This is a genomic window from Duganella vulcania (assembly GCF_009857655.1).
GTDB lineage: Bacteria > Pseudomonadota > Gammaproteobacteria > Burkholderiales > Burkholderiaceae_D > Rugamonas > Rugamonas vulcania.
Genome location: NZ_WWCX01000001.1, coordinates 498,961 through 552,799, shown reverse-complemented (window position 1 = coordinate 552,799; position 53,839 = coordinate 498,961). Strand labels below are relative to the sequence as shown.

The following is a 53,839-nucleotide window of genomic DNA, read 5'->3' as shown; positions in this document are numbered from 1 at the left end:
GCCGCGCGGCGCGGGCCCGGCGCAGTGCCCTTAGCACGCAGCCACCCGCGTGGCACGCGACGCCGCGCAGGTAGCGGCCACCGGCGCGCGATGGGCGCGGGCATAGGCGCAAAGCGAATCGTTTGGCGACGGGCGCACGGGGACGGTGGCGCAGCCGGTCAGGTCGGCGCTGGCTAACAATAAGACAATAACGAGGATAAAACGTGGCAATGACATGGACAACTCCGGAGGTAGGCAGCACGGGGCTGCAATACGTCGTATAGCAATAACCCCGATCCATGTTTCGTTTGATAAATTTCTCCTGGGTTTTCAAGGCTTTTTGCGAGTCGGAATACGCCGGCGAAACGCAGATGGGCTCTCCGGTCAGCCAAAGCGGGCGCGGGCGCGCATTGGACTCGGACGCAGTCCACTTCGAATAATTTCTCCCTTGCAAGACAAAAAGCCGGATATACTGTATGCATGTACAGGTGCGACCTGAAAAGTCGCTGTCTCAACTGTCTTGCGTCTAGCAACGGATGACAAGACCTGTTGTTCTGCCAACAGTAGCCTACTTGGACGTGCGTGGCTGGTAACGGCTGGGTGCGAAGCTTCAAGAATAAGGTACCGCAGTCGAAAGACTTAAATCGTATCGTGAGGTACGAGGATCTCTGCCAGCATTGGGTGGAGGGCTGGGCTTGGCTCGAATGGAAGATGGTTAACGTAAGTGAACCTTTGCAAGCGTCGTGAATAACAGTCCAGCCAAAAATGCTGACAGGCTGAGGGCAAAAGCGATGGGACCCGGTGCATCTCGTCTGTTGGGAGAGCACGCAGACAAAGGTGGTCCTCGGCGTAAAGAAGGAACCTGGCCATTCTGTTGAGACATCGGAACAGGGTAAGCCCGACCATCCGCCCGAAATGGCAGGCGAACCGTAAGGAACGCTGTTGGGTGAGCGGGTAAAGGAGGCTGGAAAAAGCAAACGCCGGGCTGTAATGGCTCGGATATGAGTGCAGGGTAAAACCAAAGTCATTCAACGCGAAAGCGGGCAGACTTCCAGCTGGTTTCTCGTCACGAGAGAGTAAGCATAATCTTTTTAGGCTGGAAGGCAAATGAACGGGCAGTCGCCGTGTGCACCAACCGACGTACAGACACCTTGGCACAGCATAGACTGGGCTGAGGCGCACTGTTACGTAAGAAGAATGCAAACGCGTATCGTGAAGGCCACTCAGGATCAACGCTGGAACAAGGTGAAAGCCTTGCAAAGGTTGTTGACCTGCTCGTTTTACGGCAAAGCATTAGCGGTAAGGCGAGTAACGGAAAACCAAGGCAAACGTACTCCGGGCGTGGACGGTAAAACATGGTCCACCCCGGCGGCCAAGAGCAACGCGGTATATGGGTTGAGGAGGCGGGGATACAAGCCGTTGCCGCTTAAACGCATATACATCCCGAAGAGTAACGGAAAAATGCGGCCTCTTAGCATCCCTACGATGCGAGACCGTGCCATGCAAGCACTTCATCTGTTGGCGTTGGACCCTGTGTCCGAAACGGTATCTGATGAACAATCGTATGGCTTCCGCAAGGCCCGCTCCACCCATGACGCCATCGCACAGTGCTATTTAAATGCTCGCTTCAATGGGAGCCAGAGCAGTGTGGGAGCACGTTGTTCGGCAGAGTGGATTTTAGAAGCAGACATACAAGGATGTTTCGACAATATCGATCACGACTGGCTGATTGCAAATGTCCCCATGGACAAACTCATGCTGAGGAAGTGGTTGAAAGCCGGTTACATGGAAGGAAGCGGATTATCACCGACGCTGAACGGGACACCGCAAGGTGGGATCATCAGCCCGGTGCTGGCGAACTTCGCGTTGAACGGATTGGAAGACAATCTCAAGGACATCTTTGGGAATAAAACTCAATACGCCAAAGCAAAAGTGAACTTGGTTCGCTACGCGGACGACTTTGTCATAACAGGGATAAGCAAGGAATTGTTGGAGCAAAAGATCAAACCGGCAGTAGAGAAATTTCTTGCTGAACGAGGACTGAAGCTCTCCCCTGAGAAGACGAAGATCACCCACATCACAGACGGGTATGACTTTCTAGGTCAAAACGTCAGACGCTACGATAGCAAGCTGTTGATCAAACCGTCGACGAAAAACGTCCGAGCTTTCTTACACAAAGTTCGGGACCTGATAAGACAACTGCGATCAGCACCACAGTCAAGAGTCATCGAGGCTATCAACCCCGTGATCACTGGCTGGGCAAGGTATCACCGCCATGTCGTCTCGCAGAAAACCTTTAGTTGTGTGGACAATGAAATCTGGTACAGCCTGTGGCAATGGGCAAGAAGGCGGCACCCAAAGAAGACTTCGAAGTGGATAGTTAGACGTTACTATCACCGTATCGGAGACCGAAACGGAGTGTTTGCAGTCAAGACCGACGAACGTAACGCGGAAGGAAAGCCGATATATCGGATGCTGAGATACGCGGCCAAAATTCCGATCGAGCGTCATCAGAAGATCAAGTCGGATGCGAATCCTTACGATCCGAAATGGGAAGAATACTTCGAACAACGCGCCACATGGCGCATGAGGCAATCAACCCATGGGCGTAAGAAATTGGCCAACCTCTGGATGTCACAACGAGGCCAATGCCTCGTGTGCGATCAACAACTAGAGATTGGCAATCTACATACGCACCACATCGTCGAACGATGTAAAGGCGGTAAAGAGATCGCATCTAACGAAGTTTTACTGCATGACACTTGCCACAAGCAGGTGCATAGCCAAGGAATTACATTAGTTAAGCCGGGTCCATGGTGACGTGGGCCTTTGTAGAAGCTTGAGCCGTATGCCGGGAAACTGGCACGTACGGTTCTTAGGGGGCGGGACTTCAGCAATGTAGTCTTGCTACCCGACTATGGACTGGAGAATTAAGGCATGTGGGCGAGGGTAGTTTTCGGTTTTGACCTTGACGGCCTCGTCGTGGTGAAGTGGCGCGAGGCTTTCATCTGGCAAAATGCGCTGGAGGGCGAGTTCAGCATCGGCCAGGAGTACGTGCAAGAACTCCACCGGCACACCTGCGTGGCAAGGCTTCGGGTCGACGGGCGCGACGTACTACCGCGCCTGGCCGACGCCGACGCGCGCTTTGCCCAAGGCCGCATCATGAACGTCTCGGGTATTTCGCAGCGCGAGCCGTGGAATTCTTGGTACGTCCAGTCCTGGCGCATGGAGTTCCTGTCGCTCGACGGGCGCCCGCCGGCCACGTCGGCTGAAAAGGAAAACATGTCCGGAGCCGGCGTGCCCGACGGTAATCCCCCCATATTTGATGCGCTCTGAAAGTAGAGGCTAAGCGGCGAGGGCCAATTTCTGTTTTGGCGTAATTCCGCCCAAGGCCATGTTCGGCCGGTCGTGATTGTAGGTCCATAACCAACGCGTGGCAAAGTCCTGGATTTCATCGAGCGTCTCGAACAGATGATGGGCGAGCCAGTCGTAGCGAACGGTCCGGTTGTAGCGCTCGACGTAGGCGTTCTGTTGCGGCTGTCCCGGCTGGATGAACGCGATGTCGATACCGCGCCGCGCTGCCCATGCCTTGGTTGTCTCGCTGATGTACTCGGGGCCATTGTCGCAGCGGATGACACAAGGTTTGCCGCGCCATTCAATGAGCTGGTCCAAGGACCTGACGATGCGCTCCGACGGTAGCGAAAAATCCACGTCGATGATCAAACCTTCGCGATTGTAGTCGTCGATGACATTGAACAGACGGATGCTTCTGCCATCGGCCAGCTGGTCGTGCATGAAATCCATCGACCAGGTCTGGTTGATCGCGGTGGGCACAGCCAGTGGCAAAGGCTTTTCCCGCACGATCCGCTGGCGCGGCTTGATGCGCAGGTTTAGTTCAAGTTCGCGATAGATCCTGTAGACCCGCTTGTGATTCCAAGGGAAGCCCTTCACGTTACGCAAGTACAGGAAGCACAGGCCGAAGCCCCAATTGCGCTGATTATTGGTTAAACGGACCAGCCAGTCCGCGATCGCTTCATTCTCCGCATTGAGCTTGGCCTGGTAGCGGAAGCAGGTCTGGCTGATGCCAAAAGCCAGGCAGGCATTTCTGATCGTCGTACGGCCGGCATCAACGTACCAGCGCGCCATCTCACGTCGGCGAGATGGCGCTACCACTTTTTTGCCAGAGCCTCAGCGACGATCTCGGCCTTGATTCGCTCGTCCGCGTACATCTTCTTGAGCCGACGGTTTTCCTCTTCCAGCTCCTTCATACGGGCCATCAGCGAGGCGTCCATGCCGCCAAACTTGGCACGCCATTTGTAGAACGTGGCCATGCTCAGGCCGTGCTCCCGGCAGAGCTGCGGAATCGGAGAGCCAGCTTCGGCCTGCTTCAGGATGGCGATGATCTGGCTGTCGGTAAAACGGGAGGTCTTCATGCTGCAGAACTTTCAAAAATCAAATTGAGAAAATTCTACTTTCAAACGCTATCATCTGGTGGGGGGATTACCCGACAACCTCGTCGCCCGTTGACGCGCCGGTCCAGCGTGTTGTGCGCAAGCACGGTCCTTCGGGTGTTGTTTCGCAAGAGAGCATGTGGGCTGGCAATGTTCGATTTGGTTGCCTAAAACATCACACACAGTTACACTCAGTAAAGATTTCCCCAAACCTAATGGATTGAGTTCTCCCGTGGATACACCGGCGAAAATGGATCTGCTTGCCAACGGTTCTCATGCCGTGGCCGCTGCGTTGACGTGCCCGGCGCCGTCGTTGCGCCGCGGTGTTGGCGCGCGCGACGCAACGTCGCCTCTGGTCGGTGCACGATGACGCGTCTTGTTCCTTTCGCCAAGGTCGTGCAGGAGGACTACGAGACCGCGCTCAGATCATTTCGTCTGGAATTTAGCCGTGCCGGAGCCTGGACCGGCATTGCGCTCGTGTTATTGGGAAGTGGCCTGGACCATGCCGCCTATCCCGAATGGGAAGTACCGTTCGCGGCAGCGCGTATCACCGTGTCGCTGTTTATCTTCGGCATCTTGCGCCTGATGCGCACCGCTGTCGGCCGGCAAAACATCCAGTGGCTCACGTTCAGCTGGCTGCTGCTGCCGCAGATTATGATCAGCTGGATGATCGGGCTGACGGAGGGAGCGAGCTCGATCTACTACAGCGGCTTGACGCTGGCCATCTATTCGTCGGGCATCGTGCTCGCTTTCGGTCTATGGCAGAACATCGTGTTTGGCGCCGTTAGCTACCTCATGTATTTTCTCGCCTGCGCGCGCCATCCGGAGAGCTTTGGCTTTCATGGACCGTTTGGCGTCAATTCGCTATTTATTGTCATGTCAGCCACGGTCAGCGCTGTCTTCACCGTCTACAACGAGCGGGCGCGCAAGGTCTTGTTCCAGCTAAAGGCCGAGGTGGCCAAGAAAAACGTCGAACTTGAGCTGACCAACAGCAACCTGGCCGAGATCAAGGGTCAGATGCTGCAACAGGAAAAAATGGCCGCGATCGGCACTTTGGCGTCCGGGCTGATGCATGAGGTCAATAATCCCGTGAACTTTTGCCTGATGGCGATTGAACTGGCAGCAGAACAGCCGGTCGCCAAGGCCGATCCGCTCATTTCCGAGTGCCTGGTCGATGCGAAAGGTGGCATGCAGCGCGTGCAGCACATCGTGTCCGACCTCAAGACTCTTGCCTACCGCAAGAACGGCACCGACTTGCTTAGCACCTATTTCCTTTTTGAGCGGGCACTGGGCTCGGCACTGCGTCTGGCGAACCATGAGTTGCGGCATGTCAAGGTCACACGGAATTTGCCGGCGGATACTCTCGTTCGCGGAGATGAGGCCGCCATCATTGGCGTGCTGATCAACCTTTTTAGCAATGCCGTAATGGCGATGCTCAAAGCTGGTAAGGAGCCGTGCGAGGTTGACATCACCGCGCAGTGGGTGATGGTTGACCACTCGCAGCGCCTGCGAGTTACGGTGCGCGACAACGGTCCTGGTATTGAGCCGGCGAACTTGCCGCGCGTGTTTGAGCCCTTCTTTACCACGCGCGACGTGGGACAAGGGTTGGGGCTCGGCTTGAGCATCAGCTACCGTGTGATCGAACGCCACGGTGGTGTTCTGACGGCCGAAAGCGCCGTGGGCGAGTGGACCAAGATGATATTTGACCTGCCAAGGGCAGAAGTGGAGAGACGTTAATGCAGAAATCAGAAATGGGGCCGGCGGTAGGGGGTGGCACGACCATCCTGTACGTGGACGATGAGGAAATGGCGCGCAAGTACTTCACGCGTGCCTTGTCGGACGATCATGCCGTCTTGACCGCGAACGGCGTCGACCAGGCGCTCGCCATTTTGGCCACTCCGGGGCACAGCATAGGCGTCCTCGTGACCGACTACAGGATGCCGGGCCAAAGTGGCGGAATCTTGCTGCGACACGTGACGGAACACTACCCACAGCTGGTGTGCATGTTGGTGACGGCCTATGCCGACAAGGAGGTGCTGCTCGACAGTATCAATGGCGCCGATGTATTCCGCGTGCTGGAAAAGCCGCTGGAGCTGACGCAGTTGCGCCATGCCCTGCGCCTCGCGGTCAATCGTGCGCTCGAGCGACAAACGCGCCTGGCGAACCTGGAGGCGATCGAAGAGGCCACCGCTTTCCTCGCGCAGGAATTGAATACGCCCCTCAATACCGTGCTCGAGATGGCGCGCAAGATCGAGCGCTACGCACAGCCCGGTGGCGAGATTGCGCCCGCCGCTACGCGCGCTCACGACAACGCCCGCTATTGCCTGCAGGTTTTGACCAGCTTCGTCAAAACCGTGCGCGTGGCGCATGGATCGATGGCGACGCGTGGCGTTCAAACGGTCCGTAGCGCCGTCCAGGTGGTCGACGCGCTGCTGGACACGTATCCACTCCAGTCGGCGCAGCGCAAGATGATGCGGGTCGAGCTGCGCGAAGACTTTCCGATCACGGCCTCCACCAATAGCGTGTCGCTGGTTCTGTCCTCGGTGCTGGGCAATGCGCTACGCGCGCTCGAAGGCCGCGCCGACGGCGAGATCCAGATTGCCATTCTGGTAGAAGGCGTGCCTCGTATCCTCATCCGCGACAACGGTACTGGCATTGCTCCCGAGATCATGGGCCAGTTGCTGGTCAACCCGGTGACCACCCATGCCGAGTCGGGAGCTACCGGCTGGGGGCTCATTTTCTGTCAACGGCTCATGCAATCGATCGGCGGCAACCTGCTGGTGGAGTCCGAGGCCGGGCTCTCAAGCACTGTGACGTTGATGTTCCCGGCGATCTCGTAACCTTTGTTGGTGCGCGACGAATAACGCCGTGTGGCCACGAGCCCCGCGGTCGCCCGGATGCCCGTCATGGCAACCGATACCGGCATGACCATGCCGTTTTGTGTGGGCGTAGCGCAAGTGGCCGGTATCTCGTCCGCGCGTCATCCAGGTGAATGTTGCCTGCTAAGGGACTATCTCAGAAATGAAGTCACGCAGATTGTACCTGACACGAGTCTGAGGAAATTCGTACCTTAAATTTGTTTCGAATTCATTTAAATTAAAGCTATCAGATAGTTCTGCGTATATGGCAAATTCGGAGTTGTCACGCGCAAGCGCGAACAATGGAAAATGCCTTGGATTTTCTCTCAAAAACCCAAATTCATAAAATAGCGCACGGAAATAATCGCAAAAAAATGAAAAGGTAGGCGAGTCGGTACGCGTGGATGATGCGACAAGTTCTCTCTTTGCTTTCTCTAATTTTCCTTTTAAATTTCGGTACTTTTTATCACTTCCAAGAACGAACGCTGAAATTGCAGCATCAGAGTGATCAATACGGCTTTTTACACTTTGGTAGGCTGCGTCCAGCAGGTCCCTTGTAAACTTAGTCATCTCAACAAGGCTTTCATCACACATCTTAACATTATGTGAATTACATTCAAAACGATCGATTGCGAGTTTCCGATTAAATTCACATAGACGAGGCGAGTTACCATCGTGCCTAAGATTCATAACGATGAACACATCCAGCGCGAGTCGTCGAAGATATTCGACTGTCACATCTATCCAACCATTTTTAATTAAATGTTGGCTTAAGGCTATCGGCCAGACACCAGAGCTGTTTAATCCCAAATCCTCACCCCAGCTAGAATTGAAGACATCAACAACCAATTTTGAACAGTATGTTTCGTTCCATTGGCTGCTATGCTTCTTCCTGGCAGCCATCGTTCTCCCATAACTAGCTTGCGATACTGCAGCGTATGCCCCTGCCTCAAGGTCGGCCATGTTGATAAAAGGATCAACTGAGCTAGGTCGATTATTGGCTACCCTTTCCATAATTTTACTATTCCTCAGAACCCTAAAATTAATACTATCTGCAACAAGTTTTTGTATTAAATCGGTCGTTGCTCCCTGTCCAGGAATAGCATGGAGTACCTTATACCGTCCGAGCATCAAACCTGCATGCGAATATTCGTGATCTTCCACGTCCGTAAGTGACACACTCATATCTAGCGACTTTTGTAGCTCCACATTCAAGTCACTGACTGTACCCGTTCCTTTAGTAAAAATTATGTCACCTAACATTCTTCGCCTCCAAATTTCGGGTTCATGCATGGGTTGAATCGAAAAACAATTTACCTTACTCTGGGAAGATTGGAACTCGATATCCATCCGCGCAGCCCGCTCGCAAATAGACAATCATGCCCTGTATCCAACAAAAACTATGCGGCCTGGCCATACGCTAGCTAACTCCAGCGTGGGCCAGAGCGCAGCGGGCTGGTGTGCCAGATGGCACGTTCGATGGCCAGGAGCTGATGGAACGGCGAAGTTCCCGATGCGATCAGAGTCAGGACGACGGAGGTAGATTAAGGCTCCGTCCGGCTCATGGGGGTTCCTGGCCTGTTGGATCGTTATAGGCTCTGGCGATCGCAATGCATCGATGAGCGTCAATCCGCGATATCTACCGTCTTCTTGCCACACATACTTGGGTACATGCGTTCGAACACGTAATTTTCCTGTGGATTCTCTACGGCAGTTAGCAGCGTGTCTCCCGTGGAATAAAACCGCTGGAAGCCGATGTAAGCACCGTAGGAGTTCTTGCCGTTGACCTCACCACACAGCACTGGCAGGTCGGTACCGCTCACGAACATGTTGCGATACTGAGCACTGCTCGGGTCCTTGAAGTTGCGGGTTAACGCCTGTTTTGCCTGTGCTACGAAATTGTTGTAGTTGCCCGCCGCCATTTCTTTACGCAGCTGTGTGAATTTTTCATGGTCGCTGATGAAGCTGGTCAGGCGTGCACCTGTCATGGCTTTGTCGCCTTTGCCGATAGATACAATCTTGCGGGTCTGGCGATCGACGCCGCAATAGGCTGGTGGCCTACCGTCAACCCCCGGCCATGTGACGACCATAGTCTGCTCGTTGCTTGCAGTTTCGTCGACCGTTGCCTCGGCGCGCCGTGTCGCAAGCTTCGTCATGAGCGACTCGCATACTCCGGCAGCGACGTCCAGGCTAAAGGGCGCTGGTGGTGCGGGAACGGTGGAGGTGGTTGTTTGCGCGGCCGCCGGCACCGCGGTCGGAGTAGCCTGGGCCTTGGCAGCCTTGATGCAATTAGCGCGCTTCGCGGCGTTCTTTAAGCCGTTGCAGGCCTCGATCAGAACGCTCGTTTGTGCGCTTGCTCCGAAGCTGGAGAGCATGAGAGCCATTGCGACGGCAATGCGACCAGTATGAGGCTGACGAGTGGGTCTTATCGCGGCTGTGGTCGTCGCGCAGGCTGTTTGGCGCATCGTTCTGCTCCCTCTGTTTTGGATGGATAATTGCCAATCCTACTATAATATCCTCTCGGAAAGACCACGTGTAGTTGGTTTGGTAAGTTTACGTTGAGGCAGGAAGACAGGGAGTACATGACCGCTGCGATTGCAATCGGCAATGGCTGTGCTATATTTCGCAGCGGTTGCCGAACACCTGCTAGTGCACGCCCGATGAGGGCTGGCGAATTCGGTCGCAATATCCTGTCCTATACTTCGTGATCACCTTTGGGACGCGGTTGGCAAGTGCACACCATCCCTCGCTGCGTCCCGCGACAAGGAATCGATCATGTACGAAGAAGATCAATCGGCTGTCCACGCTGGCAATTACTATCGTTGGGGCTCTCGACGCTTGCTTTCCAAGTTGACGGCGTTAGGACTTGAAGTTCCTTCCGCCGCGTTGGAAGTTGTCCCCCATAATCAATTTTTTGAAGTCCTGTCTGGATATACCAAGCTTGACCATGCGCTGATGGATTGGTTTGGAAAGCGTGATTACACACAGGCCCAAGCGTTGATCCATTACCGCCCGGCGCCCCAGGAATGGTTCCTGATACGAGAACTCATCGAGGATAATTGGCGCCGGAGCGTCGGTTGTGAAACACTCTTTGCATCGTTGAATGACGCCATAGCATGCGTTGTCGCTGATTGTGACTCCAACGTGCAGAGATTGGAATCTGTCCGAAAGGAGGGCGGATCTATCTGCGTCAAAATTAATGGCGTTGATACATGCAAAATTGAACGGGTACTGCCCCAGCCCTTCGATGTCAGTGTGCGCGACCGGGTTCGCTCAGCAATCAAAGGCGTACGGGAGCACGATACTCTCGGCTTATTGCGTCGCGCGCAGCGCTTACCTGGTTTTAGCAATCTCAATTTCTCGGCGCATTTCCGTGCAACTTCCCATCGTGAGGATTCTTGCTTGCTCTTTGGCTTTCCAACCAACTGGGCAGTGGCAATGCGCAGCGCTCTGAAACAGGTCGGAATACAGGTGAGGCAAAGTCAGGCACAAGAGCTTGTTGCCGTGTTTTTTGGTGCAAGCAACTGGCACCAACTTGTCAAACATCAGGATTGTATTAATGCAGGGAACCATCCGATTGCAGTCGATGTCGATGCCGACCACGGCAAACAGCAGCGTTTTTATTGGACAGCCGAAGAGGCGTTTTTTGCCGTTGGAGGTGTCCTGCATTCGTATCCCGAGCCGTTGGTGGTCACCGACTTTTCGCTAAATCTATTCAAAAGTCAAATTGCGGTGGCCGCTTGCTCTCGCCACGAATACGACGCTAAGGAGTTCTACGAAAAGGTCTTTTGTGCGTCTCGCGTAGCTTCCAGGCAGACCGACTATCATGCTGCCGCGGACCACTCTACTGACGGCCAGATAGAGGCGGCCCAGCGCATCGTTGAATCCCTGGTCCATAACGATAGTGCCCATTCTGTCTCCGCCCTGCTTTATGACGACGTCGGTCCAAAGGGGTTGTTGACCGGATTGCTTGCGCGGGAAGGTTTGCCCGCCAACAATTTGGTCTACATCGGTGAGCATGCTGTTGCCGTGTTCCTCGTTCCCGAACCGAATGGCAGTGCACTTCTCGCGTCGCAGGTTCGTATCTATCGCATCGAGGAACAAGGCCCCGTCAAGGTCGCCGAAGTCGCAATGTACAAAGCTGAGATCACTGTGAAACAGGATCCTGACGAACACCTCCTCATCATTAGCCCGGATTATGGCAACGGCAGCGCACCTGCAATTGAAATTCGGTTTAAGGACTTGGCTCAGGCTAGAGCACTATTTGCTTTGACCCACGCGAAAAATCGGTTCATGCACACGGTTCCGGAGGGTATGGCGATCGATCACGACGATGGTCATCACATTGTGGCCACGTCGTAACGTAAGTGTGCTCTGATGGTCGCGGAAGAACTTTTGAGCTTGACGGGCGTTTGCGAGAAACCGGTCACACGCGCGGGACAGTGTGTGCTGCCCAAGCGTACCGTCTGGCGATACCTGGAGCGCGGGCGATGGTGCCTTCGCCCGCTTGGTCCAGGATACATCTCAATTCGCTTGAATCAGGTTGTTGGCCCGCCGACGATACCACCTCTGCGCGCGCGTACTTTGGGCGGCAACATGGTGTCAGGTAGGACCGCGCACAGTGGCAGTGGGAACCGAAGGTGGTCAGATCCGTACCTGGGTTCCATGAGCGGCAACAGCTTTTGAAGCGCACGCAAGACCTCGCGGGATATGACTGGACTCTGATTTTCTGCCAGTAAGGCGAGTTCCCCCAGCGTTAGCGTCCAATTCCAGTACTTGTCAGGTAACACGTGGCGGAGCAAACCGGCCGAGGTATTGAATCGCAGCGTTTTCCATACGATGTGGGGTGCGTACACCTTAACTAGTTGCGCTTTGCCATTGTAGTATTCGATTGCCTCGAATAGGTCAGTTAGGTTGGCCTGTTCAGAAGAGGGTCAGCCGGGATAAGGCCAGTAATAGCACATAAGCGTAAAAGTTATAAGCAATCGACTTTTTATACGCTCCGTGGTAACTTCAGAAGCTCCGTTGGCCAAGTCGCATTACTACACGTCACTTGGCCCGTGGACGCAGCAAACTGCCGGCAGCATTTTCCTCAAACCGGCCAGCCTCCTCGATGTAACCCTGGACGGTGCCGTCGTGGCGCCAGCCACCTTGCCGCTAGATGTCGCGGAAGTTTGCCCCGGCTCGGTACGCGCTGGTGGCCATACCGCGCCGCAGGCTATGACTAGACAGCTGCGGCACATAGCCCAGCCCCGCGTCTCGCGCGCGACGCTCCAGGATTGCGTTGACGCTCGCCGAGTTGAGCGCATCGGAGCCCACCTCATCCCATCGTGTCACGGACCTGAATAGCGGCCCCGCCTCGATATTTGCAACATCAAGCCAAGTGCGCAGCGCCGTCGCGGGGCAGCAAAGGCCATCGCCGTAAGGTATCGCCTTGACGATTCCTTGGCCATCCTGATCCGTTTTAGAGCGTGCCAGCGTCGCGACCACACCCTCCGGCTCCCACGCCAGGTCGTCGACGTCCAATCCGACCAGCTCACTGCGCCGGAAGCCACCGAAGTAGCCGACCTGAAGCAGCGCGTTGTCACGCCTGGCGGCCAGCGTATCCAGTCCGGCCAAGTGGGCGACGATCACCGTCAGGTCCTCCACCGGCAACGCCTTGGCTTTCCTTCTCGGTGTGCCGTGTGTGCGCTCGATGCCCACCAGCGTCTTGCGCACGTTGGGCGTCGACGCCGGATCAGGGAATCCCTGGTGCAAGTGCCATTGAGACAGCGCGGTCAGGCGCAGCGCCAACGTGCGCGGATTGAGCGTCGGCGCGTAGGTCAGCAGGTAGCGGACGATGGCGTCCTGGTCGCACGGCAGCAAGCCGCCCCATGCCAGGAAATGCCGGATGGCGGAGCGGTAAGTGCGGCGCGTGTTGTCGGAGGTGGCGGCGGCGAGAAAAGCACGGTGCCGGGCCGACAGCTCGAGGTCGGTCACGGCGACGGTGGCCACGCGTTCGATCGGACCGACGACCGACGCCAGGGGTGTACTGGGAAATTCGCTGGGATCGGGCATGGCGCTGTCGCTCAATGTCGAGGTTTGTACCGGTGATATCGCAGGATACCATGGTGGTTGGCTGGTTCACATGCGATAAATATGGGTTATGAGAGGCCATAAAATGCTGGTGACAGCACATCAACAAAAGGATAATATATCGTTATATTACGTATCACGTATTACAGTACCTTATTTCATGAAAGGTCCCCCATGCCGCGCGCAGGTATCCTCTACTCCCAGGTGGCCAATGCAGCCGCCGCGCTGGCCGCCGCCGGCGCCAATCCCACCGTGGACAACGTGCGCGCCGCGCTGGGCGACACCGGTAGCAAGAGCACCATCGGCCCCATGCTGAAACAGTGGAAGGCCGAGCACCAGGGCGAGGCGGTCGCCGCTAGCACCGGCCTGCCGGCCGACCTGCTGCAGGCCGTCAAGGCGGTCCACCAGCGCATCGAGGCCGCCGCCCAGGCCCAGGTCGAGCAGCTGCGCGCCGAGCACGAACAAGCCCGCCAGGAGGCCACCCTACAGCTGGAGGCCGAGCGCGCCGCCGGCCGCCAGCTGCGCGCCGAACGCGAGGCGCTGACCACCGAGCTGGCCAGCGTGAAGGCGGCGCTGGCGCACGAGCGCGACGAGCGGCAACACGCCGCCGTGGCGATCGCCGCGCTGCAGGCCGAGCAAGCCGGGTTGACCAAACGCCTAGCCGACCGCGCGGGAGAGGTCGAGCAGCTGGCCGACCAGCTGGAGAAGGCGCGGGACCAGTTCGAAAATTATCGGGAGAAGGCGGCCGAGCTTCGGCAAGCCGACCGGCAAGCGGCGGACGCTCGCGCCACCGCCAAAGAGGGCGAACTGGCCGTCCTGCGCGGCCAGCTGCAGGAGCGGGCGGAGAGCCTCGCCGCGCTGAGGACCGACAAGCACCACCTGCAGGCGCGGCTCGACGATGCGATCGCCGCCGGCGCTGAGGCCCAGGCCGAGGCCGCGCGGACTCGCACGGAACGCGACCACGCGGCCGCCGCGCTAGCACGCGCCGAAAGCGCCCTGCGGGAGGCGGCAGAGCACGCGGAACTGGTAGGCCGGCAGCTAGGCGAGGTGAAGCAGGAGTTGGCCGAACGGCAGGGGGAACTGAAACGGGTGGAGCGCGATCTACACAAGATGCAGAATTTGGTCGACCAGCTCAACCAGGATGCCTTGAATGCGAAACAGGAGCGCCACCGGCTCGAGCAGATGCTTCGCGAGACCGGGACAGGGGATTGATAGCCAGGCGCCCTCTGAACTAGAGGGCCGTGGGCCCGGGACCTCGAAGTTCGTCAAAGTTGCCTCGATGGGCGGCCATGCGCCGGATGTCCGTCCGTTGAAATAACGGTGCCCGGTAGCGGCGCCAAGGTCGGTGTCGGATGGCCATCGCGATCATGGCGCGCGGTTTGCCCGGCTTCCTGCCCACCCGGGGCCCTCGGAACGAATATGCCGGAAAAATTGGAACTAAATTTGCGTCAATCCCATCTTGCAGCAATTGAAGAAAATTAGTTCAGAGAACTCCCGGTCGATACAGAGGCCGCCACCATGTGCGAAGCTGCGCCTCGAGTCGCGGCACGAGCAGCTGCGACTGCGGCGCCAGGCTTGCTGGCTGAAAAGCACCCTGAGCGCGCTGGGGCAGAACTCCGCCAGGCCGCGGGGCAACCGCGAGAGCGCAAAGTCGTCAGTCGTGACCACCGGCGCCGTTGCGCCCGGGGCCGTATATTGCGCGAAGTAGGTCTGGACTTGTCGGCAGGGCACGTTAATATGACGCCGTTATTCATCCTCCTATCCATTCCACGCAATGTCCTTTGAGCGACTTCCTTTGGAACTATTGTCCCGCTTCGCCGACGCGCTGCATACCGCACCGCCCGCGCAGCCCGGCCCATTTCCAGCATCGCTGTGGCAGCAAATTCACACTCGCCGCTGGGCGCATCGCAATGAAGTGGATGATCTCGCCTATGCGATGGATACACGTTGTGATGGCCTAGATCTTGTGGAGCTGGCCAAGCACGCGGGCTACCCAATGCGGGAGGTACGGGATCGGCCACGGTTCGCGAACGCCAACTGGAGCGCATCCAAATTGATGGCGGCCGTCGATGTCGGCGGATTGTTCATTTTGCTGGAGCAGCTGGGGTTTGCGATCGAGCCCGGGCCTATGGTGCAATCGTTGGCGCCGGCGATCGCGCCGTTGTCGATGATGACGTTGGCGGAAGCCGAGATCCATACCTACGATCGCATGCGCCGGCGGCAAAGATTGGTGCTGCGCGCCGATGCTAGCGGGGTATTGGACGAACGCGCCGATGCTAGCGAGGTATTGGACGGGCGCGTCGATCAGTGGCGCGGCCATGCGGGATACCGTTATGAACGCATGGTGATGGAGAATGGAGAGACATCGAGACTCACAATCACCGGACCATCCTACCGGGCGTCGCGCCGCATCGATACCACGTGCCCCCTATGCGGCCACCCGTACACACAGGGAGATCCCGAATCGGCGCTTGGGCACCGGAAGGCCCACGCGCGCGTGCAGCGTCTGCTGGCGCCACGGCCGAACAAGGCGATGCGCGAACGCTTGGCAAGCGGGGCAGGGGAGCGCGTCGATGCGGCCGCGCCGGCCTGGCTGCATCACGAGGTGTACGAAAGGGCGCGGCGGTTCAAGCACGACTTTGGCTACGATGCGATCCAGTGGCCGACGCCCGCGGCACGCGCGCACCGTGATCGGCGCTGGGTGGGGTTTGTGTTCGCGGCACCCGACGGCGCCATCGACGGTGCCTGCGCCTTCCTGCTCCGCGACGATGGCTGGGCGCTCCAGTGGGTATGGGTACGGCCAGACCGCCGCCGGTCCGGCCTGCTGGCTGCCCGCTGGTCCGGTTTCCTGGCGGAGTTCGGCGACTTTTGGATCGAGTGTCCGCTGTCGGCTGCGATGACGGCGTTTGTCGCGCGTCATGCGTCCACTGGCCAGCTGGCCCAGATCGCCGCGAGGTATCCGAATGGTGCTCCGATCAGGGAGGCGCTCCCGTGATCCGGCGATCCGCCATCCGTAGCACCCGGCGGCGAGGTATGGAAGCGTCACGTCGAAGCTTGGGCGGCCTCCTGAACGAGCTGCATCTGATCCGGAAGCTGACGCACATCCAGCCGGTACAGTCGCCAGGCCAACAGAGAGGAGGGGACTCATGGCGGTGAAGCGCAATGACAGCGCCGTGTGCTTCTGGCAGAACGGCCCGGGAGAGATCGTCTGCGCCCGGTTCGACGACCAGGTGCGCCAGTACTGGCGGAACGTCGCGCAGCCGGCGCTGGCCAGCGCAGACAGAGAGGTGGAAATGGCATTGGCGGCAACCGAGACCGATGTGTCGGCGGTCTTTGAGCACGCCGACAGGGTCGACCAGCACCAGGTGACGGCCTTGGGCCTGGGGATCGCCCTGCAGTCGCTTTGGGAGCGTCAGCTGCGTCGTTATCTTTGCGCCTATGTACAAGGCGACGCGGCCATGCGGAAAAAGGTTGAGATGGCGAAGTGGGACCAGCTCCTCCCGCTGTTCGAGCAGTTTCGAGGCGCCCCCCTTCGGGCATTCATCTGTTTCCCGGACCTTGACCTGTTGTCTTTAGTCGGGAACGTTTGTCGCCATGGCGATGGGAAGACCGCCGATCTCCTTTGGCGATCCCATCCAGAGCTATGGCCGTATAGCCAGGCCCATGACCACCCTGATGCGGCACCGCCGGTGGAGCATATGCACCTTAGTACCTCGCTGCTCTCCAGGCTCGCGGATTCGGTAACCAAGTTTTGGGAATTTGTCTCGTATCTGCACCTCGAGAACTTGCTGTCCAAGCATCCGTCGGTGGAACGCCGACTGCCAACTTTACGCGCGCTTCACGAAGTGGAAATTGCGCATTTCAATCGGACCTGCTCAGGCATCGCTCGCGCATAGGAACGAGCCGCCCCTGGCCATGCTCTATTTCTTCCAGCTTTCGACATTGCGCTGTGCTTCCGGCATGGCACGAAGACGGTCAGCTTCGTCCGCGGCCTTTGCCTTCCTGTATTGGACCGGAGCATCCGCGACCAAGCGCGTGATGAAATCGCCGGCCAAGGTTTTAGCCATTTTTTCAGCATTCACCTGCAGGATGACATCTGGGTTGTTACCTGACCAACTCGCCTTGAAAGCCAAACCAGCGGCTATGGCGTTGTTGACGCCCTCGGTTACGCCGTAATAGTTGGCATACCCATAGTTTTCTTCGGCATTCTTGAAGTGGATCCTACAGTACATGTGCGCCGGCACGATGCCGTTTTGGGGCTCCGGCATGCAAACGATATCGCTCACATCCTGGGCAAGGGCATTCGCCAATTGCACTTGCTTTGATATGGACTCGTTAGCGGTCATAAACGACTCGTCGTAACGCACCCCGCGCCACTTCGCAATCGCATATGCCCCTTTCCAGGTAACGGCGCCGGTCACTACCAGAAGTGCGCCCAATACGGCCGCCATTGTGCGGTTTGAAAACTCCATCGCGTCGTAACCCATGTCAGTTTGAATATCCAATACTATAACTCAAAGAGTTGCCACATGGATACAATTGCCGACTGTGGATCCTGAGTGAGTCCTCTAACCACCGGGGGTGCACATCTATCGGCACCGTGAGAGGCTCAGCATGGTGAGCCGCCGGCTGTCGAGCTCCAAACGTGTGGGCCGCCGAACGCCGTTGTCAAGGTGGCCGAATTTGCAATGATAGGTGCTGCGATTATCATGTCTCGCATTACATTTCTCAAAAGACTCATTGCCTATGTCTACCTTATCGAGCAACTCGGCGCCGCAAGCGGTTCCAGCTTCTGGGCACGGTCCCGTCCCATCAGCCGCAGAATTTAACGAAGCAATAAAATATGTGCTGGTCAACGACAAGGGTATGCCCCCACTTGTTGCTGACAGCGTGATGCAGATGGACAGCGGCTTTCTAGAGCGGTGCAGGAATGATGCGCGCAATAAGGCTGTTGATGTGGTCGCGATTGCCGACGAGCTTGTCATGCAGCCCAACGTGCGGGCGCGTTGGGTTGATCTCAATGAGGCGTCGCGCGAGGAAGGTGACGCCACCGGCATTGTCATTTCGGCGGGCACGGCTATCGATCACCACCTGAACTCACTTCTGGCAATGGGCTTGTATGGTCATGACCGTACGAGCGTCGCCAATGCGGTGTTCTTGCGCGGCCTCGAGGCTTTATTGCCTGTCGTAGCGATGGCCCGGCAGCCAGGGCTGGGTACCAAAAAGGCGAAGTAGGCCGAGCGCTTCGATCAGCCATTCGCGGCATGGCCTGTATAACCGACGCGAGGAGGACCGGGCGGGTTGAGTTCGGACCTGCACGCTCGGTCCGTATATGCACGCCAACTTTCCAAAAAAATGGCCGCTCGATGGAGCGGCCGTAAAAACCCTTGCATGAATCGATATTCGCGGGAGACAAGCCACTATAGCGTGTGCCATGCAGCCTGTGTTTTCCTAAGACATCCTGTTTAGGTGCTTCACAAAAAATTCAGAACTCTCTCCTGAACTATTATCAGGGCAGGGCTTCGTCGGCCGTCAGCACCTAACTTGGTCGATGCAGCCATCTGCTGTAGGTGGAGTTGCACCGACCACGAGCGATCGAAGGCCGTGAGGATTGTTGGTCATTCCAACTTCTGGATTTTTCCAGCCGTTCGTGTAGTTTAGTTCGGTGACGGGATCCGGGATTGCGCATATGGCTTCATTATGCGGTGTGCATAACCCCAAGCCAGCTGGCCATAGGTGCATCATCTTTTTTGAGAGATTTGCATGCGATATCTGAAGCGAATTTTTGCACTATTGGCGGTGAGTCCTGCCTTTTGCGGCCCGGCCCATGCCTATGAAAATAAGGACATCATCGTTGGGGAATGGAGTGGTGTGTCTGGCTATATGGTTACAGCCGGCAAGGCCGGTGCCTCTTTTCATGAGACCAACCTGGACATGACATTGGTCGTCGACGCGCGCCACCGCGTAATCGGCACCAGCTCGGCCAACGGGTGCTCCCTGGTCGGTGAATACCAGTCAACGAGCTCTGTGGTCGACTTCCCAATGAAGGTCAAGATCACGGGATGCAATTACCACGGTTTCAATTTGCGCTTTGTTGGCATGCTTCACTACGATCCGGCCAAACGCTTGCTGGGCTTCAAGCTCGACCGGGAGGATACGCTTTCCGCAGGCAAGGAGATTCACTATTACGTCTCCGCCAGGCTGCAACGCGCGTCGCCGCCAAGTTCGGCAGCGCGGTAGTGCAGTTGGCTGAGAGTTCGTCTGCAAATGAGTAAATCGGGTCGGTTTAATCGAGGGCTTTGATGGGACAAGTTCTGAATATGTCGTCTGCGTCGACGCCGTTGCACCTTGCGATGTCCAATGACTGCGACATGGCGCAATGGCGTTCGCCGGACCTCTTACGCAGGGTTGATTTGTTGGGCTTTGAAGTTGCGCCACGCGCCTGGCCCAACATGCCACTCTTAGGTGAGACGTGTGCCGCCGACTGGCCAGTGGCCAGGTTGCAGGATTGGATCAATCGCAGCCCTGATGTCATGGATACGGAGCTGCGGCCCTTGCGCGACGACTCCTTGCACTTTTGTTTGTGGCAAGGCCACGCACGACAATCCCAACCGCCCCTTGGCGTTTTCAGCTGCCGTATGAACGCCCGTGTCGGTAGCGCGCGTGTACTGGAGCACCTCACTTTCCACGCGGACAACGCATGGATTCACCCTGCGCATCGAGGGCAAGGGCTAAGCCACTATTTTGCCGCGTTGGTCCGCGCGTATATGTACTATCACGTGCTGCATCCGCTGGCGGAAACGTCGGCGATGAAGGTGCGCCCCTTTGGGTTTAAGCTGCGCCTCTCAGCTCAATCCGGACCTCCTGCGTGGGAGCGATTGTGTGGGAACCTGCAGAGTCTCTTTGAGGTCACACGCGGAACCTGGTGGTCTGAACAAGAGTGGGCGAGTACCTTCCTCGCTGATATTTCTGCACGGTGGGCCATCTGCGAGCTCGAGGTTGACCGTACGCAGCGATCCGGCGCCGTTGTGCAGCTGCGTGCTTAGACTTTCAGCGAGGTGTGTTCAATTCACCGCGACGGGGGTCACGGCCGCACCGGTCGACTTGTTAAAGGCGCTTTCTTTGGTCAGCTGATCAATGAACGTTGGGATGGTCACTTCATCGAGACGCCATCCCAAGCCATCGCGCATCATGACAAATTGGATTTCAGTGTTCGTCATTGGGTCTGTGGCGCGCACAACGAACCGGTTGATGCCGTCATAGCCCTTTTGGATGGTTGGCGCTCCGCTGCGCCCCGTCATGACTTCGCCGATCTGGGCCGTACGCCTGGTGCCCTCAGGCGGCGCCGCCCCAGTGAGCAGGTGCATCATGAAGTCCGCCGTTACGGACCGGTTTACCATCGGCGCGACAAATTCCCGCTCGACCAGATCCAGTACCTCCTGTTTGGCGTGTGCTTGGTTAAGTTGCGCCGCGACGCCTTTTCTAATTTCAGAGACCAAGGCCCCGCGCACAGCGTCGACGTCGACGAAGTCTTCGAAGCGCTCGCGGTTGGCTTCTTCGGCCGAGTGCTGGATTTGGGAGAAGCTGTAGTAGGGTGCATAGATGATTAAGCCCAGCATGACCAATGCCGACATGGTTATAGCGACGAGCATCGCCCATAGGCCTGTTCCTGTTACTGCCCGCCCTGGTGCCGTGGTGTCTTGTTCAATTTTCATTCGTTACTCCCGCCTGTTGTCTCGATTCAGCCAAATGGTCTAAGTGCAGTGCTTTCAGCCATCTGAATAGTTTACTTGTCCTTTGGTCCTCTGAAATTTATGTAAGTTGGCCTAATCGGCCGCCTTTCCACGCTTTTCGCGGCAGCAAGAATCGATATAGTGTCGCCATGCGGCGTGCGCGCATGCGCGTAAGACCTCGTTTCCACCCGAGAATCGAATTCATGGCGGCTAAAAAAATAACCAAATCCGAGCAGGAACTATTGAAGTTCCATAACTACTTGCGCCGTTTCACCACTTTCTGCGCCAAGCTGCCGTGGTGGTTCGGCATCTCCTGTGCGGCTGTGACGTATCTGTACTTTACTTTCTATTTCCCGCGAACCGCGTTGGCTGATGTCGATAGCCCGTTGCTGTTGCGAATCATGGATGACCTCCTGCACCGGCCGGCGATTATTCACCTGATCAATAGCTTCCTCATCGGCATTTTCCTGCTCATGACCGTGTTCTCGTCGATCAAGGAATTCAAGCGTCACGGTGGTCTTGGTGGTGACGACGGCACGGACGCGTTGTTCGTGATGCGTCCAAAGGTATTCGCCGCGGAAGTGGGTAAAGTCCTCGTGGAAGATGGCTTCACACTCGTCAAGCCTGGAAAAAGGCGTGGGGCGTGCGACATCATGGCCTGCAAAGATGATCAGCGTATTGGGGTACGCTTTTCCGACTTCAAGCAGCACACCATACATGAGCTACAGATCGATCAGTTGATGAAATCGGGGAAGGCCGAAAAGTGTACCGACCTCATGTTTATCGCAATAGGTGGTTACAGCAAGGCCGCCACCAAACTGGCCTCCAAGAGCGGGATCCAGCTGATCGGCCGCCAGAACATCATGTACTTCTTAAAGCGGGAGATCGCGCCGCTTCACACCCCTATTCCTCGCGTCCCGATGGACGATTTCTGCTCTGATAATGATGATGCTGCGCGAGAGCAGGGCGCCAGACCTTCGGGCCATGGCACGACTGTCGCTATACCGCGCCGCGTTACCTCCGCTGTCCTTGTTCCGCGCGATGGTGCGAGGCTCAATCCCAATTTTGTGATGCCCGCCGGTGCGTTGACGCCACCACCTGAACCGAAGGACTGACTGATGCGTTTGCGAAAATATCTGACTCTACTGAACCTGTGCTGGGCGCTGGAAGTCCTGCTCGCAGCATTCTTTGGTTCGCTGTCGTTGTATGGACTCATCGTCCGACACGATGCTTCGGCTGCCTTGCTGTTCCTGGGGCCGCCGATTCTGTTCGGCATGGTGTTGGTGCGCCGGCATGAATTGCGCCAGCAGCTGTGTGATGTTTCGACTGAGATCAGGTCGCTGCTGCGCGATCCGGAGCGTTGATATGGCTTCGGTGATCACCGCCGCCCGCAAGGCGTCAGGAAATCCATCGGGCATGGTCTCACTGTACGTCGGCCCCAGCATGTCCGAGGCCTACCACCAGCTGGACAACGCCGCCAGGGCCCGCGTTCGCGAGCGGGTAAAGCTGCTATTTCGCGAATCCATGTTGCACGAGAATCCAGCGCTTAGTGTCATCGGTTCTTCACCAGGGGACGGCACGAGATCTTCCGTGCGTGGTCTGCTGCGCGTGGTCATTGATGTCATGCGCAAAGGGGGGCGGTTGATGACGGTCGTAGAGATCACGACAGCGGTTCATGAGCGGCGGCCGGATGCATCTTCCTCGGTGGTTCGACGTCTTCTCAATAAGTGCGTTGACGTGCCGGCACCGATCATGATGCGACAGAAGATCAAGAACCCGAGCACCGTGTTACACGCGCGGCGCGACCAGGTTTTCGCCTTTGCCCTGCTGCCCGAGATCCAGCGTCAACGCCGCTCCGGCAGCGTGGTTCAGGATGGCCAGGTGTGTGAGTCGATCGTAGAAAGCATCGTTCATGTCGTCTTGCGTAGCGTCGAACCACCAACAGCGCGGGAAATTCACAGGCTGCTCAAGCGGCCGGAGGTCAGCTTGCAAAATCTGTACACCTATCTGAGCGACCTCAAACAGGGCCAGGTGCTATGCACCGGTGTGAAGAAGAAGGATGCAGGCCGGCTGGTCAATACTTACGTCCCAGGCCCTGTACTGCTGGGTAGGGACGATCCACTGGCTGCAGGCCAGGCTACCAGCCTGTCCACTTAGGAGGTTCGCGTGCTCGTCGACCCCTCACAATTTTTGCTGGCCAAAGCGCTCACAATGGCCGCCAACCCGATGTTAATCGTCGATAGGTCGTCTCGTACGGTGTGGGCCAATCATGCATATGAACGTTTGGTTGGTAGCGCACTGGACGAAATTCGGGGCGCTGTACCTGGCTTGCTTCATACTGATAGGCGCCGCAAGGAGCTCTTTCGCAACCTGTTTCAAACTGTGTTCGAAGGCGGAACTTGGGTCGGGGAACTGTTCGCTGCCGCCAAGGACAAAGCACCTCGACCGTTTGAATGTGTGGTCACGCCGTTGCAAGACGGGCTGGGGCGCTCGTCGCATTTTTTGGTGGCCATGCACGATGTCAGCGTGTTGCGCTCGGCAATCGAGCAAATGTCCTACAACGCCCATCACGATGCTTTGACCGGACTGGCAAATCGGCCGATGTTGCAAAGCGTCCTTGCGCACGCGATCTCCCACGCGCTGCGCAGCCGTACTTTGTGCGCCCTGCTGTTCATTGACTTGGATGGCTTTAAGGCGGTCAATGATGAGCATGGACACCATGTCGGCGACGGATTGTTGATTGAGGTCGCACAGCGACTCCAGCGCGCTGTGCGCGAAGCTGACACGGTATGTCGCCTTGCGGGTGACGAATTTGCGATTGTCCTCGACGAGATTGCGGCGCCCGCTGGCGCCGTTGTCATCGCCAACAAAATTCTTGAACTTTTGTCTCGTCCTATGACCATTGACGGTCGCAGCGTCACGGTCGGCGCCAGCATCGGGATCGCCATCATTCCTCATGCCGGTGACAGCGTGGCGGCAGCGCTACGCAACGCTGACGCGGCCATGTACAGCGCGAAGCGATCGGGTAAGAATCGCGCATGCTCGTTCAACGCCGTCTTGGGTAGTGTGTCCACGTGTGCTGATGAACCGCTGCGTGATGTCGCCGGCAAGTCTACCGCGCCATCGATTGGTCAGACTTGAGCGCGCGGCGGCGAGTCATCCGTGGTTGGCGTACGGTCAGTTCATTTGGCGGTAACGCATAGCGACCAGCGCCTGCAAATCGCGTTGAATCAAAGTGGAAGTCCTTGCCAACTCCACGGGTGTCTTACCCGATTCTCCAAGCAGAATGCTCGCACCACGTTGCATTAGTGCACGCGCGATGTGGTTGTGCCCCAGTTCCATTGCGTTAGACAGGGCGGTGGCGCCCGTTTCGCACTGGGTGTCGATGTCGATGAAGTCAAAGCGCAGCAGGATTTCAACGCAGCCAAGGCTGCCCTCGATAGCCGCCAGGATCAGCGGCGTCACGCCATTGTCGTCGGTGTGATTGACGTCGCAACCTAGCAGCGCGAAGTCCTGAGCTGCCTGCGGGGCGTCGTAGTGGATGGCGTAAAACAGCGCAGTCCAACCATCGAGCCCTTCAGCGATGGTGAGGCGGCGGTTTTGATCTATTTGTGATCGCGCCTTCGCGAGCGCACCTGCCTTCAGATGATCGAAGAACAGGTCGATGACGTTCGACGCCGCCTGGTTCGCGGTGGGCTTCTTGTTCGCGGCCGGCATCGCCCAGCCAGCGCGGTATGGTATGCGGGGGTGATGCATATAGTACCTTTCCAATTTGGTCTTCAGGCTGTCGTCTATTAAAGGGAGGGCGGGCCCTCTAAACTATGCGAGCGCGGCGCGATGGGCTAACAGGAGCATTCCCAGGCCTATCACGGTCAACGCAGTCGGCCCCAGATCGGCAGGCCTTTCAATCCGATGCAACGCCGCCTTGCCCAAGGATGCAATTGGCACAGAGAGCAGCACCAATGGGAGCAGGGAGTTGAGATCGCTCAGATCCGCAACTCGCGTATCAAATAGCGCGAGCCATGTAAGGAGACCAACGAAGCTCAACACCACGTGGCGATATCGTGTCTGCAGGGTCATGCCTTGTCCTTGATGTGCCGATGACGATTGGTTCATCCGGCACCTGCAATCTCAGCATAGCCTAGGTAGATAGCTGTTTGGTTGATCTCGTACAAAGTCTCTCCCGCATCAATTGTATTTGAGCGCACCAGCATATTACAGCTGGTCGCCGTTGATTGTTGGCCTTCGTCCTGGTTTTCGGCAGGTGCCGGCCTTCGTCTCACTGCCTTCTAACAGTAGCGCCACCTAGCGCCAGGCTAGGTCATCTCTTTTTGGGGTAAGTGTCCCTTGGAGGTGGTTTTACGCGGACAAGGGGTCGTTTGCACGTGCTTTAATGGGAAATCGTCAGCTTTCCCCTCCGGGTGTCCCATGTCGACCATTGGCTGCAGGGCAGACTCTCTCGCCGATATCTCTAACTCGTTATCAGATGCCGAAGTATACGGCATCGGCTCGATAATTCATCCACGCTTGGCAGGCCGTACTGACACGGAGTCGCCCCGGCCATCGGCGGCCGTGGGTTCACGGCGTGGCGCGCAGGAGGCTGCTCGAGTCCGCCGCGCGAATTTCGAGATGATCCTCACTGCCCTGGAGCGGTCCACTTTGGATACCGGCGAGGTTGCGCGTCTGCTTGGCGTGACCGCAGCAGCAGCGAGGAAGTACGTCTTCACGCTGCGCGAGGTGGGCGTCATCGAGCTTGCTGATAATACTGATAGCAGCGGTGCCAAGCAGAAGCACTGCTATCAGTTGGCGCTACCGATAGGCTTGGCGCGCGAGTCGCTGCTGCAGATCGGTACAGTGGCCGAACACCGGCGCCGGCGCGAAGGGCCATTGACATCGGATCAAAACGGTTTCGAGCGGGCTGCGGCCGGCCAGCGGCTGCACCTGGCCGGCTCGAGTGTCGCCAGACGTACGAGCCAGGGTAGGCGTGATGTCGGGCGTGATCCTCTTGTCGCAGCGTTATTTGGCCCTGGCGCGGCGCGCCCCGTGGCCGCTGCATAGACGACAAGCTTCACGCTACGCGTTCGATGCTGCTACTTCGCAAGCGAGCAGTTCATTAAAGTGGGCGCGTGCAAACTGGCGCAGTACGGGCAGGTTGGCTGCGCATTCATCGACGGTGGGGTAATCGTCGCCTTCGTTGGACAGTTGCCGGGTCAGCTGACTAAACTCCATCGAGGCATTCAATATCTTTCCCCATGGGAGGCCTTCGTCGGTTTCGACCTGTAGTCGAACTTCGTCAAAGCTGTCTTCGACTTTGCGCTTCCACAGTGCCATCGCCATCACGTGGCCAGACGCGAGAGCCGACTTTCCCGATGCCGTTGCGGCGATGAACTGTTCCGTAGCCTCACAGAGGGCAGTGATGTCCTTGGCAATGCTGGTGAAGGCGTATCCTTCGATCATGTCGTCTTCCTGTTGCTTTAACTGGGGCTGCTATTGCTGATCCAGCAGCGCTCGGCCTTCTGGGGTCTGCGCAAGGAGCGCACGTCCCTCTTCAGTGGACAATGGGCAAATGTCCGGGTCGAGCTTCTTACGCCGTTCATCGCCGAGTTTGGAGGAGGACTCCTTGCCTTCGATCTGCGTCGTCGCAGGCGTGGAGGAAAGTGGCTCGCCGCTAGCGCGACGCGAGCGGTCGATGCGCTCATCAATCATAGCGGTCAAGCGAATGGCGTTGTCCACGCGGTGAGCATAAGCTCTGCTGTCGTCATGGATCACATCGGTGACTTCAGGCTGAGCTTGCTGACTGCAGGCGCTAATTGCAGCCGAAATTAACAAGAGTGTGAGTAGTCTGGCCATAGCACGATTGTAGGCCGACTCCAGGTGCGCGCGGTGCTGGTTGAAACGACCATTTGGGGCCGCTTAACGTTCCCCATTGGGTTGGAGCGATAAGTAACGAGGGCATTGACCGTTGTGTTTTGATTTGGCACTATCGTCGTATTGTTGTGCGCCCGCGCGGCGTTAAGCGCATCCTCATCTACTATCCAGCTGAATCTCGGCCTCTGGCACTTGCCTCCTACGCCTGGTCTTCTTGCTGCAGTTCTCGACCGTCTTTCCCACTAACGCGAGCACTCGCCTCGTGCACTTCTACTACCCGCTTGGCGTGGTGGTTCAATTGCGACCCTAGGTCGCAACTTTCACTTTTTCGTCCACTCGCGTCGTATTTATTCGGCGCTTTCTTTCAAGGAGTTATGCATGTCCAATACGATGAATTTCGAACAGTTTAAAGAGCGCTTTGAACCGATTAAAAACCATCTCAATCCCCTGGCTGATCTGGAAGGGTTGATGTTTCATCTCGGCGAGAAGGAATTGGCTTATGTCAGGCAACAAGAATCGGGGACGATTTGGACGGTTCATCTGATTGACGGCGTTCGCGTGATTGCCAGCGTATTTTCCTCCGTGGATCGGGAAGGCTATCTGGTTGCCCGCAATGCGATCGCAGCAGGTTCGTACTACGAAGTCATTGATGATGACGACATGGAGGAGAGAGACGAGTAGTTTAACGCCCGCAATCCCTGGGTTCTGGGTGGAGTGTGGTGCCGACGTGGTTCTCGGCGCCCATAGCTGCGCCTTTCCGAGTGGCGCACGCCGCATTTTGATTTTGCAATTCGAGTGAGGTATGAAGTAGGGGTGAACTTACTCTCTATAAGTTCACCTCTATTTCATGAGGCATTGGATGGGAATTCTCCGAAAATTGGTGAGAGGGAATGGCACGCAAGCCGTTGATCCCCCGGCTATTACTGGAACAGTATCCTGGGACGCTAGCGAAGGCGTCGCGCGCGCTTTCGATGATGATGGCAACGAAACGGATCAACTGAGATTCGCCAAAGTTGAATGGATTCACGAGCGAGATATGCGATTTACCGGGATGTCATTCCTGGATGAACTTGGTGGCGCCCCACGCTTACAGGTGTGGGACTATTCCGCTTAGCCATTGTCCAGTAGTGCGCTGGCGAATACGCTCGTGGTATGCCTCGGGTGGCCGGGATACTGCTTGCGCAGACATGTTCGGTCGTGCCAATGACATGGCCATCGGTAGGGCTCGGTGCCATTAGCAGAACTTCCTGGCGCGGCGTGTAACGCATCTGATGAAGCACTATCCACTGCCTGGTAGTCGGTATTGCGCATTGTCTGCATTTAACCGCACGACCTGGGATCGATGCAACCGTCATGCCGGGTGGCACATTGTTTCAAATTGGTTGGACGTGCGTTACCGTGAGTGGCAATTAGGTGCAAACTAAGACATGGCCATTTTGCATTTTTGAAAAAAGATATTTACGGGTCCATTTTTCGTCATTAGAATGGCCATGCAGTAATATCTATCGGACCAGTTAGTTACTTTGATAAGAGACGGTATAGAGACCAGTCCTGGTCGAGTGGCGTCTGTATTTTCTTCTTGACCTGGAGCTGGCCAGCTTTTAGTGCCCTACCAACTAGTGTTTTGAAAGACAAGATCTATGACGAAATCATTCGCGGAATACAAGCGAGACATTGCTGAATTAGAGCTCAAGATGGAAGAAGCTCGGCGTAACGAAAGCGCGGAAGCTTTGGTAACCATTCGCACTCTCATGAAAACCTTTGATTTGACCCTTGGCGATATTGGCGCGCAAGAAAAGAAGCCCAAAGGCGAGCGCAAACCGGTCGACATTAAGTACAAGGATCAGGCGACAGGCCAAACCTGGACTGGCCGCGGTCGGGCGCCCAAATGGTTAGACGGGAAAAACAAGGAAGACTATTTGATTCGGCCGGCGGCTTGATCGTACGTAGCGGCCCAATCACCAGTGATGTATTCGGGTGTTGCGGCCGCGATCTCCATCATGCAGGCGGAAAGCTCTCCACTACGGTTCTTGCCGCCAGCGATGATGTGCTGCGTCGTCTAGGTTCTAGTTGACGTTCGCCGCAACTGCAGGCAATATTCCTGCTACGCCAGCGCGGCGCTAAGCGCATAGCAGTCCGACACTCCAGATTCGATCCGTCCGGGTTGTTCGCCCCATCTGACCTCATCAATGTCTTTCATCAAGCCTACGTCGGCTTGCTAAAACGTATTGATGTTCTTCCACCTATTTTCTTGTGCTTCGTCACGCTGGTGTGTCTCGCACCAGGTCTCCATCGCGGAGGCAGAAATTGTACGGCTTGTATCTCACCGTGCACCGTTCCAGGGTTGCAGTTTTTTCCACCCATCCATGCTTGCGGCTTCGACCGCCGGTCTTGTTCCCTGCGTTCTCTCGCTTCTGTAGGTTGACCAACTTATCGGTTAGCTTGCTCGAGGCGTGCACTACGGGTGCTTGACCGCAGCATCATCAATGCTTGGCTTGCTTTAGCCAGGCCATTTCTTTTTCAATCCCGAGCGGGACCCATTGTGATCCCTCAAGGGACATGGTGTGCCTGCTCTTTCTATCGTCCTTTGGGACAGAAAGGTACCACTATGCTTACCGACTTCTTTTGGCTCTGTGTCGAATACCTGTGCATCAGCTCGCTGGCGTACATCGCGTTTTGCATGGCTCGTCTGTTCTTCGCGGATCGCGTTTATCCGTGGTTAATTGATCTGCACGAGTGTCCTCTTCAGAAGTACTCGTACAATCGAATGATGCGCTACGTGTGGTTCTTCGTAATTACTGTTGCGTGTCTTGTTGTTTGTTACATTGCCTGGTCGTGGCGGTTTGCGGTGACGTCGTCCTGCCTCTGGGTACTCAAATATATCCTGGTCGGTCCGTCCTCGCAAAACCATGAACTGGTCCTGCTTTTCAAGATGGTTTACCTCAATATTCAATCCTATCGCGCCATTGTTCGCGAGTAAGAGCTTGAAGTAGTGTTTCAATAGTATAGGAAGTGACCAAGCCGATTTCGGCCGAGGTCACTTCCATCACCTCGGAAGTGACCATGGCGATTTCGGCCGACGGTCACTTCCACCACCCTGGTAGTGAACGCAGCACTGGTGTCTGCATTTGAATTTAAGTCGGCGGGAATGCAGCTTACTGGTCCTTGCCCCGTACCGGAACCGGCAAAGGTACTCGGTTGTTCTCAGGTTCGACGATTTCCACCCATCCGCACTCACGCACGATCCTCGGCGCAAAATCGCGTAGCGCCACTTGCATCTCCTGCCCTTTTGACTTGTAGGCCAGGTAGTTGACGTAGTAGTCGTGCCTCACCACAAAGTCGTACGCGCATGGACACCAAGCTGGCACGTCGGCTTGTTTCCCGGCATATTGCGTATGGCAACGCTCCAAAAATGCCATACGGCGCCGCTTGTCCTCTTTCGGATTTGTCTTTATTGGGTCTTTGTCCACCCAGAGATTGCTTGCCATGACCACCACGGGTATCGTTGCGACGACGATGCCCAGCAGGTTTTTCCAGTACTTCATTGTTTCTCCTGCGTTGCAGCCTGGCCTTGTGACGGCCTTGTCTTTTTCCGTTGATACCATAAGATTGCCACTAAGCCCAGGCCCATGAGAGCCCATGCCCACTTGGGCTGCCTTGGTTTCTCCGCTGCGCTCTTGGGCTCCTCCTTGTCTTCCTGGTGGACCACGCCTATCGTTGGCTCGCTGTGCTTTTGCATTGAACCGTTGAACGTCTCGCCAACATCCGATCGGCCACCGCTTTGGGGGGCCTGGTGCTGTATCGGTTCCGGTTGCGGATTGTCCGACTTGTCACTGTAGTCGGCCACGTACAGTTGTTCAGGGTCTGGCCTGAATTTTGGCGCGTGTTTGGTCTTTAGGAGCCAAGGCATGGACTCCGATCCGGTGACGGGCGTGAGTCGGTACACGCCAAAGTGCAAATGCGATCTGGCGGCTTCGGCGCTGTTTCCTGCGTATGCGATCTTGTCACCCTCGCCGACCTTTTGACCGGGTCGAACCAACGCACTCGATCCCATCAGATTGGCGTACTCGGCGTACGTGCCGTCATCGTGCAAGACCCTAATGAAGTCTCCCTTTAAAGGGTCCTCCTTGGTGAACTCACTTTGCCTCGGCTCAGAAGGCTCTCCATCATCATTTTGTATGCCACTGACTTCGAAGACGATGCCGGCTCTTGCCGCACACACGGGCGTCCAGTCCTTCAACTCGAAGTCGATGTCGAACTGGTGTTTGAAGTTTCCGTGCAATGCGTCCAAAGACCTGCTTGTCTTGGCACTGACACCGTCCGGGTACGGCAGCCGGTAGATAGCCGGCTCAGGCGTCTTGATGCTCTCGTCGCCGAAGTACCATGTGGGCCTGATCTTGGCCCAGTAGGGCAGGGAAGGGTCAACTGGGTGCAAAGCAGTAAGAACCACTGTGGTGTTTGCCGGGACCAGGATCCTGCGCGTCGTCGTCGGGACATCCTGTGGTCTGACGTTGCTTTTATCTGCTGCCAAGGCCGAGAACTCGAGTACGACTGTGACAGGCGCGTAGCCGTGGTTGATGCCAAGGACATTGGACTGTGTCGGCCTTTTGTCGACTTGAACACGAAATGGGTACGCGTGGGCGGTTCCCGACAGTGCGAGCGCACCTGGGTATTCCGGACGAACGTGACCAGTGATTCCGGTATCGTGACCAGTCATTCCGGCGCAACGTGACCGCCCATTCCGGGCGAACGTGACCGATTTCGAGCATCGTCCGGAATCAACGGTCACGATACCGGAATGGCTGGTCACGATACCGGAACGGCGACGTACAGCACAGTATTGGCGTTACGCATTTTGCAACCGAACGGGTACGCTTCCAGATTTTTACTGGAGACCGCGTGCCCGCACCAAGGATCAATATGCGTAAAATTAAGGACGTATTACGGCTCAAGCTCGATGCCAAACTGTCGCACCAGCAGATCGCCGACGCGCTGGGGCTGTCGAAGGGTGTCGTGACCAAGTACGCGGGCCTGGCCGCCGCCGCAGAGCTGGACTGGAGCGCTGTGCAAGGCATGGACGAGGGGACGCTGGAGCGGCGCCTGATGACCAGCTCCCAGAAGGCGCGCGATTATGTGCAACCCGACTACGGGCGCCTGCATCAGGAGCTGCGCCGCAAGGGCATGACGTTGATGCTGCTGTGGGAGGAGCACCGCACCGACTACGCGGACTGCCAAACCTATTCCTATTCGCAGTTCTGCGACAACTACCGCCGCTTCGCCAAGCAGCTCAAGCGCTCGATGCGCCAGGTGCACCGCGCCGGCGAGAAGCTGTTCATCGACTACGCCGGTCCCACCATCGCGCTCACCGACGGCGGCCGCGCCCACATCTTCGTGGCCTCGCTGGGCGCGTCGAGCTACACCTACGCCTGCGCCACGCCGCGCGAGACCATGGCCGACTGGCTCGAATCGACGGCGCGGGCGCTGAGCTTTTACGGCGGCGTGACCCAGCTCATCGTGCCCGACAATCCCAAGGCGATGATCTCGGACGCCAACCGCTACGAGCCGCGCGGCAACGATACCGTGCTCGACTTCGCGCGCCACTACGGCACCTCGATCCTGCCGGCGCGCCCCTACCATCCACAGGACAAGGCCAAGGCCGAATCGGCGGTGCAGATCGTCGAGCGGTGGATCATGGCGCGCCTGCGCCACCAGCAGTTCGGCAATGTGCACGAGGTCAACGCGGCGATGGCGCCGCTGCTGACCAGACTGAACGACAAGCCGTTCCAGAAGCTGCCTGGCAGCCGCGCCAGCACCTTTGCCGAGATCGATGCGCCGGCCCTGCAGGCACTGCCGTTGCAGCGTTATGAGATGGCCCGCTTCAGGACGGTCAAGGTACATATCGATTACCACGTCGAGGTCGAGCGCCACCGCTACAGCGTGCCACAAGCCCTGGTTGGCCAGGTGCTCGAGGCGCGCATCACGACGGCGGCGGTGGAGCTGCTGCATCGCGGCCAGCGCGTTGCCAGCCACGCCCGCAGCAGCCGCGCCGGCGGCTTCACGACCATCGGCGCGCACATGCCCGCGGCACACCGCGCCCACATGGAGTGGACGCCACAGCGCTTGATCCACTGGGGCGAGAGTGTCGGCCCGGCCAGCGCCGAGGCGGTGACGCGGCTGATGGCCGAGAACAAGCATCCCGAGCATGGCTACCGGGCCTGCCTGGGCCTGCTGTCGCTGGCCAAGCGCTACGGCAAGCCAAGGCTGGAGGCGGCCTGCATGTTGGCCTTGCAGATCGGCGCCTGCCAGTACCGCCACGTAAACGACATCCTGAAGAACAACCGCGATCAAAGCGCGCCGAGCACCACTACCGAATGGGTCAGCCCCGAGCATGCCCACCTGCGCGGCCCCGGCTACTACCAATAAGGAACGAGACCATGATGATGCATACCACCCTGGCGCAACTGCGCACGTTGAAGCTCGATGGCCTGGCGGCCGGCCTTGAAGAACAACTGGCGCAACCGGGCATGGCCGCGATGAGCTTCGAGGAGCGCGTGGCGCTGTTGATCGATCGCGAGATCCACGCGCGCAACGACCGCAAGCTGGCGAGGCTGCTCAAGAACGCGCACCTGAAATACGGCCAGGCGGCGATCGAGGACATCGATGCGCGCGCCGGTCGCGGCGTCGACCGGAGGGCGGTGATGAGCCTGGCATTGGGCGACTGGGTCGGCGCCGGCCACAGCGTGCTGATCACTGGCCCGACCGGCGCCGGCAAATCGTGGCTGGCCTGCGCGTTGGCCCAGTACGCCTGCCGGCGTGGCTACTCCGCCATCTACCAGCGCGTACCTCGCTTGCAGGAAGAGCTGCGCATTCGGCACGGCAGCGGCGCTTTCGGCAAATGGCTGCTGCAACTGGCCAAGACCGACGTGCTCGTGCTGGACGACTGGGGCATGGGTGCCATCGACGGCATGACGCGCTCGGACCTGCTGGAGATCATCGACGACCGGGCCGGCAACAAGGCCACCATCATCACCAGCCAATTGCCCGTCGAGCACTGGCATGCCTGGATCGGCGATGCCACCATCGCCGACGCCATCCTGGACCGCGTCATGCAGCGCAACCACCGTTTCACGCTGGCCGGTGATTCGCTGCGCGCCCAACGACCCAACACAGCCAATAAGGAGAAAAATATCGACCCATCGTGACCGCAGGGATTAGAATTTGACCGCGTAACGCCATCTCATGCGCAGCGGTCACGTTCCCCGGAATGACCGGTCACGTTCGCCGGAATACGCACGCACCCAACCAGATCAAAAATATGCTTAGTTTCATGAGATGACTGACACGATATTGGGATCGCGGACCTCGAAGGTTCGATAGGACTATTGGAGCACTATTCGGGTCTTTGATTTCCGGTGAGAAGCGTTCGAAGTGGTTACTTTACGGCGCATCAACGCTGTTATGGGCTCGTACAATGTTGCGACAGGATTCCATTTCCCTCCCCACACGAATGTACCTCTATGACGATTCTCATCACAGGCTGCTCAAGCGGCATAGGCCTAGCGGCCTGTCAATTTCTAAGGCGCCGCGGCTTCACCGTGATTGCTTCGGCCAGAAGAGCGTCTGACGTCGCACTACTTGAGGAGCAGGGCTTTCCCGCCGTGCTGTTGGACAGCAGCGACGAGAATTCGGTGTCGGCGGGATTCGAGCAAGCGGTTGGCCTCGCTGGCGGCCGCATTCATGCGGTTTTCTGCAATGCTGGAGAAGCTTTTCCGGGCGCATTGGAGGATCTGTCCCGCAGGACAATGCAGCTTCAGTTCGCCTCCAATTTCTTCGGTACGCACCAGCTGGTGGCACTGGCAATCAAGCATATGCGAGACCATGGCGCGACCGGTCGGATCGTTCTGAACTCCTCCGTCTTGGGATTTGTTGCCATGCCCTATCGTGGAGCCTATGCCGCGTCGAAATTCGCCATGGAAGCCTTGGGCGATACGCTGCGCCTCGAATTGGCGACCACCAATATTCGCGTATCGTTGCTGCAGCCGGGCCCAATCCTGACGCGCTTTCGCGCGACATCGCTCGTCAATTTCGCGCGGGAGGTGGATCAAAGGAGCAGTGCGCATCGGCGGAACTACCAGGCGCTCATTTCCAGGCTTGAGAAGCCTGGCGCCGCCGTCCGGTTTACACTGATGCCACAAGACTGCATGGCGCCCCTGGAGCACGCGCTGACAGCGCGGCGCCCCAAAGCAAGGTACCGGGTGACGGTATTGACCAAAGTCCTCGCAATGTTGAAGCGTCTGTTGCCAGCCCAAACTCTTGATCGCATGTTGCAGAATAAGATTTGAGCCGAGCTCGGGTATTCGCTATATGCGCGCGATGGTACCTACAGGCTGTGATTGAAGCAGGCCCCAACCTGCCACATCGATTTCCTCAGGGATTCCCTGAGGTTGGTACCCGAACCAGTCGCCGGTCGACAGGCAATACTTTAGCCTATCCGTAGCGAACTCGAATTTTGCTTGGCCGCTCGCAAGCTGCGCGTCGGATGCGATGTAGACGGCTGTGTTGAATGGCTCCTCGGTCTCCACGGCGATGTAGACCACTTGTTTGGTTTCGCCGGTGATCCGCTTTACGCCGAGCTGCTGCATGAACGCTGTCAAGTCGTAGTGAAGTCTGGCGATGCTATGGCGAAATTCCTGCTTGCTGGCGTCGGTCGTGCTTTTGATGTCGACGATGATGCCGTCCCTTTCGAGATCGGGCTTGGTCTTGCACATCAATCCGGTACGTTCATCGCGCCAGAACATCGCGCGCTCCGCGACACCGCGCGTGAGCAAACGCCGTGCCCCCTGGTGCTGGAGTACCGATTCGCGAACGTTCTTGATGATCCAGGCGTCTTTGGCGCTAATGAAGAAGCTCCCTGGATGGTCCCGGACGAATGCCGCTTCGTCGGCCTTGCCGGCCTTGGTGCGGCGGTTAAATGTCGGTTTGACGATGTACTGGGCGCTGAAGCGGTCGCTCTCCAGCAATGCGGCATGGATAGCCGAACCGAGGCTTGTCGACGGTGTGTTCGCGGAACACGCTGGAGCCCTGAGGTACAGCCGCGGCGACTTTAGCATTAGTTTGAGCTTTGAGCCATTCACAGCCGAGCGGTCGGCGTGGTAATCCTCGTGGCTCATGTCAGGGTAGATGCCTTCTCGTTCGAGCAGGCCGAACCTGGACAAGAATTGAGAGATGTCTTGCATGGCGTTTCCCGTGTCGTTAGTTGGCCAATATACCGTTGGCTTGGCCAGACGCAAATTCTGGCTGACTTGCGCCCGTTGCCCGCAGTCGACGCAGCCTCTCTCGTTCTTCGTGGCAACTTTCCCCAGTAATAGCAGGGCGGCGCCAACTATTTGCATGTCGCGCGCCCTAAATGGTCAGCTTACGAAAACTGCTCACGGTCATTGGTCGATAGAGTGGTCGAGTCACTATCGACCGATTTTTGCCGGGGGCAATGATGCAAAAATTTCTATCATTTATGATATCGACACTGATGTTGGTCATGTCGATGTTGGGCGGGCCCGCTTCAGCGCAGACGTTCGGGCAGAATCCGACGCTGATCGATCCGTATAACTGGGACCACAGCCATATCGGTCCTCCAATTTCGTATACTCGAAGCAACGGCAACATCTTCCAGTGGCGGCCGTTGACGATCACCGGCACCATGAACATGAGCTTTGGCGACTACGAGGCTGCGTACGGTGCCGGTGTACCGTTCTTCACGTCTAACATCATCCAGCGCGACAGCGACCCCTTTAACGGCGAGGTGGTGTTGCTCTCGAATGGTGACCTGTACAGCAATGGCATAACCGCTGCCAGCGTCAGCGCCATCAAGTACGGCTCGACGGTCAGCTACGCCAACAACGCGACCTATAGCAAGATCAATGACGGGGTTGCTCAGTTTTCCCTGCAAAATATGGATGGCACCAAGGGGTGGAGCAATTCGTACGTGTCGATGCGGGTGGTCAAATCGGACGGCACGGTTTGGTCGACATCGTCCAACACTTGCAGCAGCACGACTTGCGCTGGCGCCGCCTGGACCCAATACGCCGGCTTCGACGGCATCTCATGGTGTTACGATGATGCCGCGTACTCAAGCGGCACTTCCATGTCTGGCGGTCGCGCCTCCGCAAGTACGTTTGTTTGCTATCGGAAAACCGATGCCAAGTTTTATACGTACGCATCTGCCGGGATGTTCCAGGCTCCCACTTTGACGGCTCTTACCACCCAGCTGGCGTTGCCGCCATTGGCGACATCGAAGGGCTATACCTGGGACAACGCGATCGCATCGCGTCGATTAGGCTATTTGATTCTGAAGTCCGGCGAAGTGGTATCGCTGACCCCCAACATGTCGGCCACGGTCTTTACGCTCGGCCCTTACAGCATGTATCCCGCTCTGATGGCCATCGCGTCCGATATGCCACCTAACGTCCAGGATATTCAGATGACCTCTGCTCTGGACGGCACGACGGACCGGTACGTGTTGACGACTGATGGGAAAATCTACGTGCGAGGCAACAACACCTCCTGCATGTTGGGTAACGGCTGCGCACCTGTCAACAATTGGACGCCGTTCGTGAGCGGCGGCGTGACGTCGATGGCTGCAACCTACCTGGGTTTGTACTACTACAAATCGGACAAGGTGATTTACTATAAGGGTGCACAGCCTGTTTGTCCTTCAGATAGGACCTGCAGTAACTCCAATTTCAACGTTGGGGTAGTGGTACAGCCGTCCAAAATCACGCCCATGGGCGCCTACAACTTCCTCGATGAGTCGCCGGCGCACACGCTGGCAGATGGCATTTCCGGGCCTATCGTTGTGACTGCCACCGACGGTACCGTGGAGTCCGACGTATCGATCAGTGTTCCGTTCGTACCCGGCGTCGCCTCGTTCGATCTTTACGTCGGTGCCAATTCCGACGGCAGTGACGCCACCAAAATTAAGAGTGGGTCCTATAACGGTTCTGCCGTGCAGTTTTCGGTGAAGGATACCAATCAGGTTTGCAGTGGTTGCACCGCAAATCAAACGCTCTGGGCAGGAAAGCTCGCAGGACCGGAGGGCGGCAAAAAGCTCTACTTCAAGGTTGTGGGCAATGGCTATCCGCTGACACCAGGGACGGTCAACGGCTCGGATGACGGCTATCCCAGCATGCCACTCGACTCGATGACCATGAAAATTAACGGTATCTACAACGGTACCGGCAGCGCCTCCCCAACATTCGACAACGCCAACCTGAGGTACGGCACCAGGCAGGTGTACACCACCGCCATCGCGAGCCAGCCAGCCAACGCTGGTAAGGTGACCAAGCAGGGCGACGGATCCTTCTTGCTCACCGCAGCGGCGAATTTTACCGGTGACGACTCGTTCCTCGTGACCTCGACTGACTTGGCAGGTGCCTCTTTCACGAAACCTGCAAATATCCACGTGGATTGCCCGGCGCCCACGATTAAGGGCTTGAAGTTTGGTTCGCAGCCGGTGATGAACAGCGGTCGGGTCATCGTGACGTACGATGCGCCGGCCTGCGCGACGAACCTGGGCATCGCCCTCCAACTCAAGCTGGGCAATACGATCCAGGGCAATTTGGTGCAGAGTGACGCTGGCATGACGCAGCTGCCAACCGGCACGAACCAGCAGGTGTCGGTCAACTATAGCGGTGTCGTGCCAAACACCTACAAGATTGTCGTGACGATGGTCGATAGCACCTGGAAACATCCGGCGACGCAGGAATTTCCGTTCGCGATCACAGATTTCACGACCACCAATTTCGCCCTGACGGCGGACAACTGGGCGCCGCGTGCCTATGTTGACTCGATCAATGTCACGTCGACCAATAGCGGTGCACCGCTTTGCACCTTGTCCATGAAGGATACCGTTGCCCGCAGCAGCTCCACCGCATTGACCGCAAACCCAAGCGCATCGTTGGTGTGCCAGTTCGAATGGGTCAATGTTCCCGGCGGTCTCGTGCAGGCAAAGGATTCGGATCAGCCCAAGCTCACCGGGGTACTGATCGCAGAGGGCGCACAGGAGATCGACTATCAGGTATCGGTATTCACCGATAGTGGTGACAAGGTCACGTTCAAACACGGGACGCAGACGTTTGCGGCCGCGCGGCCGGTCAATCCAACGCAATCGATCGCCCCGTTTAACGGCACTGCGTTGTATGTGGTGCCGGCCAATGGCGGTAGCGTGGCCAAGGTGTCGGTCGACGCCATGAACGGCGCTGGCGTCCTGACCAAGTTCCAAATCGACGCAGGCCCTGTTCAGCAATTTTCGACCGCGAAGGGTACGTTCACACGCACGATCGACATGGGCGCAACGGATCTATGGTCGCATCATTCGTTGCTCGTCCATACGCAGTATTCGAACAAGGACAGCATCTTTACCGAACAAACGGTGGACGTGCTCACCTCGCCGAATGAAAAGACCAAAGCGCTGCTGACGGCGCCGGCTTCGTCGTTCGACAACGTGCCGACCCCGATGTCGGTCTCCGTAGGCATTCCTGGTAGCGCCTACGACCAGGCAGTTGACGGCGTGTGGATGGTGTCGTTGGCCAAGACTGCCGCCGATGGCAGCTTGGTGCCGATCACGGACCCAGTGCAAACGGTCAATGGTGTGGCGCAGATCAACGCCCCTCCGCTCAATACCATGAATCCACAAAAGATCACCGCGATCGCGGATGTTGTGTCGCCTGTGAGTGGCTACAGCAAGCGCATCTACTCGGACTTCAAGCCGCTGACGTTCGAAAAGGGCAGTGCGCTGGAAGGCGCCTTGGTCATACCGAAGACTTCCGGCCAGGCCCCTTTCGTCACCACGGTCACCGTCAAGATGGCAAGCAAGGACGACAAGATGGCCTTGAAGTCGACCGACTTCTATCAGAGTACGGATGGCGGCACGACCTGGACCAAGATCGGCAAGCCTGATGAAAGCGTTTCCGGTCGTATGGTCCATTTGTTTGCGTCGGGCGCCTACAAGGTGAAGGGCATCTTCCTCAATAAGAACACCGGCATCACCAGTGAATCTCCTACGATCGATGTTGTCTCCTACGTGATGCCCATCCTGACCGTGTCTGGTGGCGTTAACGCGTTTGCGGGCACTCCCATCAATTTGAAGGCGCTGTTCGCTCCCGAAAAAGGTCAGCCTGCCGTTGACATGACCGGTGCCGACGCTCCCGTGACGGAGTGGCTGGTGGACGGCGCTACAACGCCGACGGTTGGTTCCTCGCTTAGTTTGGAATCGGACACCGCCAAGACGGTGCACGTGATCGTGCGCGCCCGCTCGGCCGTGGCCAACCCGTCTGACCCAACGGTGTGGACCACCCAACGCCTAGTGGTTAAGTTCTTGGCGGTTGCTTCTCCGAAAATCCAATTAAGCGGTCCGGTTCGCGCCGAAACCGGGAAGGTCAGTACCTTTACCGCCCGGGTGACGGCCCCATGGTCGCCGGCGACGTCGGTCAACGAGGTCAATGGCGAGTGGACCCTTCCTAACGGCACTGTGGTGCCTGGCATGGCCCTGAATTGGACTCCTGATGCGTCCGACGCGTCGCCTGACAAGAAACCACTGCACTTCCGCGCGTGGGTCAATGGCTACGATGATAAGGGCGCATCTAAGACTGCCGACATCGGTGTGTTGGTATGGCAGTATATTTGGCCTGATTTCCAGTGGGTGATCAAACAGGACACCACCTATGCACCGTCGGTCGTAAAGCTCGATGTCACGGAAAGCAATCCGAAGTTGATGTCGCAGTTTGCCAATGAAAAGCTGACTGTCACCTATACGTTCCCCGACTCAGTCGATGTTCAGAGGAACAAGGGTACGGCAGCTCAGTTGCGCCTCGCCGCTCAGGGCAACTACCCAGTCAACCTGGTCTTGGCTGATACCCGAGGCAATTCGACGACGCTTAACACAAATTTGTTGGCAATCCAGGCGCTGCCTTATGTGATCTCGGTGAAGACGTCGCCTTCCAATGCCCTCTGGCGTGAGCCAGTGAACGTGACGGTGCGCGCAAGCGCGACCGGAGGCCATCCGTCGGATCACGTACTGTCCTACGCATTTGCGGTCGATGGTCAACCGATTGACTCGAAGGGTACCGGCGCGCAGTTCAGGCTGCCGGCCGCTGGCGACCATGTGCTGCAGGTCAGCCTGACCTCCACTTTTGGAGCAACACAGGTGCAGCAGTTCCCCTTGACGGTCATCGCCAATAAGCCGCCGGTGTGCAAGCTGGCCAGCAAGACGTCGGTGTCGACGCGCAGCGTCGGGCTGGAGGCAACGTGCAGCGATGTTGACGGCAAGGTGGTTGGCTACCAGTGGTGGGTGAATGACTCCAAAGTGGGCAGTACCGGTACGAAGGTGTCGCTCCCTATGCCGGATCCCGGCCAGTCCTTGTCCGCTACGGTGCAGGCAACCGACGACAGCGGCGGTACCGGATCTGCGACGGTGAACCTTCAGTTTTAAGCAGTAACGCTCGCAGTTGTTTGACCGGCTCGCGCGGCATCGCCCGCGGGCCGGATTTGTTCCAGTTGAAGCGGTTCCGTTCCATTTACCGTGGTTTCTCGGATTTGAAGAGGTTCCCTATGCGTCTCCCATTTGCATCTCTCGTACGGAATATTGTGGTCGCATCCCTGTTGCTTGGCGCAATGGCTTCAGCCGGTGCCACCACGCCTCGGTTACTGACGACCGGTTCTCCTGGCGCCATTCTGATGCGCACAGACGGTCATTGGTATGTGAAAGGTACCGGCGATTTGTTCAGTACCGCGCCGATGTACGACAACACCTTCCCCCACGATCAAATCGTCAAATTTACCCCGGGTCAGTTCGTATTGCTGGGTAATGGCGACCTGTGGACGCAAAACACCGAAGTCGTTGGGCGTTTATGGAACACCGCGCCGACGCCCGGGCAGTGGTATAAGATCGCGTCGAATATCAAGGACTTCGTCCTCGCGTCAAACTTCACGACCACATCCAGTTCTTGCGGCGGCAGCTGCCCTCCGGCAGCAAACTTCCTGTACATCCTTACCAAGGATGGGCACGTTCAGCTGGGTACCCAGGCGGGCGGATTCACAGAGTTTCTCCCAGGGAAGACCATCACCGCTATGGTATATGCCACGAACGCAACCACAGCGATCAGCACCAATCCCAGCCACATCGCTAACTTGCACTTCTTCAGCGCGGATGGCGCGGTCTATAGTTCCTCGTCGGTTGACCAAGCACCGTTTGCGTTTGATAGCAATGGCAAGATGACGGCGCTCTACAACATTTTCCTCTACAAGAGTTCGTCGCGCTTTACTCCGACTGCCGCGATGGCCGCGAAGCCGTACGTCGGTCTTGCAGATGCGACGGACCATGTTGATGGAGGACTGGTCTATCTGAAGACTGGCGAGGTCTTGCTCGCCACGCCCGGAAATGTGATGTCCTATGCTGGTTCGGACGACGCTTATTCCGGTAGCACCACTACCACCTACTTCACGAACTTAAACAGCTTGCTCTCCTTGCCTGCTGGCTCGTACAAGCAAATCGCCTTGGCGGACCCCACCGGCATTGCCAGCACCGCAGCCACCCAGGCGATTCAGGCGGTCACCACTGACGGCATCGTTTATGCGCGTGGCACGAATACCAATTGCATGTTGTCGCTGCCTGGCTGCCCGGCATCATCGTCCAGCTGGGTCCAGGTCGCGACTAACATTGCCTCGCTGTCCATGATCAGCAATTACGCGACCCTGCAAAACGGTACCTGGTATGCAAACACCAATCTGACCATATACTATTCCGGTACCGCCAGCGGTGGTAACGCCGCACAAGGTGCGGCCATTCCTTCAAGCCATCTGGTCGCCAGTAAGGGCTTCATCATGGAGCCGGTTGACAGTCTGGCGGCCATCCCAGGGCCGCCTAAGCACGTCAATGCCACCGACGGCAACATCGATAACAACGTTCAATTGACATGGGATCCATCCGTCGGCGCCACGACGTACGATGTGTATGCGTCGCTCACTGCCGGAAGCAAGGGCATCCTTGTGCAAGAGGTTCCCGCGGCCCAAACATCCACCATGGTGTGGTGCGACCCGGCCCGGCTCCCGGCGCCGCAAGCCGGCCAACCTGCTCCTACCTGCAGCAATGCCTACTACGCCAGCGCAGACGCGATTACCTTGCTTTCCGGCGCGCGTGACGGCCGGAACATCTATTTCACGGTCTCGGCTAAGAATATCCTTGGCGAATCGACGGGCAACCTGTCTGATGTCGGCTACGTGAACATACCCATTTCTGCCAGTAGTGTCACCATCAAGGCCGACTACAATGGATCAGGATCCGCGATTCCCGCAGTTGTCGATCAGAATCAGTCCGACACCTTCGTGGTCAATCTTCTGAGCCAGCCGTCGGTTGGCGGCGCCGTGACCGTGGACCCTGCGTCCAATCGTATTACGTACACGCCAGCCAATGGATTCACTGGCACGGATACCTTCAGCTACAGCGTGACAGACAAGGGTGGGACACCTCTCATTGCAACGGGAACTGTGGCCGTGGCCTGTCCGCAGCCCGTGCTGACATCGCTGACGCTGTCCCCGTACCCCGCGATCGCCTCCGGCGTCGCTGCTCTGAAGTACACGCTGGCTTCGTGCGCAAAGAATGCGACGTTGAACCTGCAACTCTTTAACGGCGCTCAACCGGCCAACGTCCTGGCCAGCGCCTCTTCGTCGGCGTTCAAGAACATCCCGTTTGGTACCGACCAGGTGATCAACATACCGTTTTCAGGTGTGACGTCGGCGAACTATACCGCCGTGGCCACCATCAGCGATACGGTCCAGAATATCAGCACTCAAACGAACTTCAGCATGGCGTTGCTCGACATGACCCGTGCGTACTACGAGCTCAATTCGTCGAATTGGTCACCACATGCGGTGGTGGAGCAGATGGCTGTAACTTTGGATGCTCCGGGTGACAAATTCTGTGATTTGTCCACCAGCCAGGATGAAGTCCAAGCAAGTCTGTCACAGGACAAGCCCTTAAAGTGCCTTCTGGAGTGGACCAGCTTGCCGCCTGGCCTGTCCCAAAAACCCAAGCAAACAAGTCCGGCGCTGGTCGGTTCGCCTACGCAGACTGGCACCCAGCAGATCGCGTGGACGGCTTCGGTGCTGCGCACCAATGGCGACAAGGTGCCGTATGCGAGCGGTTCCAAGACGTTCACATCGGTCGCTCCGCTGCCTCCCTTGCTGGACTTGTCGTCGCCGACTGGCCAGACCGCGACCACGTTCAGTGTTCCTTCCACTGGCGGCTTCGCAGCCAAGTTGACGGTCGATGCCATGAATTCGGGTGTTCATACGACCTACACGATCGATGCCGGCACCGCCGTGCAGTTTGACACCATAGCCGGCCAGGGCTCGCGCCTGATTGAACTTGCTGCATCCCCTTTGTGGTCGCAGCATACCATTGACGTCAAGAGCGCCTATTCCGTACTGCCGTCGGTCTTTACGGAAAAGGTCATCCAGGTGTTGGTGGTACCAACGGACAGGGTACGCATCAATCTAGATGTGCCGGCGGTCGGCCTGAATAATGCGACCATCCCTGTCAATGTCCATATTGGCGTTCAGGAGAAGGGGCCAGCTTTAGTCTATGATTCCCAGATAGCTGGGCAGTGGACCGTGCGTATCGCGCAGGTCAACGCGGACAAGACCCTGCGGTTCCTCACCGATGCTGTCGATATGGTCAATGGCGCAGCGACGGTATCGGTTCCCGCGATCAATTCCATGACCCCGCCCACGCTTGTCGCCGTGGCGGACCTGAAATCACCACAACCTGCGTTTGCCCAGGAGATCCAATCTGATCCGCATACGGTCGCGATCAGCAAGGGCACCCCATTGGCCGGCCAGATAGTGGCGAGCAAGACGTCTTCTCCGGCGCCAATCAGCATCAGTGTCGGCGTTCAAATGGCTGCCAGGGAAGATGTTGCGGCCCTCGGTACCACAGACTTCTATTTATCCGTGGACGGCGGCGTCACTTGGTCGCAAATCAGTAACGCAAGTGAGGCGAAGAATTCGCGGATCACGCGTAACTTTGCAGTTGGCAGCTTCAAGGTAAAAGGCGTTTTCACCAACAAGTTTAGCGGAGTGACCTCTGAAAGCGCTCCGATCGATATTGTGACGTTTAAGGCTCCGTTGCTTTCGATCGAAGGCCCGAAGGTCTCCTTCCCTGGTACCGACGTCGTACTCAACGCTGTGGTCAGGGATGGCGGTACCGTCAAGTCCGGCCTCCAGGGTGGGCCGATCGATGAGACGCCAGTCGTCGAGTGGCAACGTGAAGATGGTACGCCGACGGCAACCGGCACAAGCGTGACTGTGTCGTCCGATAGCCCAAAGACGATCCACTTTATCGTTCGTGCGCGCCTGGCGATCTCTGATCCTAACGACCGCGCATCGTGGGTTAGCTTCAAGACAGCGGTGACATTTGCAGCACCAGCCACGCCAAAGGTACGCGTCGCCGGGCCTGCGCTGCTTGAGGTTGGGAAGGTTGGAGTGTTCGAGGCCAGTGTGCAACCGCCATGGGGTGCCAATCCAACCAATTTGGAGATGGACGGCGAATGGACCCTACCTAGCGGCGAGAAGCGTTCCGGTACCAGGTTGGAGTGGACACCGGTTGACTCCGACGTCAGCCCCACGGGTGAGAAGCGTCCTGTGAGCTATACGGCATGGGTCAAACGTTACGACTCGGCCGGCGCGACGGGAAGTGGGTCGATGGGCACGAAGGTCTGGAAGTACATATGGCCGACGTGGACAATGAAGGTTGCGCGCGATACCACATATGCACCGTCCAAGGCCAAGCTCACTGTGGTCATGGACAATCCGAAGCTGGCTTGGCAATATGGGGCGGAACCATTGACGCTGACTTGGAACTTTAGCCCGAATGCCGTGGTGGTAAAAACCCAGGCGGCGACTGCCCAGCTATCGCTCCCGCAAGGTGCCACCTACCCAACGAGTTTGACTTTGGCCGACACGCGCGGCAATAGCACAACTGTGGCGCAGGATCTGGTTGCGTACGACGCGCCGCCGTTCAACATTGACGTGAAGATGGCGCCAAGTAACGCGATGTGGCGTGTGCCGGTGAAAGTCAACGCCAGAGCGTCAGTGACCGGCGGCCATCCGTTGGATAAGGTGCTGGGCTTTACGGTCATGGTTGACGGCACCCCGGTCGACAACCGGGCGGGCGCGGCATCGTTCGCGCTGCCTACGTCGGGCGATCACCAGTTGACGATCTCCATGGCCTCGAAGTTTGGTGCCTCGGCGAGCCGCACGTGGACATTGACGGTGGTCCCGAATCATCCACCGTCGTGCGACGTTACCGCTAAGGCGATCAGTGGCACCCAGTTTGTGGGGTTGATTGCTGCTTGTGGCGACGCGGACGGAAAGGTGGTTGGTTATCGTTGGGCGATCAATGGTCAGGCCCAGGGCGCAACGGGCAATCGTCTGACCGTCGACTTCGCGCATGTGGACAGCCCAGCTGTCGTCGACATGTATTGCACCGACGATTCTGGCGATACCACGACGGTGACTAAGACGATATCGCGGTAATAGTTCGTAGGTTGGGAAGTGTCGCAGGCGCTTCCTAATCAAACTTCGCTCTCACGTTGGAATAATTCCCATGACACTATGTTCATCGTCGACTCTGCGTTCCTTTGCGCTGACTGGCAGCCTTGCCATGATGTTGGCCGTCGCTCAACCGGGGGTTGCATCGAACTTGACGCAGCCGGCGCCGCCGGTCCTGCTCGACGAGCGGGTACTCGCGCCCTTGATGCAAGAGTGCCATATCGATGCCGAGGTCCGCGCCTTCGCTCAGCAGTCGCAAGCGGGCATGATGTCAGAGCTGCGAGATTCTGGTCAGACGTACTTGCTCGAAAAGGGGAAGGGCTTGTCGCAGTCGATGTTCTCCGAGGGGCGAGTGCTCAAGCTCTTCCGCACGCGTCTTCAGGCAGGGTTGGACCCGCAAAGTGCCGGCACGGAGCTGGCGTTTTGCCGGTCTGCGCTGGGCCAGAAGGTTCTTGGGCTGCTTGAGCAGTTTGGGCAGGGCGACGAAGTGATGGCCAAGTTCGCCAAGCGTTACGAAGCCGGGCCCGCGCCGGCCAATCGCATCAGTTGGGCTACCCGGGTCGACAATGCAATCGCCGGTTCGCGCGCGATGGTGGACGTGCAGCAGGCGGTAGTAGGGGGCATTTTACTCGGGATGAACCAAGTGCTCGCGCCAGAGGCCCGAAAGAGCAAGAACGATATTGCGTTTATTCTGTCGGGGATGCACATCCAAACTGAAAAGATCGCCCGTAACGCCGCCATCGCGGGCTTCATGGCAACTTTTGACGACCTGAGCGACGATGAATTTGCCGCTTACGCGCAGCACCTCATCAGCCCGAGCGGTAGTCTGCTGTATCACCTGAAGTTTCAAAGCTATATCGAGTTTGCCAATTCGGCGGCAGGGGAGATGGGCGAGGCTATTGCGCAGGTCGATGTTCCGAAATAGCGCAACAGTCGATAGTGTAGGACCAGTCAGGTCCTACACTATCGACAGGAACATGATCACGCCGATCACCACCCAACCGACGGCCAGCAAGCGGCGTTTGGTAAATTCCTTCACCACGATCCCGCGCCTGTACAACGCCCATTCCAGCATCGGCCACCCGTCCATCGGGGGAAGGGGAATCAGGTTAGTTACGCACAAGAAGATGCTGCACTTGCCACATACGACAGCCAGCCAGGTGTGGGTGATCATCCCGGCGAATATAAACACCAGTCCGATCACGAAAGACATCAAGGGGCCTGCCGCGGCCACGAACGCGCGTTTGTTGATGTTCGCGCGCATGTAACCAGCCGACGTCACGGAACCCACCAGCGGCAGGAGGCCAAAGCGGTGAACGACGCCGTCGAGTTTAAATTCGAACAGCTTGACGCTGCCGATGACGATCATTTCAGCCTTGATGCCGACTTTATTCATCGCCCAGGCGTGTCCATATTCATGCAGAACCAGAAGGAAAACGACCATTGTCCAAAGGACGCCAATGGCGAAAATCAATCGCAACGCGAATTCCATTTTTTGCTCCAGTTCTCAGGGTTTTAGTCGATGGCATAAGGCTCTATCTGCTGTTCCCGACGATCCTTTTTTACTATCTCAAGTATATTTTATTCTGCTGCAATTTTGGTTGCTCGTGGTCCGCTGGCGTCCATTTATTGATGCCGAATGATCGCGCAAAAGGCGCTCGTCATAGGTTTTGGTCGCGGTCTTCAAGACTTCAGTTTCGGCAAAAATACCTTGTCCGCTTGTGTGTTGAAATTGCTTGACGCTGCGGCCATCTATCGGTTCTCGATCAGCGCCTTGACGATCAAAGCCCTAGTCACTGTCCAAACCAGCCTGTGCCTGTGACTATTGGATAGATTTTTGAAAACAAAAGCGGTGTATAAGCACAAAGAGAGTGCGAGAGTTTATGACGCGGTGCCAGGTCAGGATTGTCGCCGTCCACAGATATCGGCGCGCAGCTTGCGCGTGGATCAATTACCCATCCACCGTGCACCCTATGCCGCGATCGGTTGTTGCTCGGATGCTGCGTTTTGGCCGTGACGAAGAATGAAGATAGCGAACTTAAATTGCCTAGGCTGCCTGGCTTAGGTACGCTCAATGCTGAGGCATGTCACCGCTATGTAAATGCAAGCGAAGCTCCATATTTTTTCCGCTGAGATAGTCGTCGGGTTGCGCTTTTGCGAGTAATTCCCTTGGTTTCTGGAGAATGCTATGCGTAATTTTGCAGTTACTCTGGCGTGTCTCTTCGTATTCTCCGGCTTAGCCAGCGCCACCGATGTCCAGGTCGCACCACAGGTCGCTGTCTCAGCGGCCCAGTCGGAACGGGACGCGCGATTCCGGTCTTTGTGTGCATCGCTGGCCCAGCGCGTGAAGACATACAACGCCCGCATCGAAGCCGAGTCCTTGGCCGGAGAAAAGCTTGGATCCGCCGGGCACGATTTCGTGCCTAGTCAATCTCAGCTGGAGAGCCTCGCAAGCAAACAGCAACCCGCCGAGGTCGATGCGGTGACACTCGCAGTGGATCTTATCCACATCGCTGAGCGAGCGCCCAGCCTGTATCAGTCCATCCTGGCCGATGTCGGGCTGCGTACTGCCTTAGTTAGCATGGAAGCGGAGTTCGGCGTGCCCTTCTTCGCCACCAAGGAGTCAAATAAGGCCGCCGTGGATCTGGTCGACGATCTTGCGGAGTTGGCCGCGCGTGGGCTGGTCCCCGATGAAACGCCGGCAGCACCTGGCGATAGCACGTTGGCGGAATTCAAGCGGCCGAATGAGCTGGCAACGCGCGCGGAGCTGGACGACAAGCTGAGTGCTACGCGCGCCAAGCTCATGGAGGCCGACCAGACGCCGTTGCCAAAATATTACACCGCGCGCCGGCTCAGGGAGGCAGTCATGTTCGTGCTTCCACGATTGACAGCATCCGGCCGTGCCGAAAGCACGTCATTGATGGAACGGCTGATGCAATACATGAACGACCACGGGCAATTGTTCGCCTATGACCTGCTGCGCCAATTCGCAACCGCTGAGCAGCCCGATCATGCGCTTACGACCCGGCTTGGGGAGCTCTATATTAGCCAGCATTGTGCGTCCCCGGCGGCAGCTCGGTTCACGTGCCTGAATGTTTTAACCTTCCTCAGCATGCATTATCACGACCTGCACCAAGAAGACAACGTCAAGACGACGCAGTTTCGACTTGCTCAAATGCTCGATGGCAACGCGAAGCTCCAGTTGCTGATGCAGTCTAGTGAAAGGGATCCGGACAAAGTTAGTGGCCAGCTCATGCAAGTGCTCGGCGAATTAGAAGATGTGGTGCCGCCATTGGATAGCGTGTTTGACGGTTCACTGCAGCAGATTTGGACCAGGCTCCACGAATGGCAAGCGACGTCGTATTGGGTCACCAAGACCGCGCACGGGCAGCGAAGCAGGTTGTTGTCGCTTGTCCCACCGAAGCGCGGGTTTATGGGAATGGATGAAGAGACGACAGCTGCAGTATTGCTCGGCGGTGGCTTTAGCACGGCGCTGGAATTGGGCGACACCAGAACTGCATTGGAAGCGGTGGATATTTTTCGTGTCCTCTCGGAAGAGATGATCAAGGAACATTCTCAAATGGAAGCGGCGAACGTCGTGAAGCTTCACTCCATGGCCGATGTGATGGAACTTGGCGTATTGGCGGTGACCAAACGGTGGAAGCATTTGGAGACTCTGGCCCAGCGCATTCAGTCCAACGTGGCGCCACAGCGCAGCACGGACTGGCAGCCAGTTGATATCGTGCCCTGCATGCCCGGCATCATGGTTCCAGGTAGTTTCGAGGCCGAAAACCAGCAGAGCTACTTCGAAGATTTGTTCTTCGCGGCCTTTCAGCTAGAAGCGGACGCGGCCATTCATTTTAAGAAGCAACTCCCGTCGCCTCGTATCCGCAAGCTGTTCGAACACGATGTCCTGGAACTGTTCCGGGTGCCTTCGAACCGCTCCTCAACGAGGATGTTCCGAACAGAGCATGACGAAGAGAGACAAGATCCTCTCTCTCCCGCACAATTTCTCGCCAACTGGCCTCGCTTCAGCAAATTGCTGGAACACCGTGCAGGTGAGAGGAAATCACTGGCGCACGTTGCCACGTGCCTGCTTATCCGCCCCGAATTGAAGCCCGCTCTCGTCACCGCTTTCGTCAATGCGGACGTTGAAACTCGCGCTCAGTTGTCTGATGCACTCAACCAGCTACTGGACGACAGCGGCCTTGCAAACTCGCGTAGTAAGCCACTCGCGGATGGCGAATTTCAATTGTTGCAGATCGGAGCAATGCTGCAAGCAGATAACGGAATTTCAGCCGCCACCGCCCGCGCTGTATTCACCGACGAAAAAACGCGAGAGAAAGTGCGCAGGGCCGAGGGCAGGTGGAGCCAGCTGGGCGACCGGCTCGTCACATTCCAAGGCTTCGCGAGTATTTTCCGCTCAACCCAATTCGGTGATATGTCCGAGCTGCTCGACGTAGCCACCGCCGACCCTAAGGCCTACGAGCGCTACGAGGAGTTGAAGCAGCAAGGCACCGTGACCTTGAAAGAACTCAATGGAGTGTTGCGGGCCGGCGAAGCCGCCGTTTTGTTCATGCCGGCAGAAAAGCGGCTGCTGGCGGTCGTCATCCGACCGGAAGGGGCCACACTCTTTCGGATCGATATTCCGCGCTCGCAGCTGCAAACCGGGACGGATCAGTTGCTGGCTAGCCTGAGATTTACGACTCAAGGCGGACGTACTCTGCCCGCGCCGTTTAGGGCAGATCGCGCCTGGGCGCTGTACCGGACTGTAGTGCGCCCACTTGAAAAAGAACTGGCCGGATTGACTACTGTCTATCTGATTGGCGGGGCAGAGTTGTCGCGAATTCCGTTCCAGGCCTTGGTGACGGCTCCGCCGCCTTCGCAGTCTCACCTTACATTCGCGTCCTATCGCTCGATGAAATGGCTAGGCGACCGGTATGCCTTCGTTTCAGTGCCCTCCGTCCATGCATTAAAGTTCATGGAACGCCACCAATCGCAGGAAATGGGCAAATTACTGGGCATAGGCGAACCTAGTGTGGCGGTCAAAACCCTCAAAGAGCTGCGGCTAGACGGTATGCCGGAGACTGGTCGCTTACTCCAACGTACCAATAGATCCGACGACCATGTGCCACTGTTGGGGCGCCAGGCCAGTATTGCCGGTCTGGCGGATGCCAGCCAAGCGGGAAAATTGGCGGCGTCTGACATTCTGCTCATCAATTCGCACACACTTCCTGCCGGAGCGGGCGAGCACTACGGAACGCGAGAAGCCGCAATCGTGTTGGCGCCGTCAAGCGGCAAGTCGGATTCGACCTTTGATTTGCTCGACTCGAGCAGAGTAATGGAATTGAATTTTGCGGTCCGCGTGGTCATGCTATTGGCCTGTGAAACGGCGGGCGGCCGCTCGACCGAGGATCCGCAGCCTTATGCCGGTCTCGTAAATGCGTTCTTCTACGCTGGTGCTGACACAGTGCTAGCGACCAATCAACCTGTGGACGAATCGACGACAGCAGACTTGGCCGTGAGTTTCCTGAAGGGGATTCGAGATGATCGGTTGTCCAGCGCTGCAGCCCTCCAAAAAGCCGTCGCGAATATCCGCTGCACGGATAGTGCCGTCTCCTGTACCGTCAGCGAGCGGTCAGTCCGAGCGCATCCGGGGTATTGGTCGCAGTTCATTCTGGTCGGTTCAGGCAGATGAACAAGTTAACCCGTAATGGAACATTTTTGCGAGGTGGCACCATGGATAGAAGTACGCGGTTCAGTTTGCGTCGCATCATTTTGCTGGTGGTGTGCCTTGTCTTGCTTTGTTACGACTTGACCACAATGGCGGCAGATTCCGAGACCGTCGAAGGGCAAGTTCCCTTGCCGGTCGTTCTCACAGCGCTAGCCGATTTCAAACCACAGTCGGATGCCGATCTCGAATTGGCTGTGCAATGGAAGACCGAGGTGCTACAGCGGCTCGCGGTTGACGCAGTCAATGGCGATCAAGCGACAGCTCTGGCCTTGGCAGCCTCTACGCTCAAGGACGCCGAGCGTGTCTATGGCAAACAAGATGTTAGGCTTGTGCCGGTCCTCCGCGCGGCGGCAAAGGTGTACTTGCGATTTCAGGCCCCGAGACGAGCGGTAGATTTGCTGAACCAGGCTTATGCGATTTCCCGGCTAGCCTTAGGGAACTCCGACCCAGCAAACAGGTTCGTGCTGACAGAGTTGGCCCTGGCGCAGCGGGACGCTGGTGATGCCAAGAAGGCCGAGACTTCCTCCGCTCAGGCCGCTGAACTAGATGCTATCGCCAGTGCATCGCTCAGTGGCTTCCGGCCGCTGAGTGCCGGCCCCACTCCGGATCCTGCAGCAGCTTACCAGATCGTCCCTGTCTTCTATCAAACCACCCGAGCACCAACTGGCAAGCGTGACCCTCTCGCCTATTTTGGCACCACGCGAGCGGCCGGATCCCATTATGGCGTGTCCTACGTCAGCGTCCCGCGCACTCGCGATGTCGGCAGCATTCCGCATCCGTCAGTCTTTCGGCTCGACTTTAGCAGCGACCCGGCACGACATGTGATTGTGAAGGAAGTGACGGAACTTGGCTCTGTGGAAAAATTTTGGACATCGCTGCGTAAGGGTATCGAATGGTCGGACCACAAGGAAACACTGGTCTACATTCATGGCTTCAATCAGTCATTCCAGGACAGTGTGGAAACGGCGGCCACTCTGGCAGTTGACCTGGAAATCGATGGGAATGTGATTGCCTTTAGCTGGCCCTCCAAGAAGAGCCTGCTAGGGTATCCGGCGGATCTCGACGAGGCGACATCAAGCGTGAACCGTGAGGCTTTGCTGGAATTGCTGACAAACGTCGCGGGTCAAACAGCTTCAAAGCATGTGTATGTGATCGCGCATTCGATGGGGAGCCGCTTGTTGCTAGAGTCTCTGACACTTATTGCCGCGAGCGGCCGCAAGCTGCCAGTGGATAGTGTCGTGTTCGCCGCCCCAGATGTGGAAAGTGCTGATTTCACCTCAACTGTGGCCAGACTCGATACCCTCGCGATCCACATGACCCTATACGCCGCAGGAGGCGACCGTGCACTCCAATTGTCCCAAACTATCCACAGCGCCTCGCCGGGTCAACGGGAGTTGCTCCGGGCAGGCGAGCTCGAAGGTGGTGTGCTGCCGACAAAGTTGCTGGATGTGATCGATGTCTCGAAAGCCAAACACGACGCGGTCGGACACTCCGATTTCGTCTATATGGCGAAGGACGACTTGCGGGCGCTCATCTGGT

At 57.4% G+C, this 53,839-nt stretch carries 42 protein-coding genes (1 of these 42 cut by a window edge); 27 read left to right on the top strand and 15 right to left on the bottom strand.

Annotated features, from left to right (window positions below):
- Positions 1-30 precede the first annotated feature (30 nt).
- Positions 31-216: a hypothetical protein gene (locus GTP90_RS03010; protein ID WP_161082081.1), complete on the bottom strand. Its 186-nt coding sequence runs from the start codon at positions 214-216 to the stop codon at positions 31-33.
- An 870-nt stretch (positions 217-1,086) separates the two neighbouring features.
- Here GTP90_RS03010 and ltrA point away from each other — a divergent pair.
- Positions 1,087-2,799, top strand: coding sequence for a group II intron reverse transcriptase/maturase (gene ltrA / locus GTP90_RS03005; protein ID WP_161082080.1), 1,713 nt, complete (start codon positions 1,087-1,089; stop codon positions 2,797-2,799).
- A gap of 117 nt (positions 2,800-2,916) precedes the next feature.
- A complete protein-coding gene (locus tag GTP90_RS03000) occupies positions 2,917-3,315 on the top strand; it encodes a hypothetical protein (RefSeq protein ID WP_161082079.1) in 399 nt (132 codons plus the stop codon).
- Positions 3,316-3,324: 9 nt separating this feature from the next.
- Here the strand turns inward: GTP90_RS03000 and GTP90_RS02995 are convergent.
- A protein-coding gene (locus GTP90_RS02995) for an IS3 family transposase (RefSeq protein WP_229219038.1) occupies positions 3,325-4,412 on the bottom strand; the annotation gives its coding sequence in 2 pieces (ribosomal slippage) (positions 3,325-4,151 and positions 4,151-4,412; 1,089 coding nt in all).
- 384 nt (positions 4,413-4,796) lie between these two features.
- Between GTP90_RS02995 and GTP90_RS02990 the strand changes: the two genes are divergently transcribed.
- Both GTP90_RS02990 and GTP90_RS02985 read left to right on the top strand, forming a co-directional pair.
- On the top strand, positions 4,797-6,167 hold the full coding sequence (locus GTP90_RS02990) for a sensor histidine kinase (protein WP_161082078.1): 1,371 nt from the start codon (positions 4,797-4,799) through the stop codon (positions 6,165-6,167).
- Positions 6,167-7,270 (top strand): hybrid sensor histidine kinase/response regulator, encoded by a 1,104-nt coding sequence (locus GTP90_RS02985; RefSeq protein ID WP_254451689.1) that lies wholly within the window; start codon positions 6,167-6,169, stop codon positions 7,268-7,270. The genes GTP90_RS02990 and GTP90_RS02985 overlap by 1 nt, the downstream gene beginning before the upstream one ends.
- 162 nt (positions 7,271-7,432) lie before the next feature.
- Here the strand turns inward: GTP90_RS02985 and GTP90_RS02980 are convergent, their stop codons facing one another.
- Positions 7,433-8,551, bottom strand: coding sequence for a hypothetical protein (locus GTP90_RS02980; protein ID WP_161082077.1), 1,119 nt, complete (start codon positions 8,549-8,551; stop codon positions 7,433-7,435).
- Positions 8,552-8,913: 362 nt separating this feature from the next.
- Positions 8,914-9,663, bottom strand: a complete 750-nt coding sequence (locus GTP90_RS02975) for a hypothetical protein (protein WP_161082076.1) — start codon at positions 9,661-9,663, stop codon at positions 8,914-8,916.
- Between the two features lie 400 nt (positions 9,664-10,063).
- Here GTP90_RS02975 and GTP90_RS02970 point away from each other — a divergent pair, with 400 nt between their 5' ends.
- On the top strand, positions 10,064-11,650 hold the full coding sequence (locus GTP90_RS02970; protein WP_161082075.1) for a hypothetical protein: 1,587 nt from the start codon (positions 10,064-10,066) through the stop codon (positions 11,648-11,650).
- Between the two features lie 795 nt (positions 11,651-12,445).
- On the opposite strand, the gene GTP90_RS02965 is transcribed toward GTP90_RS02970, so the two are convergent.
- Entirely contained in the window at positions 12,446-13,345 is a 900-nt protein-coding gene (locus GTP90_RS02965) for a tyrosine-type recombinase/integrase (protein WP_254451688.1), read from the bottom strand.
- Positions 13,346-13,537: 192 nt separating this feature from the next.
- Here GTP90_RS02965 and GTP90_RS02960 point away from each other — a divergent pair, with 192 nt between their 5' ends.
- The 3 genes from GTP90_RS02960 (at position 13,538) to GTP90_RS02950 (ending at position 17,259) form a co-directional block, all read left to right on the top strand.
- Entirely contained in the window at positions 13,538-14,575 is a 1,038-nt protein-coding gene (locus GTP90_RS02960; RefSeq protein ID WP_161082074.1) for a DNA-binding protein, read from the top strand.
- Positions 14,576-15,158: 583 nt separating this feature from the next.
- Entirely contained in the window at positions 15,159-16,358 is a 1,200-nt protein-coding gene (locus GTP90_RS02955) for a hypothetical protein (protein WP_161082073.1), read from the top strand.
- Positions 16,359-16,509: 151 nt separating this feature from the next.
- Positions 16,510-17,259 carry a hypothetical protein gene (locus GTP90_RS02950; RefSeq protein ID WP_161082072.1) on the top strand — a complete coding sequence of 250 codons (750 nt, stop codon included), beginning with the start codon at positions 16,510-16,512 and terminating at the stop codon, positions 17,257-17,259.
- A gap of 24 nt (positions 17,260-17,283) precedes the next feature.
- Here GTP90_RS02950 and GTP90_RS02945 read toward each other — a convergent pair whose 3' ends face one another.
- Positions 17,284-17,868, bottom strand: a complete 585-nt coding sequence (locus tag GTP90_RS02945; protein ID WP_161082071.1) for a hypothetical protein — start codon at positions 17,866-17,868, stop codon at positions 17,284-17,286.
- Positions 17,869-18,109: 241 nt separating this feature from the next.
- Here GTP90_RS02945 and GTP90_RS02940 point away from each other — a divergent pair, with 241 nt between their 5' ends.
- Together GTP90_RS02940 and GTP90_RS02935 are read left to right on the top strand one after the other, a co-directional pair.
- Positions 18,110-18,598 (top strand): hypothetical protein, encoded by a 489-nt coding sequence (locus tag GTP90_RS02940; RefSeq protein ID WP_161082070.1) that lies wholly within the window; start codon positions 18,110-18,112, stop codon positions 18,596-18,598.
- A 528-nt stretch (positions 18,599-19,126) separates the two neighbouring features.
- Entirely contained in the window at positions 19,127-19,603 is a 477-nt protein-coding gene (locus GTP90_RS02935) for a hypothetical protein (RefSeq protein WP_161082069.1), read from the top strand.
- 824 nt (positions 19,604-20,427) lie between these two features.
- Here GTP90_RS02935 and GTP90_RS02930 read toward each other — a convergent pair.
- Positions 20,428-21,078, bottom strand: a complete 651-nt coding sequence (locus tag GTP90_RS02930; RefSeq protein WP_161082068.1) for a DUF2939 domain-containing protein — start codon at positions 21,076-21,078, stop codon at positions 20,428-20,430.
- 221 nt (positions 21,079-21,299) lie between these two features.
- On the opposite strand from GTP90_RS02930, the gene GTP90_RS02925 reads away from it, so the two are divergent.
- Genes GTP90_RS02925 through GTP90_RS02910 form a run of 4 tightly spaced genes read left to right on the top strand, consistent with a single transcriptional unit; the run spans position 21,300 to position 24,237 of the window.
- On the top strand, positions 21,300-22,211 hold the full coding sequence (locus GTP90_RS02925; protein WP_161082067.1) for a restriction endonuclease: 912 nt from the start codon (positions 21,300-21,302) through the stop codon (positions 22,209-22,211).
- A gap of 3 nt (positions 22,212-22,214) precedes the next feature.
- Positions 22,215-22,460: a hypothetical protein gene (locus tag GTP90_RS02920; protein ID WP_161082066.1), complete on the top strand. Its 246-nt coding sequence runs from the start codon at positions 22,215-22,217 to the stop codon at positions 22,458-22,460.
- 1 nt (position 22,461) lies between these two features.
- Complete coding sequence (locus GTP90_RS02915) at positions 22,462-23,253, top strand: hypothetical protein (protein WP_161082065.1); 792 nt, start codon at positions 22,462-22,464, stop codon at positions 23,251-23,253.
- A gap of 9 nt (positions 23,254-23,262) precedes the next feature.
- Complete coding sequence (locus tag GTP90_RS02910) at positions 23,263-24,237, top strand: diguanylate cyclase domain-containing protein (protein ID WP_161082064.1); 975 nt, start codon at positions 23,263-23,265, stop codon at positions 24,235-24,237.
- A 36-nt stretch (positions 24,238-24,273) separates the two neighbouring features.
- Here the strand turns inward: GTP90_RS02910 and GTP90_RS02905 are convergent, their stop codons facing one another.
- On the bottom strand, positions 24,274-24,852 hold the full coding sequence (locus GTP90_RS02905; RefSeq protein ID WP_161082063.1) for an ankyrin repeat domain-containing protein: 579 nt from the start codon (positions 24,850-24,852) through the stop codon (positions 24,274-24,276).
- A gap of 63 nt (positions 24,853-24,915) precedes the next feature.
- Complete coding sequence (locus GTP90_RS02900) at positions 24,916-25,176, bottom strand: hypothetical protein (protein WP_161082062.1); 261 nt, start codon at positions 25,174-25,176, stop codon at positions 24,916-24,918.
- 348 nt (positions 25,177-25,524) lie between these two features.
- Here GTP90_RS02900 and GTP90_RS02895 point away from each other — a divergent pair, with 348 nt between their 5' ends.
- Complete coding sequence (locus GTP90_RS02895) at positions 25,525-26,154, top strand: hypothetical protein (protein ID WP_161082061.1); 630 nt, start codon at positions 25,525-25,527, stop codon at positions 26,152-26,154.
- A 15-nt stretch (positions 26,155-26,169) separates the two neighbouring features.
- On the opposite strand, the gene GTP90_RS02890 is transcribed toward GTP90_RS02895, so the two are convergent.
- Together GTP90_RS02890 and GTP90_RS02885 are read right to left on the bottom strand one after the other, a co-directional pair.
- Positions 26,170-26,553, bottom strand: coding sequence for a hypothetical protein (locus GTP90_RS02890; protein ID WP_161082060.1), 384 nt, complete (start codon positions 26,551-26,553; stop codon positions 26,170-26,172).
- A 30-nt stretch (positions 26,554-26,583) separates the two neighbouring features.
- Positions 26,584-26,946: a hypothetical protein gene (locus GTP90_RS02885; protein WP_161082059.1), complete on the bottom strand. Its 363-nt coding sequence runs from the start codon at positions 26,944-26,946 to the stop codon at positions 26,584-26,586.
- Positions 26,947-27,342: 396 nt separating this feature from the next.
- On the opposite strand from GTP90_RS02885, the gene GTP90_RS02880 reads away from it, so the two are divergent.
- The 3 genes from GTP90_RS02880 (at position 27,343) to GTP90_RS02870 (ending at position 29,944) form a co-directional block, all read left to right on the top strand.
- Positions 27,343-27,645: a hypothetical protein gene (locus tag GTP90_RS02880; protein WP_161082058.1), complete on the top strand. Its 303-nt coding sequence runs from the start codon at positions 27,343-27,345 to the stop codon at positions 27,643-27,645.
- Positions 27,646-28,604: 959 nt separating this feature from the next.
- Positions 28,605-28,904: an H-NS histone family protein gene (locus GTP90_RS02875; protein WP_161082057.1), complete on the top strand. Its 300-nt coding sequence runs from the start codon at positions 28,605-28,607 to the stop codon at positions 28,902-28,904.
- Between the two features lie 668 nt (positions 28,905-29,572).
- The gene (locus GTP90_RS02870) at positions 29,573-29,944 is read left to right on the top strand and encodes a hypothetical protein (RefSeq protein ID WP_161082056.1); all 372 of its coding nucleotides are present in this window, start codon (positions 29,573-29,575) and stop codon (positions 29,942-29,944) included.
- A 175-nt stretch (positions 29,945-30,119) separates the two neighbouring features.
- Here GTP90_RS02870 and GTP90_RS02865 read toward each other — a convergent pair whose 3' ends face one another.
- Complete coding sequence (locus GTP90_RS02865) at positions 30,120-30,509, bottom strand: hypothetical protein (RefSeq protein WP_161082055.1); 390 nt, start codon at positions 30,507-30,509, stop codon at positions 30,120-30,122.
- Entirely contained in the window at positions 30,506-31,681 is a 1,176-nt protein-coding gene (locus GTP90_RS02860; protein WP_161082054.1) for a M23 family metallopeptidase, read from the bottom strand. Before GTP90_RS02860 ends, GTP90_RS02865 begins: the two co-directional genes overlap by 4 nt.
- Before the next feature lie 182 nt (positions 31,682-31,863).
- Here GTP90_RS02860 and istA point away from each other — a divergent pair, with 182 nt between their 5' ends.
- The 3 genes from istA (at position 31,864) to GTP90_RS02845 (ending at position 35,306) form a co-directional block, all read left to right on the top strand.
- Positions 31,864-33,387: an IS21 family transposase gene (gene istA, locus GTP90_RS02855; RefSeq protein WP_161081685.1), complete on the top strand. Its 1,524-nt coding sequence runs from the start codon at positions 31,864-31,866 to the stop codon at positions 33,385-33,387.
- Between the two features lie 11 nt (positions 33,388-33,398).
- The gene (gene istB / locus GTP90_RS02850) at positions 33,399-34,166 is read left to right on the top strand and encodes an IS21-like element helper ATPase IstB (protein ID WP_161081684.1); all 768 of its coding nucleotides are present in this window, start codon (positions 33,399-33,401) and stop codon (positions 34,164-34,166) included.
- A gap of 315 nt (positions 34,167-34,481) precedes the next feature.
- Entirely contained in the window at positions 34,482-35,306 is an 825-nt protein-coding gene (locus tag GTP90_RS02845; protein ID WP_161082053.1) for an SDR family NAD(P)-dependent oxidoreductase, read from the top strand.
- Positions 35,307-35,324: 18 nt separating this feature from the next.
- On the opposite strand, the gene GTP90_RS02840 is transcribed toward GTP90_RS02845, so the two are convergent.
- A complete protein-coding gene (locus GTP90_RS02840) occupies positions 35,325-36,200 on the bottom strand; it encodes a PD-(D/E)XK nuclease-like domain-containing protein (protein ID WP_161082052.1) in 876 nt (291 codons plus the stop codon).
- Between the two features lie 251 nt (positions 36,201-36,451).
- Between GTP90_RS02840 and GTP90_RS02835 the strand changes: the two genes are divergently transcribed.
- The 3 genes from GTP90_RS02835 to GTP90_RS02825 all read left to right on the top strand — a co-directional run bounded on the left by GTP90_RS02835 (position 36,452) and on the right by GTP90_RS02825 (position 47,491).
- A complete protein-coding gene (locus tag GTP90_RS02835; RefSeq protein WP_161082051.1) occupies positions 36,452-41,449 on the top strand; it encodes a hypothetical protein in 4,998 nt (1,665 codons plus the stop codon).
- Positions 41,450-41,469: 20 nt separating this feature from the next.
- Positions 41,470-46,551, top strand: coding sequence for an Ig-like domain-containing protein (locus GTP90_RS02830; RefSeq protein ID WP_217431930.1), 5,082 nt, complete (start codon positions 41,470-41,472; stop codon positions 46,549-46,551).
- Between the two features lie 127 nt (positions 46,552-46,678).
- Positions 46,679-47,491, top strand: a complete 813-nt coding sequence (locus tag GTP90_RS02825; RefSeq protein ID WP_161082049.1) for a hypothetical protein — start codon at positions 46,679-46,681, stop codon at positions 47,489-47,491.
- 33 nt (positions 47,492-47,524) lie between these two features.
- Here the strand turns inward: GTP90_RS02825 and GTP90_RS02820 are convergent, their stop codons facing one another.
- Positions 47,525-48,058 carry a site-2 protease family protein gene (locus GTP90_RS02820; protein ID WP_161082048.1) on the bottom strand — a complete coding sequence of 178 codons (534 nt, stop codon included), beginning with the start codon at positions 48,056-48,058 and terminating at the stop codon, positions 47,525-47,527.
- A gap of 147 nt (positions 48,059-48,205) precedes the next feature.
- Here GTP90_RS02820 and GTP90_RS02815 point away from each other — a divergent pair, with 147 nt between their 5' ends.
- The 3 genes from GTP90_RS02815 to GTP90_RS02805 form a co-directional block, all read left to right on the top strand.
- Entirely contained in the window at positions 48,206-48,388 is a 183-nt protein-coding gene (locus tag GTP90_RS02815; RefSeq protein ID WP_161082047.1) for a hypothetical protein, read from the top strand.
- 366 nt (positions 48,389-48,754) lie between these two features.
- Positions 48,755-52,264, top strand: a complete 3,510-nt coding sequence (locus GTP90_RS02810; RefSeq protein ID WP_161082046.1) for a CHAT domain-containing protein — start codon at positions 48,755-48,757, stop codon at positions 52,262-52,264.
- On the top strand, positions 52,261-53,839 hold the 5' portion of the coding sequence (locus GTP90_RS02805) for an alpha/beta hydrolase (protein WP_161082045.1). Its footprint extends 227 nt past the window's final position; 1,579 of the gene's 1,806 nt are visible here — the first part of the coding sequence; it begins with the start codon at positions 52,261-52,263; its stop codon lies off the right edge, out of view. Before GTP90_RS02810 ends, GTP90_RS02805 begins: the two co-directional genes overlap by 4 nt.

Bases quoted from the DNA above. Each gene is read 5' to 3' on its own strand.
- GTP90_RS02885 (WP_161082059.1), bottom strand. From the start codon at position 26,946: ATGGCCAGACTACTCACACTCTTGTTAATTTCGGCTGCAATTAGCGCC.
- GTP90_RS02825 (WP_161082049.1), top strand. From the start codon at position 46,679: ATGATGTTGGCCGTCGCTCAACCGGGGGTTGCATCGAACTTGACGCAG.
- GTP90_RS02875 (WP_161082057.1), top strand. From the start codon at position 28,605: ATGACGAAATCATTCGCGGAATACAAGCGAGACATTGCTGAATTAGAG.
- GTP90_RS02940 (WP_161082070.1), top strand. From the start codon at position 18,110: ATGTCTACCTTATCGAGCAACTCGGCGCCGCAAGCGGTTCCAGCTTCT.
- GTP90_RS02865 (WP_161082055.1), bottom strand. From the start codon at position 30,509: ATGAAGTACTGGAAAAACCTGCTGGGCATCGTCGTCGCAACGATACCC.
- GTP90_RS02915 (WP_161082065.1), top strand. From the start codon at position 22,462: ATGGCTTCGGTGATCACCGCCGCCCGCAAGGCGTCAGGAAATCCATCG.
- istB (WP_161081684.1), top strand. From the start codon at position 33,399: ATGATGATGCATACCACCCTGGCGCAACTGCGCACGTTGAAGCTCGAT.
- GTP90_RS02925 (WP_161082067.1), top strand. From the start codon at position 21,300: ATGGCGGCTAAAAAAATAACCAAATCCGAGCAGGAACTATTGAAGTTC.
- GTP90_RS02870 (WP_161082056.1), top strand. From the start codon at position 29,573: ATGCTTACCGACTTCTTTTGGCTCTGTGTCGAATACCTGTGCATCAGC.
- GTP90_RS02895 (WP_161082061.1), top strand. From the start codon at position 25,525: ATGTCGACCATTGGCTGCAGGGCAGACTCTCTCGCCGATATCTCTAAC.
- GTP90_RS02905 (WP_161082063.1), bottom strand. From the start codon at position 24,852: ATGCATCACCCCCGCATACCATACCGCGCTGGCTGGGCGATGCCGGCC.
- GTP90_RS02840 (WP_161082052.1), bottom strand. From the start codon at position 36,200: ATGCAAGACATCTCTCAATTCTTGTCCAGGTTCGGCCTGCTCGAACGA.
- GTP90_RS02985 (WP_254451689.1), top strand. From the start codon at position 6,167: ATGCAGAAATCAGAAATGGGGCCGGCGGTAGGGGGTGGCACGACCATC.
- GTP90_RS02960 (WP_161082074.1), top strand. From the start codon at position 13,538: ATGCCGCGCGCAGGTATCCTCTACTCCCAGGTGGCCAATGCAGCCGCC.
- GTP90_RS02980 (WP_161082077.1), bottom strand. From the start codon at position 8,551: ATGTTAGGTGACATAATTTTTACTAAAGGAACGGGTACAGTCAGTGAC.
- GTP90_RS02970 (WP_161082075.1), top strand. From the start codon at position 10,064: ATGTACGAAGAAGATCAATCGGCTGTCCACGCTGGCAATTACTATCGT.
- GTP90_RS02965 (WP_254451688.1), bottom strand. From the start codon at position 13,345: ATGCCCGATCCCAGCGAATTTCCCAGTACACCCCTGGCGTCGGTCGTC.
- GTP90_RS02890 (WP_161082060.1), bottom strand. From the start codon at position 26,553: ATGATCGAAGGATACGCCTTCACCAGCATTGCCAAGGACATCACTGCC.
- GTP90_RS02815 (WP_161082047.1), top strand. From the start codon at position 48,206: ATGATCGCGCAAAAGGCGCTCGTCATAGGTTTTGGTCGCGGTCTTCAA.
- GTP90_RS02835 (WP_161082051.1), top strand. From the start codon at position 36,452: ATGATGCAAAAATTTCTATCATTTATGATATCGACACTGATGTTGGTC.
- GTP90_RS02810 (WP_161082046.1), top strand. From the start codon at position 48,755: ATGCGTAATTTTGCAGTTACTCTGGCGTGTCTCTTCGTATTCTCCGGC.
- GTP90_RS02990 (WP_161082078.1), top strand. From the start codon at position 4,797: ATGACGCGTCTTGTTCCTTTCGCCAAGGTCGTGCAGGAGGACTACGAG.
- GTP90_RS02930 (WP_161082068.1), bottom strand. From the start codon at position 21,078: ATGAAAATTGAACAAGACACCACGGCACCAGGGCGGGCAGTAACAGGA.
- GTP90_RS02900 (WP_161082062.1), bottom strand. From the start codon at position 25,176: ATGACCCTGCAGACACGATATCGCCACGTGGTGTTGAGCTTCGTTGGT.
- GTP90_RS02920 (WP_161082066.1), top strand. From the start codon at position 22,215: ATGCGTTTGCGAAAATATCTGACTCTACTGAACCTGTGCTGGGCGCTG.
- ltrA (WP_161082080.1), top strand. From the start codon at position 1,087: ATGAACGGGCAGTCGCCGTGTGCACCAACCGACGTACAGACACCTTGG.
- GTP90_RS02880 (WP_161082058.1), top strand. From the start codon at position 27,343: ATGTCCAATACGATGAATTTCGAACAGTTTAAAGAGCGCTTTGAACCG.
- GTP90_RS02820 (WP_161082048.1), bottom strand. From the start codon at position 48,058: ATGGAATTCGCGTTGCGATTGATTTTCGCCATTGGCGTCCTTTGGACA.
- GTP90_RS03000 (WP_161082079.1), top strand. From the start codon at position 2,917: ATGTGGGCGAGGGTAGTTTTCGGTTTTGACCTTGACGGCCTCGTCGTG.
- GTP90_RS02975 (WP_161082076.1), bottom strand. From the start codon at position 9,663: ATGCTCTCCAGCTTCGGAGCAAGCGCACAAACGAGCGTTCTGATCGAG.
- GTP90_RS02845 (WP_161082053.1), top strand. From the start codon at position 34,482: ATGACGATTCTCATCACAGGCTGCTCAAGCGGCATAGGCCTAGCGGCC.
- GTP90_RS02935 (WP_161082069.1), top strand. From the start codon at position 19,127: ATGCGATATCTGAAGCGAATTTTTGCACTATTGGCGGTGAGTCCTGCC.
- GTP90_RS02860 (WP_161082054.1), bottom strand. From the start codon at position 31,681: ATGACTGGTCACGATACCGGAATCACTGGTCACGTTCGTCCGGAATAC.
- GTP90_RS02950 (WP_161082072.1), top strand. From the start codon at position 16,510: ATGGCGGTGAAGCGCAATGACAGCGCCGTGTGCTTCTGGCAGAACGGC.
- GTP90_RS03010 (WP_161082081.1), bottom strand. From the start codon at position 216: ATGTCATTGCCACGTTTTATCCTCGTTATTGTCTTATTGTTAGCCAGC.